This window comes from Amycolatopsis stemonae (assembly GCF_054781455.1).
This window is the reverse complement of the sequence record NZ_BAAGUJ010000003.1, coordinates 788918-845589: the sequence shown is the minus strand read 5'-3', so window position 1 is coordinate 845589 and position 56672 is coordinate 788918. Positions and strand designations below refer to the sequence as shown.

At 72.9% G+C, this 56672-nt stretch carries 54 protein-coding genes (2 of these 54 running past the window's edge); 36 read left to right on the top strand and 18 right to left on the bottom strand.

All coding sequences use genetic code 11. The annotated features are described in order from the left end of the window. Positions 1-83: the 5' end (the start) of a maleylpyruvate isomerase family mycothiol-dependent enzyme gene (locus ACYVLJ_RS15795; RefSeq protein WP_460439123.1), read on the bottom strand. It extends 655 nt beyond the left edge of the window; 83 of the gene's 738 nt are visible here — the first part of the coding sequence; its start codon is at positions 81-83; its stop codon lies beyond the left edge, outside the window. A gap of 44 nt (positions 84-127) precedes the next feature. Here ACYVLJ_RS15795 and ACYVLJ_RS15790 point away from each other — a divergent pair, with 44 nt between their 5' ends. After that, positions 128-1063, top strand: a complete 936-nt coding sequence (locus ACYVLJ_RS15790) for a MerR family transcriptional regulator (RefSeq protein WP_451974189.1) — start codon at positions 128-130, stop codon at positions 1061-1063. On the opposite strand, the gene ACYVLJ_RS15785 is transcribed toward ACYVLJ_RS15790, so the two are convergent. Beyond that, positions 1039-2742: a DEDD exonuclease domain-containing protein gene (locus ACYVLJ_RS15785; RefSeq protein ID WP_460439122.1), complete on the bottom strand. Its 1704-nt coding sequence runs from the start codon at positions 2740-2742 to the stop codon at positions 1039-1041. The genes ACYVLJ_RS15790 and ACYVLJ_RS15785 overlap by 25 nt on opposite strands. 223 nt (positions 2743-2965) lie before the next feature. Between ACYVLJ_RS15785 and ACYVLJ_RS15780 the strand changes: the two genes are divergently transcribed. The 4 genes from ACYVLJ_RS15780 to ACYVLJ_RS15765 all read left to right on the top strand — a co-directional run bounded on the left by ACYVLJ_RS15780 (position 2966) and on the right by ACYVLJ_RS15765 (position 7418). Next, complete coding sequence (locus tag ACYVLJ_RS15780; RefSeq protein ID WP_460439121.1) at positions 2966-4363, top strand: NYN domain-containing protein; 1398 nt, start codon at positions 2966-2968, stop codon at positions 4361-4363. A gap of 67 nt (positions 4364-4430) precedes the next feature. After that, positions 4431-4688, top strand: a complete 258-nt coding sequence (locus tag ACYVLJ_RS15775) for a hypothetical protein (RefSeq protein ID WP_451974183.1) — start codon at positions 4431-4433, stop codon at positions 4686-4688. Between the two features lie 436 nt (positions 4689-5124). Continuing rightward, complete coding sequence (locus tag ACYVLJ_RS15770) at positions 5125-6177, top strand: NlpC/P60 family protein (protein WP_460439120.1); 1053 nt, start codon at positions 5125-5127, stop codon at positions 6175-6177. Between the two features lie 83 nt (positions 6178-6260). Further along, positions 6261-7418: a glycosyltransferase family 4 protein gene (locus ACYVLJ_RS15765; protein WP_451974179.1), complete on the top strand. Its 1158-nt coding sequence runs from the start codon at positions 6261-6263 to the stop codon at positions 7416-7418. On the opposite strand, the gene ACYVLJ_RS15760 is transcribed toward ACYVLJ_RS15765, so the two are convergent. Continuing rightward, positions 7415-8038 (bottom strand): nucleoside/nucleotide kinase family protein, encoded by a 624-nt coding sequence (locus ACYVLJ_RS15760; protein WP_460439119.1) that lies wholly within the window; start codon positions 8036-8038, stop codon positions 7415-7417. The two genes, ACYVLJ_RS15765 and ACYVLJ_RS15760, sit on opposite strands and share 4 nt — an antisense overlap. Positions 8039-8102: 64 nt before the next feature. Between ACYVLJ_RS15760 and ACYVLJ_RS15755 the strand changes: the two genes are divergently transcribed. The 12 genes from ACYVLJ_RS15755 (at position 8103) to ACYVLJ_RS15700 (ending at position 23029) form a co-directional block, all read left to right on the top strand. Further along, positions 8103-8516, top strand: coding sequence for an SRPBCC family protein (locus ACYVLJ_RS15755; protein WP_451974175.1), 414 nt, complete (start codon positions 8103-8105; stop codon positions 8514-8516). A 25-nt stretch (positions 8517-8541) separates the two neighbouring features. Continuing rightward, positions 8542-9741, top strand: a complete 1200-nt coding sequence (locus ACYVLJ_RS15750) for a cytochrome P450 family protein (RefSeq protein WP_460439118.1) — start codon at positions 8542-8544, stop codon at positions 9739-9741. A gap of 93 nt (positions 9742-9834) precedes the next feature. Next, positions 9835-11178: an SdrD B-like domain-containing protein gene (locus ACYVLJ_RS15745; protein ID WP_460439117.1), complete on the top strand. Its 1344-nt coding sequence runs from the start codon at positions 9835-9837 to the stop codon at positions 11176-11178. An 18-nt stretch (positions 11179-11196) separates the two neighbouring features. After that, on the top strand, positions 11197-12477 hold the full coding sequence (locus ACYVLJ_RS15740) for an aspartate aminotransferase family protein (protein ID WP_460439116.1): 1281 nt from the start codon (positions 11197-11199) through the stop codon (positions 12475-12477). A gap of 209 nt (positions 12478-12686) precedes the next feature. Next, complete coding sequence (locus ACYVLJ_RS15735; protein WP_460439115.1) at positions 12687-14918, top strand: bifunctional SulP family inorganic anion transporter/carbonic anhydrase; 2232 nt, start codon at positions 12687-12689, stop codon at positions 14916-14918. Positions 14919-15144: 226 nt separating this feature from the next. After that, the gene (locus ACYVLJ_RS15730; protein WP_451974165.1) at positions 15145-17301 is read left to right on the top strand and encodes a SulP family inorganic anion transporter; all 2157 of its coding nucleotides are present in this window, start codon (positions 15145-15147) and stop codon (positions 17299-17301) included. Between the two features lie 132 nt (positions 17302-17433). Continuing rightward, complete coding sequence (locus ACYVLJ_RS15725; RefSeq protein ID WP_460439114.1) at positions 17434-18840, top strand: alpha/beta hydrolase; 1407 nt, start codon at positions 17434-17436, stop codon at positions 18838-18840. A 45-nt stretch (positions 18841-18885) separates the two neighbouring features. Next, complete coding sequence (gene bioD, locus ACYVLJ_RS15720; RefSeq protein ID WP_460439113.1) at positions 18886-19611, top strand: dethiobiotin synthase; 726 nt, start codon at positions 18886-18888, stop codon at positions 19609-19611. A gap of 72 nt (positions 19612-19683) precedes the next feature. Next, positions 19684-20697: a biotin synthase BioB gene (bioB, locus tag ACYVLJ_RS15715; protein WP_451974159.1), complete on the top strand. Its 1014-nt coding sequence runs from the start codon at positions 19684-19686 to the stop codon at positions 20695-20697. Continuing rightward, positions 20654-20890 (top strand): biotin synthase auxiliary protein BsaP, encoded by a 237-nt coding sequence (gene bsaP / locus ACYVLJ_RS15710; RefSeq protein ID WP_451974157.1) that lies wholly within the window; start codon positions 20654-20656, stop codon positions 20888-20890. The genes bioB and bsaP overlap by 44 nt, the downstream gene beginning before the upstream one ends. Positions 20891-21347: 457 nt before the next feature. Further along, the gene (locus ACYVLJ_RS15705; RefSeq protein ID WP_451974155.1) at positions 21348-21944 is read left to right on the top strand and encodes a DUF2567 domain-containing protein; all 597 of its coding nucleotides are present in this window, start codon (positions 21348-21350) and stop codon (positions 21942-21944) included. 62 nt (positions 21945-22006) lie between these two features. After that, the gene (locus ACYVLJ_RS15700) at positions 22007-23029 is read left to right on the top strand and encodes a M48 family metallopeptidase (RefSeq protein WP_460439112.1); all 1023 of its coding nucleotides are present in this window, start codon (positions 22007-22009) and stop codon (positions 23027-23029) included. On the opposite strand, the gene ACYVLJ_RS15695 is transcribed toward ACYVLJ_RS15700, so the two are convergent. Then, a complete protein-coding gene (locus tag ACYVLJ_RS15695) occupies positions 23030-23746 on the bottom strand; it encodes an LON peptidase substrate-binding domain-containing protein (protein WP_451974151.1) in 717 nt (238 codons plus the stop codon). Positions 23747-23786: 40 nt separating this feature from the next. After that, positions 23787-24419: an NUDIX hydrolase gene (locus ACYVLJ_RS15690; RefSeq protein WP_451974149.1), complete on the bottom strand. Its 633-nt coding sequence runs from the start codon at positions 24417-24419 to the stop codon at positions 23787-23789. 111 nt (positions 24420-24530) lie between these two features. Between ACYVLJ_RS15690 and nadA the strand changes: the two genes are divergently transcribed. The 4 genes from nadA (at position 24531) to ACYVLJ_RS15670 (ending at position 29322) form a co-directional block, all read left to right on the top strand. Then, a complete protein-coding gene (gene nadA, locus ACYVLJ_RS15685) occupies positions 24531-25544 on the top strand; it encodes a quinolinate synthase (RefSeq protein WP_460439111.1) in 1014 nt (337 codons plus the stop codon). Next, on the top strand, positions 25541-27190 hold the full coding sequence (locus tag ACYVLJ_RS15680) for an L-aspartate oxidase (RefSeq protein ID WP_451974145.1): 1650 nt from the start codon (positions 25541-25543) through the stop codon (positions 27188-27190). Before nadA ends, ACYVLJ_RS15680 begins: the two co-directional genes overlap by 4 nt. Then, positions 27187-28080, top strand: coding sequence for a nicotinate-nucleotide diphosphorylase (gene nadC / locus ACYVLJ_RS15675; protein ID WP_460439110.1), 894 nt, complete (start codon positions 27187-27189; stop codon positions 28078-28080). Before ACYVLJ_RS15680 ends, nadC begins: the two co-directional genes overlap by 4 nt. Before the next feature lie 96 nt (positions 28081-28176). Then, complete coding sequence (locus tag ACYVLJ_RS15670) at positions 28177-29322, top strand: S8 family serine peptidase (protein WP_460439109.1); 1146 nt, start codon at positions 28177-28179, stop codon at positions 29320-29322. A gap of 194 nt (positions 29323-29516) precedes the next feature. On the opposite strand, the gene ACYVLJ_RS15665 is transcribed toward ACYVLJ_RS15670, so the two are convergent. The 6 genes from ACYVLJ_RS15665 to ACYVLJ_RS15640 all read right to left on the bottom strand — a co-directional run bounded on the left by ACYVLJ_RS15665 (position 29517) and on the right by ACYVLJ_RS15640 (position 33690). Then, the gene (locus tag ACYVLJ_RS15665) at positions 29517-29885 is read right to left on the bottom strand and encodes a hypothetical protein (RefSeq protein WP_451974139.1); all 369 of its coding nucleotides are present in this window, start codon (positions 29883-29885) and stop codon (positions 29517-29519) included. Then, positions 29882-31222, bottom strand: a complete 1341-nt coding sequence (locus tag ACYVLJ_RS15660) for an alpha/beta hydrolase (RefSeq protein ID WP_460439108.1) — start codon at positions 31220-31222, stop codon at positions 29882-29884. Before ACYVLJ_RS15660 ends, ACYVLJ_RS15665 begins: the two co-directional genes overlap by 4 nt. A gap of 25 nt (positions 31223-31247) precedes the next feature. Next, complete coding sequence (locus tag ACYVLJ_RS15655) at positions 31248-32540, bottom strand: WXG100 family type VII secretion target (protein WP_460439107.1); 1293 nt, start codon at positions 32538-32540, stop codon at positions 31248-31250. Further along, on the bottom strand, positions 32537-32923 hold the full coding sequence (locus ACYVLJ_RS15650; protein WP_451974133.1) for a hypothetical protein: 387 nt from the start codon (positions 32921-32923) through the stop codon (positions 32537-32539). Before ACYVLJ_RS15650 ends, ACYVLJ_RS15655 begins: the two co-directional genes overlap by 4 nt. A 102-nt stretch (positions 32924-33025) precedes the next feature. After that, on the bottom strand, positions 33026-33328 hold the full coding sequence (locus ACYVLJ_RS15645) for a hypothetical protein (protein ID WP_372668884.1): 303 nt from the start codon (positions 33326-33328) through the stop codon (positions 33026-33028). A 17-nt stretch (positions 33329-33345) separates the two neighbouring features. After that, the gene (locus ACYVLJ_RS15640; RefSeq protein ID WP_155541946.1) at positions 33346-33690 is read right to left on the bottom strand and encodes a WXG100 family type VII secretion target; all 345 of its coding nucleotides are present in this window, start codon (positions 33688-33690) and stop codon (positions 33346-33348) included. 258 nt (positions 33691-33948) lie between these two features. Here ACYVLJ_RS15640 and ACYVLJ_RS15635 point away from each other — a divergent pair, with 258 nt between their 5' ends. Beyond that, positions 33949-35412 (top strand): class I adenylate-forming enzyme family protein, encoded by a 1464-nt coding sequence (locus ACYVLJ_RS15635; protein ID WP_460439106.1) that lies wholly within the window; start codon positions 33949-33951, stop codon positions 35410-35412. Here the strand turns inward: ACYVLJ_RS15635 and ACYVLJ_RS15630 are convergent. The 4 genes from ACYVLJ_RS15630 to eccCa all read right to left on the bottom strand — a co-directional run bounded on the left by ACYVLJ_RS15630 (position 35409) and on the right by eccCa (position 41077). Beyond that, positions 35409-35834 carry a nucleotidyltransferase domain-containing protein gene (locus tag ACYVLJ_RS15630; RefSeq protein WP_460439105.1) on the bottom strand — a complete coding sequence of 142 codons (426 nt, stop codon included), beginning with the start codon at positions 35832-35834 and terminating at the stop codon, positions 35409-35411. The two genes, ACYVLJ_RS15635 and ACYVLJ_RS15630, sit on opposite strands and share 4 nt — an antisense overlap. Next, entirely contained in the window at positions 35834-36277 is a 444-nt protein-coding gene (locus ACYVLJ_RS15625) for a YdeI/OmpD-associated family protein (protein ID WP_451974127.1), read from the bottom strand. The genes ACYVLJ_RS15630 and ACYVLJ_RS15625 overlap by 1 nt, the downstream gene beginning before the upstream one ends. Positions 36278-36332: 55 nt before the next feature. Continuing rightward, positions 36333-37037 (bottom strand): S1 family peptidase, encoded by a 705-nt coding sequence (locus tag ACYVLJ_RS15620; RefSeq protein WP_460439104.1) that lies wholly within the window; start codon positions 37035-37037, stop codon positions 36333-36335. A 113-nt stretch (positions 37038-37150) separates the two neighbouring features. After that, positions 37151-41077, bottom strand: a complete 3927-nt coding sequence (gene eccCa / locus ACYVLJ_RS15615; RefSeq protein WP_460439103.1) for a type VII secretion protein EccC — start codon at positions 41075-41077, stop codon at positions 37151-37153. 143 nt (positions 41078-41220) lie between these two features. Here eccCa and ACYVLJ_RS15610 point away from each other — a divergent pair, with 143 nt between their 5' ends. From ACYVLJ_RS15610 to ACYVLJ_RS15580, 7 genes are read left to right on the top strand one after another with little or no spacing between them, the layout of a single operon-like run. Next, positions 41221-41994 carry a WXG100 family type VII secretion target gene (locus tag ACYVLJ_RS15610; RefSeq protein ID WP_451974121.1) on the top strand — a complete coding sequence of 258 codons (774 nt, stop codon included), beginning with the start codon at positions 41221-41223 and terminating at the stop codon, positions 41992-41994. Between the two features lie 31 nt (positions 41995-42025). After that, positions 42026-43084, top strand: coding sequence for a WXG100 family type VII secretion target (locus tag ACYVLJ_RS15605; RefSeq protein ID WP_460439102.1), 1059 nt, complete (start codon positions 42026-42028; stop codon positions 43082-43084). A 3-nt stretch (positions 43085-43087) separates the two neighbouring features. After that, complete coding sequence (locus ACYVLJ_RS15600; protein ID WP_460439101.1) at positions 43088-44449, top strand: WXG100 family type VII secretion target; 1362 nt, start codon at positions 43088-43090, stop codon at positions 44447-44449. Further along, on the top strand, positions 44449-44919 hold the full coding sequence (locus tag ACYVLJ_RS15595; protein WP_451974115.1) for a hypothetical protein: 471 nt from the start codon (positions 44449-44451) through the stop codon (positions 44917-44919). The genes ACYVLJ_RS15600 and ACYVLJ_RS15595 overlap by 1 nt, the downstream gene beginning before the upstream one ends. Then, the gene (locus tag ACYVLJ_RS15590) at positions 44916-45236 is read left to right on the top strand and encodes a YbaB/EbfC family nucleoid-associated protein (RefSeq protein WP_460439100.1); all 321 of its coding nucleotides are present in this window, start codon (positions 44916-44918) and stop codon (positions 45234-45236) included. Before ACYVLJ_RS15595 ends, ACYVLJ_RS15590 begins: the two co-directional genes overlap by 4 nt. After that, positions 45236-46606, top strand: a complete 1371-nt coding sequence (gene eccD, locus ACYVLJ_RS15585) for a type VII secretion integral membrane protein EccD (protein ID WP_451974111.1) — start codon at positions 45236-45238, stop codon at positions 46604-46606. The genes ACYVLJ_RS15590 and eccD overlap by 1 nt, the downstream gene beginning before the upstream one ends. Positions 46607-46650: 44 nt before the next feature. Then, complete coding sequence (locus ACYVLJ_RS15580; protein WP_460439099.1) at positions 46651-47715, top strand: serine hydrolase domain-containing protein; 1065 nt, start codon at positions 46651-46653, stop codon at positions 47713-47715. On the opposite strand, the gene ACYVLJ_RS15575 is transcribed toward ACYVLJ_RS15580, so the two are convergent. Further along, entirely contained in the window at positions 47712-48767 is a 1056-nt protein-coding gene (locus tag ACYVLJ_RS15575) for a type VII secretion protein EccE (protein ID WP_460439098.1), read from the bottom strand. The two genes, ACYVLJ_RS15580 and ACYVLJ_RS15575, sit on opposite strands and share 4 nt — an antisense overlap. A 142-nt stretch (positions 48768-48909) precedes the next feature. Between ACYVLJ_RS15575 and eccB the strand changes: the two genes are divergently transcribed. From eccB to ACYVLJ_RS15560, 3 genes are read left to right on the top strand one after another with little or no spacing between them, the layout of a single operon-like run. Further along, positions 48910-50331: a type VII secretion protein EccB gene (eccB, locus tag ACYVLJ_RS15570; protein WP_451974105.1), complete on the top strand. Its 1422-nt coding sequence runs from the start codon at positions 48910-48912 to the stop codon at positions 50329-50331. A gap of 11 nt (positions 50332-50342) precedes the next feature. Next, a complete protein-coding gene (locus ACYVLJ_RS15565; protein ID WP_451974103.1) occupies positions 50343-51035 on the top strand; it encodes a response regulator in 693 nt (230 codons plus the stop codon). Continuing rightward, complete coding sequence (locus tag ACYVLJ_RS15560) at positions 51032-51688, top strand: response regulator (protein WP_451974101.1); 657 nt, start codon at positions 51032-51034, stop codon at positions 51686-51688. Before ACYVLJ_RS15565 ends, ACYVLJ_RS15560 begins: the two co-directional genes overlap by 4 nt. Here the strand turns inward: ACYVLJ_RS15560 and ACYVLJ_RS15555 are convergent. Continuing rightward, positions 51685-52491, bottom strand: coding sequence for a carbon-nitrogen hydrolase family protein (locus tag ACYVLJ_RS15555; RefSeq protein WP_460439097.1), 807 nt, complete (start codon positions 52489-52491; stop codon positions 51685-51687). The genes ACYVLJ_RS15560 and ACYVLJ_RS15555 overlap by 4 nt on opposite strands. A 94-nt stretch (positions 52492-52585) precedes the next feature. Between ACYVLJ_RS15555 and hisD the strand changes: the two genes are divergently transcribed. The 4 genes from hisD to ACYVLJ_RS15535 are packed head-to-tail and all read left to right on the top strand — an operon-like array spanning position 52586 to position 55756. After that, entirely contained in the window at positions 52586-53911 is a 1326-nt protein-coding gene (gene hisD, locus ACYVLJ_RS15550; RefSeq protein WP_460439096.1) for a histidinol dehydrogenase, read from the top strand. Beyond that, positions 53908-55005, top strand: coding sequence for a histidinol-phosphate transaminase (locus ACYVLJ_RS15545; protein WP_460439095.1), 1098 nt, complete (start codon positions 53908-53910; stop codon positions 55003-55005). The genes hisD and ACYVLJ_RS15545 overlap by 4 nt, the downstream gene beginning before the upstream one ends. Then, positions 55002-55601 carry an imidazoleglycerol-phosphate dehydratase HisB gene (gene hisB / locus ACYVLJ_RS15540; RefSeq protein WP_451974093.1) on the top strand — a complete coding sequence of 200 codons (600 nt, stop codon included), beginning with the start codon at positions 55002-55004 and terminating at the stop codon, positions 55599-55601. Before ACYVLJ_RS15545 ends, hisB begins: the two co-directional genes overlap by 4 nt. Continuing rightward, positions 55598-55756, top strand: coding sequence for a hypothetical protein (locus ACYVLJ_RS15535; protein ID WP_460439094.1), 159 nt, complete (start codon positions 55598-55600; stop codon positions 55754-55756). Before hisB ends, ACYVLJ_RS15535 begins: the two co-directional genes overlap by 4 nt. Before the next feature lie 44 nt (positions 55757-55800). Here the strand turns inward: ACYVLJ_RS15535 and ACYVLJ_RS15530 are convergent, their stop codons facing one another. Further along, on the bottom strand, positions 55801-56672 hold the final stretch of the coding sequence (locus ACYVLJ_RS15530; RefSeq protein WP_460439093.1) for an MMPL family transporter. Its footprint extends 1315 nt past the window's final position; the window shows 872 of its 2187 coding nt (coding positions 1316-2187); its start codon lies off the right edge, out of view; it ends in the stop codon at positions 55801-55803.

The following is a 56672-nucleotide window of genomic DNA, read 5'->3' as shown; positions in this document are numbered from 1 at the left end:
GAGCCGGGGTCGCCGTCGGCCACTGTTCGCGCGAAGGCGGCGGTGCGGTCGAGGAGTGCCTCGGCGAGTCTCGTGCTGTGCATGGCCGTACCGTAGGAATCCCACTCGGCTGGAGGTTCGACCGAAGGTGACCGAAGACACACTCGGGATCGGCGACCTGGCACGGCGGACGGGGGTGCCGGTCCGCACGATCCGCTTCTACTGCGACGAGGGACTGCTGGAGCCCGCCCGCAGCGGCGGTGGCCACCGCCGGTTCGGCCCGGCGGCGGTCGAGCGGCTGACCCTGGTCCGGCGCCTGCGCGGCCTCGGCCTGGGCCTGCGCGCGATCACCGACGTCGTCGCCGGCCGCCGTTCCCTCGACGACGCGGTGGCCGCCGAGCGGGCGGCGCTGGACCGCGAGGTCGCGACGCTGGCGTGGCGGCGTTCGGTGCTCCGCGCGGTCGAGGAGGCCCCGCCCGCGGACCGCGCGGCCCGGCTCGAGCTGCTGTCGGCGGTCCAGGACGGCTTCTCCGCGCACGACACGCTGGTCCGGCTGTGGCACCCGATGACGACCGGGCCGATCCCGCCGGACACGGCCGAGATGTTCCTCGGCATCAGCGCGCCCCGGCCCCCGGAGCAGCCGACGACCGCGCAGGTGGTCGCGTACGCGTCGCTGGTGCTGCTGGCGGCCGACCGGGCACTGGTGCCGCACGTGCGGGCCAGCACGCTGGTGGCCCACGAGCGCGTCGCGGACCTGGGCGCGCTGCACGCGGAGGTGGGAGCGGCGTGCGGGCTGGCGTCGGCTTCGGTGGCCGCGGGGGAGCCGCCGGCGCCGGGCCCGGCGTTGGACCGCTTCGTGGCGGCGCACGCCTCGGCGTGGGGTCGGGAGGACAGCCCGGAGTTCCGGCGCGCGGTGAACCACCGGACGGCCCCGGACCGGCATCCCCGGCTGCGGCGGTACTGGCACCTGGCGGGCGAGGTGACCGGGGAGGCGGCTCCGATGGGCGTCGCGCACACCTGGCTGCTGGACGCGCTGGACCGCTCGGTGCGGCAGGCTGCTCAGCCCACGTGCTCGAGTGAATGAGCCGTCGACACCAGGTCCAGCCACCCTTGCCAGCCGGCCACCGCGGCCGGTTCCGCCCACGGGCGGGTCGTGCGGACCAGGCGGACGCCCGGCCGGGTCAGCCAGCGCAACAGCACCCCCACCTCCTCCGGGGGCGCGCCGTTCAACGGCCCGGGGTCCGGCAGGACCGTCTCCGCGGAGGCCACCAGAGCCTCCACCACCGGCATCGGCGGCACTCCGCGGCGCGCCACCCCCGCCGAGGCCAGCCGGCCGTAGCGGATCACCGACAGCTCCCAGCCGCCCGAACCGTCCGGGCCCGCCGCGATCAGCTCCGCGATCGAGGCCAGCGACGCCTGCCGGTGGGCGCGGCCCAGCGCGCGGATGAGGTCGGCCAGTTCGTCGCGGTGGCGGGCCGCCTGCTCGTAGTGGCGGCCCTCGGCCAGCCGCTCCACGAGCTGCGCCGCCGTGTGCAGGGGGCGGCCGTCGTGGCCCGCGATGAGCCCCGACACCGACTCGACCGCCGGGACGTACGCCTCGACGCTCTGCCGTCCCGCGCACGGCGCGCCGCACCGGCCCAGCTCCGCCAGCACGCACGGTGTCCCGTTCGGCGACCTCGGCGAGATCCGCTGGGTGCACGTCCGCAGGCCCGAGGCGCCGGCCAGCGTGTCGGCCGTCGCCTTCGCGTCCGCCTGGTTGCGGAACGGGCCCAGCACGCCCGGCCGTGGCAGGCGGACCACCGACAACCGGGGGAACGCCTCTTCCGTCAGCCCGACCCACCAGCCCTGGTGCCGGTTCTTCGACCGCCGGTTGTACGCGGGCCGGTGCGCCGCGATCAGCCGCAGCTCCCGCACTTCCGCCTCCAGGGCGTGCGCGCACACGACGTGGTCGACGCGTTCGGCGATCGCGACCATCTCACGGATCCGGCTCCGCCCTTCCGAACCCGTGAAGTACGTCCGCACGCGCCGGCGCAGGTCCTTCGCCGTGCCGACGTACAGGACCTCGTCCTTCGGCCCCTTGAACAGGTAGACGCCGGGAGCCGACGGCAGGTCCGCCGCCATGTGCCGCTTCGCCCGCTGGGCCACGGTGACCTCGGGCAGGTAGCCCATCAGCTCCTCGAGCGAATGGACGCCGAGGTTGCCGACGCGCTCCAGCAGCCCGTGCAGCACGTCGACCGTCGCCTTCGCGTCGTCGAGCGCCCGGTGCGTCGGCCGGGTCCGGGCGCCGAACAGCAGCGCCAGCGCGGTCAGGTTGTAGCGGCCGACCTCGTCGCGCGGGACGACGCGCCGGGCGAGGCGCGCGGTGCACACCACGGTCGGTTTCGGCCAGGCGTAACCGTGCGCCTCGCAGGCGGCCCGCATGTGCGAGGTGTCGAAGCCGGAGTTGTGCGCCACCAGCACGGAACCGGCGATGAACTCGAGGAACGCCGGCAGCACCTCCTCGATCGGCGGCGCGTCGTACACCATCGTCTGCGTGATGCCCGTCAGCGAGACGATCTGGGGCGGGATCGGCTTGCCCGGGTTGACCAGGGTCCCGAACTCGCCGAGCACCTCACCGCCGTGCACCTTGACCGCGCCGATCTCGGTGATCTCGGAGGCCCCCGGCCCGGCACCGGTGGTCTCGAGGTCGAAGACGACGAAAGTCGTTTCCCGCAAGGGGGTTCCGAGCTCGTCGAACGCGAGCTGAGCCTGGATCGAACGCATGGTCGGGAGAGTAGGGGCGACCACCGACAGTTTTCGGGGGTTCGGGTGGCGGAGCCCCCGGCTCGGGGCGGAGCCCCGGATGGGCACCGACAGTTTTCGGGGGTTCGGGTGGCGGAGCCCCCGGCTCGGGGCGGAGCCCCGGATGGGCACCGACAGTTTTCGTGCGTGGCCGCTCCGTGTGCCGCGCGGGGCGTGATGCGGGGGCGGGGCCTACCCTGGACCAATGCACCCGCAGCCGCTCGTGCCGGAGCCGCCCGAGGACCCCGCTGGTCCGTCGGGTGTCGCGTCGCGCTCCGAGCCGGCTGAGGACGTTGCTGACCAGGGGGAACGGCCCGAACCGGCGACCTGGCCCGCGCTTCCCGAACCCGTCCGGGACCGGATCGCCGAGCTCTCCGCGGCCGCCGTCGCGAAGCTGCCCGCCACCGACGTGCCGCGGCAGCTGCGGCCCGTCGCGAAGTTCGCCCCGGCCAAGCGCGCCAAGCTCGGCGGTGCCGCTCTGCTCGCCGCGCTCGGGGAGTCGTCGCAGTTCCGGACCGCCGTCATCGAATGGCTGCGCGAGCACCGGACCGACGCCCTCGACCCGAACGCCGCCGACTCGGTCGCCGCGGCCGCGGCCGCCGTCCTGCTCGGTGAGTCCGGTGCCGCCGGGCGCGTGCGGCTCGTCGCCAGGAACGCCGAGGAAAACGCCCTGCGCGCCGAACGCGACGCCGCCTTGGCGCGCAGCCAGCGGCTCGAAGCGGAGCTGGCTCAGGTGCGTGCCGAGCTCGTCGAGGCGCAGCGCGCCGCCGAAAGCGCGCGTGGTGAGCGAGAGGGCGAAGTCGAGAAGCTCCTGAAGCGGCTTCGCGAACAAGGTGTCCAATTGCGCCAGGCGAAGGACGCGGCCGAATTGGCGTCCGCCGAGGCCGAACGCGGTTCGACCGCCCGCGCCGAGGAAATCGCCGCCCTCAACGCCCAGCTCGAGCGGGAACGCCAGCGCGTCGCGAACGAGCGTGCCCGCGCCGAACGCGCCGTCGCCGACGCCGACATCGCGCGCCAGTCCGCCCGCGAGGCCCGCGAAGCCGACGAAGTCCGGCTCGCCCTGCTCATCGACACCATCGACGGCGCGGTCACCGGCCTGCGCCGCGAACTCGCCCTCGGCGCGCGCGGTGCCCGGCCTGCGGACATGGTCCGCGGCACCCGCACGGGCACCGGCCAGGGCGGGAAGATCGCCGACGTGTCCACGTTGGACCGCTACCTCGCGCTGCCCAACGTGCACCTGATCGTCGACGGCTACAACGTCACCAAGACCGGCTACCCCGAACTCGCGCTGGCCGACCAGCGCGACCGGCTGATCCACCAGCTGTCCGCCTTGGCCGCGCGCACCTCCGCGGAGGTCACCGTCGTCTTCGACGGCGCCGGCGTGCTGTCGGTCCCGGCGTCGGTGCCGCGCGGGGTGCGGGTGCTGTTCTCCGACCGCGGGGTCCTCGCCGACGACGTGATCCGCAACCTCGTCGCCGCCGAGCCCGCGGGCCGGCCCATGGTCGTCGCGACGTCCGACCGCGCCGTCGCCGACTCCGTGCGGGGCGGGGGCGCCCATCCGGCGCCGTCCGCGCTGCTGGTCAGCCGGCTGTCCCGGGTCTGATCGCCGGAAATTGTCGGTGGTGACCCCTACCGTCCTCTTCAGTCAGTTCCGGCGTGAGGAGGACCACATGAGCGACACCGCAGACCTGTCCCGAGTGGACGTCTCGCACATTTCGGTCGAGGACATCGAAAACCAGGTCATCGACTGCGACCGCTGCGTCGTGCGGGGCATTTCCTGCCACGACTGCGTCGTCAGCGTGCTGCTCGGCGCGCCGCCCGCCGTCGTGTGGGACGCCGACGAGCGCCGCGCCGTGGACGCGCTCGCCGACGCGGGGATGGTGCCCCGGCTGCGCTTGGTGGAGGGACCCGTTCTGCACAGCGCCTGACACGCCCGTTTCGTGTCGGCGCGCCGAATGGTCGATCGGATCAGGTGAACGGTCGGTGACCGAATCGGCCTCCGGAGAAACCCCAGCGTGTAACGCCCGTCACATGTTTTCTCCCCTGCTGGTCCGATGGGGTTTCACGGCGTTACGGAGAGTTTTTGCCCGGGGGGTGGTGGACGTGGTGGCGGTCTTTTCGTAACCTGTCCGAGATCTCGTGGCCCCTGGCCGTCGATAAGGGCGGCGACGCGGGATCGCCGCCGGACGCAGCTTTGTCGGGAAGCTGGGAACCGGAACCACCACCGCGTGCTTCACCTGTTGCGGTCGGCGCATGCCGGACGCACCACCTCGCGGCGGCGGGACAGCGGCGAAGAGGAACCCCCGACCTCTTCGTGCCCCGGTCCCCCTCGGCGGCCGAGACGCAAAGGAGACCCGCGCGACCGTGCAGTCGCATCCAGTTAGGCGCGTGGTTTCAGGTGCCCTCGCGGCGGCCTCGGTGATCACCCTCGTCACCATCGCCCAGCCGACGGCCACCGCCGCCCCCGTCCCCGTACTCCAGGCCCCGCCCACCGGTTCGGACGCCCTCGCCCAGTACCGCGACCTCGCGGCCCAGGCCGAGAAGCTCAACGAAGACCTGCTCAAGGCCCAGGACGACCTGAAGGCCAAGCAGGGTGAGCTCGACAAGGCCACCGGCGACGTCAACGCGGCGAAGGACCAGGCCGCCAAGGCCGCCGAGAACCAGAAGAAGTACCAGACCGAGGTCGACAAGTTCGCCGGCGCGTCGTTCACCAGCGGTGTCCAGCTGAACAAGCTGTCCGCGCTGCTGGCCGGCACGTCCACTCAGGACTTCCTGGACCGGTCGTCCGCGCTCGAGGTCATCGCGACCGAGAAGAACGGCGCGATGGGCAACCTCACCGGTGCCGTGCAGCAGGCGACCGACGCCACGAACAAGGCCTCCGACGCCGCCAAGCGCGCGCAGGACGCCCGTGACGCGGCCGCGAAGCTGACTGACGACATCAAGGCCAAGCAGAAGACGCTGAACGACCAGATCGAGCAGCTCAAGGCGGCCAACAAGAGCCTGAGCGCCCTCGACAAGGCCGCGCAGCGCGACACGGGCTCCGCGGCCCCGGGCCTCAAGGCCCCGACCGCCGCCGCCCAGACGGCGCTCGACGCGGCCCTGAGCAAGCTCGGCAGCCCGTACAGCTGGGGTGCCACCGGACCGAACCAGTTCGACTGCTCGGGCCTGATGCTGTGGGCCTACAAGCAGGCCGGCATCACGCTGCCCCGGTCGAGCCGCGAGCAGTCCACCTTCGGCGCCGCGGTGCCGCGGGACCAGCTCCAGCCGGGCGACCTCGTGTTCTACTACTCGCCCGTTTCGCACGTCGGCATGTACGTCGGCGACGGCAAGATGGTCCACGCGCCCGACACCGGTGACGTCGTGAAGATCTCGCCGCTGCAGAGCCAGTACGCGGGAGCGCGACGCCCGACGTCGTGACCCCGGGATGAACGCAGGAGGGGCGGCACCGCACACGCGGTGCCGCCCCTCCTGCGTTGCAAGCGGCCGCTAGCCTCTGGGGCGTGCTCAAGACCCTCCTCGTGACCAACGACTTCCCGCCGCGGCCCGGGGGGATCCAGAACTACCTGAACTCCCTCGCCACCCGGCTGCCGGCGGACGACCTGGTCGTCTACGCGCCGTCGTGGGAGTCGCGCACGGGGTCGCACGAGGAGTTCGACGCCGAGGCGCCGTTCGAGGTCGTCCGGCACCCGACGTCGCTGATGCTGCCGACGCCGGACGTCCTTCGCCGCGCGAAGCAGATCATGCGTGCGAGGGACTGCGAAGCCGTCTGGTTCGGCGCTGCGGCGCCGCTCGCGCTCCTGGGGCATTCGCTGCGCCAGGCCGGCGCGCGGCGCGTCGTGGCGTCCACGCACGGCCACGAGGTCGGCTGGTCCATGCTCCCGGCCGCGCGGCAGGCGTTGCGGCGCATCGGGGACACTGTGGACGTCGTCACCTACGTGAGCCGGTACACGCGCGGCCGGTTCGCCGCCGCGTTCGGCCCGATGGCCGGGCTGGAGCTGCTGCCGTCCGGGGTGGACACCGAGCTGTACAAACCGGACCCGGCCGGCCGCGCGGAAATCCGGGCGCGCCACGGGCTTTCCGACCGCCCGACGGTCGTGTGCGTGTCGCGGCTCGTCCCGCGCAAGGGCCAGGACCAGCTGATCCGCGCGCTGCCGAAGATCCGGCGGCGCGTCCCGGACGCCGCGCTGCTCATCGTGGGCGGTGGCCCGTACCGCAAGACGCTGACCGGGCTGGTCGCCGAGCTGGGCCTCGAACGCGACGTCGTGCTCACCGGTTCGGTGCCGTGGGCCGAACTGCCCGCGCACTACGCGGCGGGCGACGTCTTCGCGATGCCCGCCCGCACGCGCGGCAAGGGTCTCGACGTCGAGGGGCTCGGCATCGTCTACCTCGAAGCCTCCGCGACCGGCCTGCCGGTGGTCGCGGGCAACTCCGGCGGCGCGCCCGAAGCGGTGCTCGACGAGGTCACCGGGCACGTCGTCGAGGGCCGGGACGTCGACCAGCTCGGCGAGACCGTGGCGAGCCTGCTGGCCGACCCGGTGCGCGCGCGGCGGATGGGCGAGGCCGGCCGCGCCTGGGTGAGCGCGAACTGGCGCTGGGACACCATGGCCGGGCGGCTGTCCGGGCTGCTGGACGGCGACCCGGTGGCCGTCGTCCGCTAAGGCGTGTACAGCGCCGGGTGCCGCGGATCGTCGACGCGCACGACGACGTCGGCCAGCGCGCTCGGGTCGACTTCTTCTTCGTACCGCTCGTAGGCCGGGACCGCCCAGGCGTCCGGTACGCGGCGGCGCAGCGCGGCGGGGGAGAGCCACAGGTGCACGGCCAGGTCGAAGGCCAGGCCGGTGCCCAGCAGCAGCTCGCCGTCGACGAGCACGACCCCGCCTTCGGGCACCGGCACCCGCTCGGCGCGGGTCGCGCGGTCGCGTCCGGCGTCCCACAGCGAAGGCAGGACCTCGCCGGAGCCGTCGTCGCCCAGCGGGTCGAGCACCTCGCGGCGCAGGGCGCCGAGGTCGAGCCAGTCGGTGTAGCGGGCGTCCGGGTCGGTGCGGCCGTGTTCGAAGCGCAGGGACGCCGGCCGCAGGAAGTCGCGTGCCGACACGCGCAGGGCCGCGCGGCCGCGCAGGCGCAGCGGGTCGACCAGGGCGTCCGCGAGGGCTGTGGTTTCCGTCGCACCTTCGGCACCGTCGACGGCGACCGCGATCCGTCGGCGCCCGGTGAGCGCATCGATGCGTTCGGTCAGTTCTTCGGCCAGCACAGCGGGCGAAATCGGGCGGTAGCGCACGGGTACCGATCCTGCACCCGGGCCGGTGCGCGATTTCGTCGTACCCCGATGGGAGGATGGAAGCATGAGTTCTTCAGTGGGGAAGACGGCCGATGTGGGCTGGAACATAGGGGTTTCCCGCACTTTGCCGTACGCGGCGGAGACGGTGTGGGACTTCCTGGTCAGCCGCGACGGCGTCGCGATCTGGCTCGGCCCGGGCGTCGAGCTGCCGCGGGAAGCGGGGGAGGAGTACGAGACGGCGAACGGCACGGTGGGCGAGATCCGCAGCTTCGTCGAGCACGACCGCGTCCGGCTCACCTGGCGGCCGAGCGACTGGGACCACGACTCGACGGTGCAGGTGCGGCTGAGCGGCGCGGGCGCCAAGACGACGCTGCGGTTCCACCAGGAATGGCTCTCGGGCGCGGAAGAACGCGAGGAACAGCGGGCATACTGGCAGGACGTGACCGAGCGCGTCGTGGCGGCACTGGCCGAGCGCTGACGCGGATCCACTGCATGGGGGCGGTATGACGGCGATCGAAGTGGCGGAGGACTTCGCCCAGGACGCGCACCTGTTCGCGGAGATGCTCCGCGCGGGCGGCCCGGTGCGCCGCGCCCGGATGCCGCGCGGCCTGGACTGCTACATCGTCACGGACTTCGCGCTGGCCAGGGCGCTGCTGGCGGATCCCCGGCTGCACAAGGACAACCGGCGCGCGTACGAGCTGTTCGAGGCGAAGTTCCCCGCCGGGGCGACCGGCCAGGGCAGCTTCGGCGAAGCGCTCGGGCGGCACATGCTCAACACCGACCCGCCGGACCACTCGCGGCTGCGCAAGCTGGTCAACAAGGCGTTCACCGGCCGCACGGTGGCCCGGCTGCGCCCGCGGATCGAAGAGATCACCGCCGAGCTGCTCGACGGGCTGGCCGGGCAGGAGCGGGCGGACCTGCTGCCGTCGTTCGCCGCGCCGCTGCCGATCACGGTGATCTGCGAGCTGCTCGGCGTCGCCCCCGAGGACCGCAACGAGTTCTCCGGCTGGTCGAAGACGCTGCTGAGCGCGTCGGCGCCGGAAGACGCGCAGCACGCGGCGCAGAGCATGCTGACCTACCTCACCGGCCTGATCGCGCAGAAGCGGGCCGAGCCGGTCGAAGACCTGCTGTCGGACCTGGTGCACGCGAGCGACGACGGCGACTCGCTGTCCCCGGACGAACTCGTCTCGATGGCGTTCCTGCTGCTGGTCGCCGGGCACGAGACCACGGTCAACCTGATCGCCAACAGCGTCTTGGCGTTGCTGCGCGAGCCGGCGCAGCTGGCCCTGCTGCGCGCCGACCCTTCGTTGCTGCCCAACGCGGTCGAGGAGTTCCTCCGCTTCGACGGCCCGATCCACCTGGCCACGCTGCGCTTCACCGCGGCGGCGGTCGAAGCGGGCGACGTGACGATCCCCGAGGGCGAGTTCGTGCTGATCTCGCTGCTGGGCGCGAACCGCGACGAGGCGAAGTTCGAGGACCCGAACCGGCTCGACGTCACGCGGGCCGCGGGCGGGCACCTGGCCTTCGGGCACGGCATCCACTACTGCGTCGGCGCGCCCCTGGCCCGGCTGGAGGCCGAGATCGCGCTGGGCGGGCTGCTGGCCCGCTTCCCGAACCTGGCCCTGGACGCGAAGCCGGACGACCTCGTCTACCGGTACAGCTCCCTGGTCCACGGCTTGGAGGCCCTGCCCGTCCGACTGTGACGTGCATCACTTGGGGTCGGCCGAAGTGCTCCTTCGCGCGTGAAAGCGCCGAAGCCCGCGCGGGAGGTGCGGGCCGGGTGAAGGGGAGTCACCTTGAGAGCCAGGATTTTCGCGATGGCGGCCGCCGTGCTCGTGGCGGTCGTGGGCTGGGCCGTTCCGGCGGCCGCGGCCGGGTACGACCTGCGTGGCACGGCCGCGGTCGAGGGCGGGCTGAAGGTGCCCGGCGAGCACGTGACCGTGAAGTACACGATCACCAACGCCGGTGACACCACCGTCTACCGCGCTCGCGGGTTCGCCGAGGTGCTCGAAGGCACGCCGTTCCAGGTCGAGTCGGGCTGGGGCGATCTCGGTGCCACCGGGGGCGCGGACTTCGCGCCGGGCGAATCGCGGGAGTACGTCCTGACCGGGAGCCTGGACCACCACGGAGCCGGTCCGGCGAAGGTGCGGCTGTCGGTGAACGTCGTGGACGGCGTGACGCCGCCGCTGGCCGTGACCGACGTGACCGTCCCGGTCGCCGAGGGCACCGGTTCGATCGCCGGTCAGGTGTTCGGCGACGCCGACCAGGACGGTGTCGCCGACCCGGGAGAGGGACTGGCCGGCGTCAGCGTCGAGCTGTACCGCTACGGCGTGAGCCAGACCCGGACGAGCGGACCGGACGGGCGGTTCTCCTTCGAGAACCTCGAGCCCGGCGAATACGACCTCTACCCGTCGCAGGCGCCCGGCGGCTGGGTGCTGCTCGGCGGTGGGCGAACGGTCCGGGTCGACGGCACGGTGCCCGTCGTCGACGTGCCGGTGCGGGCCGTGCGCCCGCTGTCCGAGTCGCTGCGCGCGAAGCTCGTGCTGGACAAGGAGACCTACCACGCGGGCGACCCCGCGGTGATGACCGTGAAGCTGGTCAACACCGGATCGCGTGTCCTGTCCGGTCTTCACGGCTCCTGCGACCGCATCGGCTACGGCCGCGACCTCGACATCACCTCGGCGGGCTGGGGCGAGCTGGACCACTTCGGCGCCGGCGCGACGATCCGGCCGGGGGAGACCCGCGTGTTCCGGGTGCCCGGCACGGTTCGCGACGTCTCGGGGAGCTGGGGCTTCCTCGAGCAGTACTGCGACTTCGGCAACGACGAGAAGTACGGCATCGGGCCCGAAAGCCGGGACACCGCGAAGGTGACCGGGCGGACCGGCACGAGCACCGGGCGGATCGTCACGGACACCGGTGACGGCCTGGCCGGGCAGCTCGTGAAGGCCACCGACCGCGACACGCTCCGCGTGATCACCGCGACGACCGGTGCGGACGGGAGCCTCACCTTCACCGGTCCCGCGGGGCGCTACGACCTGTCGGTGCGCGGCCCGGGGAAACTCGACGGGCCGGCTCCGGTCTACGTGGTGGCCGCGCCCCTGAACGGGAACGGCTGGGTGTTCACGAGGCGAGCCGGCTGAGGGAGTTAGGGTCGGCGGATGGACTCCGCCGACCTGCTCGCTCTCGACGCCCAGCACGTCTGGCACCCCTACGCGCCGATGCCGGCGAAGGTGCCTTCGCTGCTCGTCTCCGAGGCGAGCGGCGTGCGGCTGAAGCTCGCCGACGGGCGGGAGCTCGTCGACGGGATGTCGTCGTGGTGGTCGGCGATCCACGGCTACCGGCACCCGGTGCTCGACGCCGCGCTCGCCGCGCAGGCCGGGCGGATGAGCCACGTCATGTTCGGCGGCCTGACCCACGAGCCCGCGATCACCCTCGCCAAGACCCTGGTCGACCTGACGCCCGAAGGGCTCGAGCACGTCTTCCTCTGCGACTCCGGCTCGGTGTCGGTCGAGGTCGCCGCGAAGATGTGCCTGCAGTACCAGCGTTCCCGCGGGTTGCCGGAGAAGCGGAAGCTGCTCACCTGGCGCGGCGGCTACCACGGCGACACGTTCACGCCGATGAGCGTCTGCGATCCCGAAGGCGGCATGCACTCGCTGTGGCGCGGGGTGCTGCCCGACCAGGTCTTCGTGCCCGCGCCGCCGGCCGGGTTCGACACCCCGCCTGACCAGTCCTATGTGGACACCCTGGCCGAGGCGATCGCCCGGCACGCCGGCGAGCTGGCCGCGGTGATCGTCGAACCGGTCGTGCAGGGTGCCGGCGGGATGCGGTTCCACAGCCCGGCCTACCTGCGCGCGCTGCGGGAACTGACCGAGGCGCACGACGTGCTGCTGATCTTCGACGAGATCGCGACCGGCTTCGGCCGCACCGGCGCGCTGTTCGCCGCCGGGCACGCGGGCGTCACCCCGGACGTCCTCTGCCTCGGCAAGGCGCTCACCGGCGGCTACCTGACCATGGCCGCGGCGCTCTGCACGCCCGAGGTGGCGGCGGGGATCTCCCGGGGCGCGCTGCCGGTCCTCGCGCACGGGCCGACGTTCATGGGCAACCCGCTGGCTTCGGCGGTGGCGAACGCGTCGCTGGGCCTGCTCGCCGACGGCACCTGGCGCGACGACCTCAACCGGCTCGAAAAGGGCCTGCTGGACGGCCTCGCGCCGGCCCGCGACCTGGGTTCCGTGGTGGACGTGCGGGTGCTCGGCGGGATCGGTGTGCTGCAGCTCGACCACCCGGTGGACATGGCGGTGGCGACGCAGGTGGTGACCGAGCACGGTGCCTGGCTGCGGCCGTTCCGCGACCTCGTCTACGCGATGCCGCCGTACGTTTCGAGCGACGACGACCTCGCCGTGATCACCGGTGCGATGCTCGCGGTGGCCGCGAAGGCGTGAATTCACCTCATCGGCTGTGACCGCGCGCACAGCGAGACCCGAAGGCCCTTCATCGTCGCTCTGCGTGCGCGACCAAGATCATCACCACGCGAACGGCGGAGGCCGCAAGTGCTGCTTTCGCCTGAAAAGTCCGGTCCGCGCGTGCCGGGGCAAACGCGAGAAATGCTTGCGTAGCGGACTTTTCGCGCGGTTTCGGCGATCCTGCCCCCATGATCGAGATCGTTCGCGGTGAGCACGACACCGGACCCCCGAAGAAGCCCGAGTTCGCGGAGAACCTCAAGCACGATTTCCTCGCGTCGATAGTCGTCTTCCTCGTCGCCGTCCCCCTCTCCCTCGGCGTGGCCTTCGCCGCCGGGGCGCCGCTCCTCTCGGGCCTGATCTCCGCCGTCGCCGGCGGGCTGGTCGCGAGCCTCCTCGGTGGATCGCCGCTGCAGGTCAGCGGCCCCTCCGCCGCCCTCACCGTGGTGCTGGCCGACACGATCGCCACCCACGGCTGGCCGGTCACCTGCGCGATCACCGTCGCGGCCGGCCTGCTCCAGATCCTCTTCGGGCTCACCCGCCTCGCCCGCGCCGCGCTCGCGGTTTCGCCGGCCATCGTGCACGGGCTGCTCGCCGGCATCGGCGTGACGCTGGTGCTCGGCCAGCTGCACGTCGTGCTCGGCGGCACGGCGCAGGGGTCCGCGCTCGCCAACGTCGTCGCGCTGCCGGGGCAGCTGGCCGGGCACCACGACCAGGCCGTGCTGGTCGGCGTCGTCACCCTCGTGGTGCTGCTGGCCTGGCCACGCCTCCCGAACGCGCTCCGCCGCGTGCCCGCGCCGCTGGCCGCGGTCACCCTGGCCACCGGGCTGTCCGTCGGCACCGGCATGACCCTGCCGCGCGTCGACCTGCCCGCCGGGCTGCCCGCCCTGCACGTCGTGCCGAGGCTGCCCGACGGCGGCTGGGGCGGGTTCGCCCTCGCCGCCGTCACCATCGCGCTGATCGCGGGCCTGGAGAGCCTGCTCTCCGCGGTGTCCGTGGACAAGCTGCGCGGCGGCCCGCGCAGCGACCTCGACCGCGAGCTCGTCGGGCAGGGCGCGGCGAACGTCGCCGCCGGCGCGCTCGGCGGGTTCCCGGTCACCGGCGTGATCGTGCGCAGCATGACCAACCACGAGGCGGGCGCCCGCACCCGGACGTCCGCGATCCTGCACTGCGCCTGGATCCTCGCCGCCTGCCTGCTGCTCACCGGCGTGCTGCGGCTGATCCCGCTGGCCGCCCTCGCCGCGCTGCTGGTGTACGTCGGCGCGAAGCTCGTGAACATCACCGGGCTCAAGGAAGTCCGCCGGCACGGCGACCTGCCGGTGTACGCCGTCACGCTGGCCGGCGCGGTCGCCGTCAACCTGCTCACCGGGGTCGCGGCGGGGATCCTGCTCGCGCTCGCGCTGATGCTGCGGCGGATGATCTTCTCGGGGATCCACGTCGAGAAGGACGGTGAGCGCCACCGGGTCGTCATCGAGGGCGCGCTGACGTTCCTGTCCGTGCCGCGGCTGACCCGGGTGCTCGCCGAGGTGCCGCCGCACGCCGAGGTGACGCTCGAACTGCTCGTCGACTACCTCGACCACGCCGCGTTCGACTGCCTGCGCGGCTGGCAGCAGGCGCACGCCGGGCCGGTGACGGTCGACGAGATCGGGCACCCGTGGTTCGAGCGCGGGACCGCCGGTGCGCCGACCGTGCGCCGCAGCGTCGCCGCGCGCGTCGTGCCGCGGTGGCTCGCGCCGTGGTCGCAGTGGCAGGCCGAGCACGTCGTGCTGCCCGCGCAGCGCACGGCCAGTTCGCTGCTGTGCCGGGGTGCGTCGGAGTTCCAGCGCCGCACCGCGCCGCTGCTGCGCGACACCTGGAGCGGGCTGGCGCACGGCCAGCAGCCGCACACGCTGTTCATCACCTGCGGCGACGCGCGGATCGTGCCGAACCTGATCACCACGAGCGGGCCGGGCGATCTGTTCACCGTGCGGAACATCGGCAACCTGGTGCCGCCCGCGGACGGCGACGACTCGTCCGTCGGCGCGGCGGTCGAGTACGCCGTCGGGGTGCTCGGGGTGGCCGAGATCGTGGTGTGCGGGCATTCCGGCTGCGGCGCGATGAAGGCACTGCTCGGCCAGGCGCCGGCGGGGCTCGTGCAGCTCGGCAGCTGGCTGCGGCACGGCGAAGCGACGCTGCGGCGGCGTTCCCGCGAAGCCCCGCTGCTACTCGGTGGCGAACGGCCGGCCGCCGAGGCCGACCAGCTCGCGCTGCAGAACGTGGTGCAGCAGCTGGACACGCTCCGCGGCTACCCGGTGGTCGCCGCGGCACTGGAGCGCGGCGGGCTGCGGCTCACCGGGATGTACTTCGACGTCGGCGCCGCGCAAGTGTCCCTTTTGGACGACGCGGCCCGCGGGTTCGTCCCGGCGGGCGCGCCGGAGCACTGACCGAGTCGGTCTGCCGTGGGTGGTCAGGGCGGTTCTCACCCGCCCTGACCGCTCACGACAGCGAAACCGTTGTGTGGTACGGGTTTCACCTGTCGGACGACAGGTACTCGATCTTGTGAACGGCACGTTAACGAGCTGTCCGGTTTGTGACGTTCGAGCTAAATGTGGCCAGTTGTTCACTCGAACGGGTGGCACATAGCGGACATTTCACACGATTTCCGGTTGCATGGTGATCATGAGACCCCTCGCCGTGCTCCGCCACGACCTGCCGGCCTCACTGGTCGTCTTCCTCGTAGCTGTCCCCCTGTCCCTCGGCATCGCCCTCGCCTCGGGCGCGCCGGTCGCCGCCGGGCTCGTCGCGGCCGTCGTCGGCGGTGTCGTCGCCGGCGCGCTCGGCGGGTCCGCGCTCCAGGTGAGCGGGCCCGCCGCCGGCCTGACCGTCGTGATGGCCGAAACCATCCAGACGTTCGGCTGGGTCGTCACCTGCGCGATCACCGTCGCCGCCGGCGCGTGTCAGATCCTGCTGGGGCTGAGCCGCATCGCGCGCGCCGCGCTGGCCATCTCGCCGGCCATCGTGCACGGCATGCTGGCCGGCATCGGCGTCACGATCGTGCTCGGCCAGCTGCACGTCATCCTCGGCGGGAAGGCCCAGAGCTCGGCGATCGAGAACATCGCCGAACTGCCCGGCCAGATCGTCGCCCACCACGACTCGGCCGCGCTGATCGGCCTGCTCACCATCGCGATCCTGCTCGTCTGGCCGCGGCTGCCGAAGGCCGTGCAACGCGTGCCGGGGCCGCTCGCCGCGATCGCCGCGGCCACCGTCCTGTCCGTCGTCACCGGGATGACGCTGCCGCGCGTCGAACTGCCGGGTGACCTGCTGAACGTCCACCTCGTGCCGCAGCTGCCCGACGGCGGCTGGGGCGGGTTCGCGCTCGCCGTCGTCACGATCGCCCTGATCGCCAGCGTCGAGAGCCTGCTATCGGCGGTCGCGGTCGACCGCATGCACACCGGCCCGCGCGCCAACCTCGACCGCGAGCTGGTCGGCCAGGGCGCGGCCAACATGGTCTCCGGCGCCCTGGGCGGCCTGCCGGTGACCGGCGTGATCGTCCGCAGCTCCACCAACGTCGCCGCCGGCGCGAAGACGCGGGTGTCCGCGGTGCTGCACGGCGTCTGGGTGCTGCTGTTCGTCGTGCTGCTGGCCGGGCTGATCCAGAGCATCCCGCTGGCCGCGCTGGCCGGGCTGCTCGTCCACGTCGGCGCCAAGCTGGTGAACCCCGGGCACATGAAGACCGTGCTGGCCCACGGCGACCTGCCCGTCTACCTGCTCACCCTGGGCGGGGTCGTCGTGTTCGACCTGCTGACCGGTGTGCTCGCCGGGATCGGGCTGGCGCTGGTGCTGATGCTGCGCCGCACGCTCTGGTCCGGGATCCACGTCGAAACCGAAGGCGGCCGCCGGCGCGTCGTCGTCGAAGGGGTGCTGACGTTCCTGTCCGTGCCGCGGCTGTCGAAGGTGCTCGGCGGCATCCCGGCCGGCGTGCCGGTGCGGCTGGAGCTGGTCGTCGACTACCTCGACCACGCCGCGTTCGAAAGCCTGACCACCTGGCAGCAGGCGCACGAGCGCGCGGGCGGCACCGTGGAGGTCGACGAGGTCGGCCACCCCTGGTTCGGCGAAGGCAAGGCGGGCCGCCCGACGCGGTCCCGGCTCGCCGCGAGCCGGGCGGTGCCGCGCTGGCTCGCGCCGTGGTCGGAATGGCAGGCCGTCGAAGGCATCCCGGCCCAGCAGACCCGCCGCGGCGCCACCGAGTTCCACCGCCGGGCGGCGCCGTTGCTGAAGGACACGTTGTCCGGGCTGGCCGACAGCCAGCGGCCGCGGACGCTGTTCATCACGTGCGGCGATTCTCGCATCGTGCCCAATCTCATCACCACGAGCGGCCCGGGCGACCTGTTCACCATCCGGAACATCGGGAACCTCGTCCCACCCGGGCAAACCGACCCGTCGATGAACGCGTCGATCGAGTTCGCCGTCGGCGTGCTCGGCGTTTCGGAGATCGTCGTCTGCGGCCATTCCTCTTGCGGCGCAATGAAAGCCGTCGTCGACGGCGCGCCGGCGGGCCCGCTGGGCGACTGGCTGCGGCACGTCGAACCGAGCACCCGGCGCGACGGCGCGGTCACCCTCGACGGTGCCCGGCCCGCCCGCGAGGCCGATCGGCTGGCCCTGCACAACGTTCTGCAACAACTCGAGCACCTGCGGGAGTACCCGCTGGTCGCGGCGGCCGAGTCGGCCGGGAAGCTGCAGCTGACCGGCATGTACTTCGACGTCGGGGCCGCGAGCGTGCACCTGCTCGACGGGGAGGCGCACGCGTTCGTCGCCGCCGGGCAGTAGCCCGAACGGCGGTTCCCGGGCTGGGCACGACATGCGAACTTCGTGCGTCCACAAGGCACACGAGAGCAGGGACTCGTGGGCCGTCGCACGAAGGGGGATGACCGAGCCATGTCGCTTTCCAGACGTTTCCGGGTGACAGCCGTGGCCGTGCTGGCCGCGGTCGCCGGGTTCCCGGCCACCGCGGCCGCATCGGGCCCCGCACTCGCGTGGGGCCCGTGCGCCGGGGTGCCGGAACCGAGCCAGGGCCTGCAGTGCACGTCGATGAGCGTGCCGCTCGACTACGCGCGGCCGGGCGGTCAGCAGATCACGCTCGCGTTCTCCCGGCTGCCCGCCGCGGACCCGGCGAAGCGCCGGGGCGTGCTGCTGCTGAACCCGGGCTCGCAGGGCGATTCCCAGCTTTCCCTGCCCCTGCAGCTGATCGCGCTGGGCCTGCCGCAGTCCGTGCGGGACACCTACGACCTCGTCGCGTTCGACCCGCGCGGGGCGGGCAACAGCACCCGGGTGACGTGCGACCTGCCCGTGACGTTCATGATCCCGCCCGCCTACGCCGTGACGAACGCGGACGTCGACAAGCAGGCCGGGGTCGCCCGCCAGAACGCCCAGGGCTGCGCGGCCGCGCCCTCGGCGCCGCTGCTGCCCTACATCACCGTCCGGAACGTCGCGCGCGACCTCGACGGCATCCGCGCGGCGCTGGGCGAACGGAAGGTTTCGTTCCTCGGCTACTCCTTCGGCGCCTTCCTCGGCGCCACCTACGCCACGATGTACCCGGCGCGCACGGACCGGTTCGTGCTGGACAGCTCGACCGGGCCGAACGGCCTCGACTTCACCTGGTCGCGCCGGTTCGCCCCAGGCCTCGAGAAGCACTTCCCCGACTTCGCCGCCTGGGCGGCGTCCCAGAACGCGACGTACGGCCTCGGCAGCACACCCGAAGCCGTCAAGGCGAAGTACTTCGAGCTGGCCGCGAAGCTCGACCAGACGCCGATCGAGACCGTCGACGGCGCCACGTTCCGCTGGATCAACGAGGCGCTGACCCAGTCGGACGCGACGTTCCCGCTGCTGGCCCAGGTCTACCAGCAGGCCGCGGACGGCACGATCTCGCGGCCGCCGCTGCCGCCCGGCTTCGACTTCTCCGGGCTGCTCTCGATCGTGTGCAACATGGACGGCTGGCCCACCGACGTCGAGGTCTACCGGCGCGCGGTGAACCACGACCGGGCGGCCTACCCGCTGCTGGGCGCGGCCGCGGCGAACGTCTGGGCGTGCGCGTTCTGGCCCGCGCGCAAGACCGAGCCGCAGGTGCGCATCGGAGACCACGGGCCGTCGAACATCCTGATGGTCCAGAACCTGCGCGACAACGGGACGGACTACCCGGGCGGCGTCGAGATGCGGCGCGCGCTGGGTGACCGGGCGCGGCTGGTGACCGTCGACCAGGGCGGCCACCGCGCGTACCTGTTCGGCACCAACGCCTGCGCGAACGCCACGGTGGCCCGGTGGCTCGCCGACGGCGTCCGTCCGGCGGCCGACACCACCTGCCCCGCCTGAGCCCGGGCTGCGGACCGGTCCCCGGGGTCACTATGTTCATGGTCCGTGACCATGCTGGTGATGACGGGGACCGGGACCGGGGTCGGCAAGACGATCACCACGGCGGCGATCGCGGCCCTGGCCGTGGCGGGCGGGCAGCGCGTCGCCGTGCTGAAACCCGCCCAGACCGGCGTGCGGCCGGACGAACCGGGCGACCTGGCCGACGTCCGCCGGCTCGCCGGCACCGGCGTCACCACCCGGGAGCTGCGCCGCTACCCGGACCCGCTCTCGCCGGAGGCCGCCGCCCGCCGCAGCGGCCTGCCGACGCTTGACCCCGGGGAGATCGCCCAGGCGGCGGCCGACCTGGACAACGGCCACGACCTCACCCTCATCGAAGGCGCGGGCGGCCTGCTCGTGCGCTTCGACGGCGCCGGGGCCAGCCTCGCCGACGTCGCGTGGTCGCTGGGGTCGTTGGTGATCATCGTGGCCGAGGCGGGCCTGGGCACGCTCAACGCGACCGCGCTCACCGCCGAGGTCGCCACGAAACGCGGGCTGACCGTCGCCGGGGTGATCATCGGCGCCTGGCCGGCCGAACCGGACCTCGCGGCGCTGTCCAACCTCGAAGACCTGCCGGTCGCGGCCGGGGCCCCGCTGCTCGGCGTGCTGCCGGCCGGGCTCGGCGAGGCCTCGCCCGAGGAGTTCCTGGCCGCGGCGCGGGCCGGGCTCTCGCCGTGGTTCGGCGGCGAGTTCGACCCCGAGCTGTTCGCCGGGTGCGCGTCCGCCGAGAAGTGACGTGCGTCGCTGTCGTCCCGCGCCGCCGTCGTGCACGATGAGGGACGCTTTCCCCACGACCAAGGAGCAGCCGTGACCGCAGTCCCGGACACCGACGTCCTCGCCTACGCGCGCGAACGCGTCCTCGAAAACGGCGTCGGCCTGGGCGAAGCCGAGGTCCTCGAGGTGCTGCGGCTGCCCGACGAGCGGCTGCCCGACCTGCTCGCGCTCGCGCACGAGGTGCGGATGCGCTGGTGCGGCCCCGAGGTCGAGGTCGAGGGCATCATCAGCCTGAAGACCGGCGGCTGCCCCGAGGACTGCCACTTCTGCTCGCAGTCGGGCCGCTTCCCGACGCCGGTGCGGTCGGCGTGGCTCGACATCCCGAACCTGGTCAAGGCGGCCCGCCAGACCGCCGAGACGGGCGCGACGGAGTTCTGCATCGTCGCGGCCGTGCGCGGCCCGGACAAGCGGCTGCTCTCGCAGGTCCGCGAAGGCGTCCGCGCGATCCGGGAAGACGGCAACGACATCCAGATCGCGTGCTCCCTCGGCATGCTCACGCAGGAGCAGGTCGACGAGCTCGTCGAGATGGGCGTGCACCGCTACAACCACAACCTCGAGACGGCGCGCTCGCACTTCCCGGCGGTCGTCACGACCCACACGTGGGAAGAGCGCTGGGACACGCTGCGGATGGTCGCCGAGGCGGGCATGGAGGTCTGCTGCGGCGGCATCATCGGCATGGGGGAGACGGTCGAGCAGCGCGCGGAGTTCGCGGTGCAGCTGGCCGAGCTGAGCCCGCACGAGGTGCCGATGAACTTCCTCATCCCGCAGCCTGGGACGCCTTACGAGGACTACGAGATCGTCGAGGGCCGTGACGCGCTCCGGACGGTCGCGGCGTTCCGGCTCGCCATGCCGCGAACGATGCTGCGGTTCGCCGGGGGGCGTGAGCTGACCCTGGGTGACCTTGGTGCCGAGCAGGGGATGCTCGGCGGTATCAACGCGATCATCGTCGGGAACTACCTGACCAACCTGGGGCGGCCTGCTTCCGCTGACCTCGAGATGCTCGATGAGCTCAAGATGCCGATCAAGGCGCTCAGTGACAGCCTCTGACGCTCCCGCCTTTTGTGTCCATTGTGGACAGGCTTCGGCCGGGGGCGCCGACCACCCGGCTTGCCACAACCCGAGGACGGCGCTGGAACCGCCGCGCTACTGCACGTTCTGCGCGCGGCGGTTGGTGGTTCAGGTGAGCCCGCTCGGCTGGACGGCGCGCTGCAGCCGTCACGGCGAGACGGCGAGTGGCTGAGGGTGGCTCGGCTGGCGTTAACGAACCATTTCGTTCATGAGGGGGTCGGTGTAACGAACCAGATCGTTCATTGCTGATCCTTGAGGGTGGCGAGTTGGTTGGCGTCGGGGCTCCGGGCTCCGGGCTCCGGGCTCGCAGGTGGAGCGGTGAGGTAACTAACCGGATCGTTCGCACGCCCGCGGCCGCGAGGTAACTCACCGGATCGTTCATAGCGGCGCGCCCGGGTGGCCGGATCGGGCGGCGAAGTAACTAACCAGATCGTTCACACGTCGATGGCCGCGCAGTAACTCACCAGATCGTTCATAGCGGCGCGCCGGGATGACCGGGTCGGGCAGTGAGGTAACTAACCGGATCGTTCACAACAAAGCCTGTCAGCCCCGACACGACCGAGCGCCTCACGGCGCTCGCGCACCGACCGGTTACCCTCGGTCGCACCATGTCGCAGGAGGGAGTCCGGGTGAGTGAGTCGTCGGGGCCCGCGCATCGGCCGTCGGCTGTGGCCGGGCCGTGGTCGGTGCCCGTGCTTTTCCGGGAGCGGCGGCCGAAGGTCGTCGTCAAGGCCGACCTGCTGCCCGCCGTGAGCGTGCTCGGCACCCTCAGCCTGCTGAGCTTCCCGCTCGCCTTCGCCTGGTCGCGCCTCGCGCCGCCGGAACGCGTGCGCATCATCGCCTCCGACGGCACCCAGGGCGCCCTGGAACTCGAGAGCTGGCACCGCTTCGACGACCTCGCCGTCTTCGGGCTCATGACGCTCGGGCTCGGGATCGTCGTCGGTGTCGTCGTCTGGCTGCTGCGTGAACGCCGCGGGCCCGTCGTGTTCCTCGCCGCCGTGCTCGGGGTCGCCCTCGCGAGCGCGCTGGCCATGCTGCTCGGCGTCGGCTGGGCGAACAGCCACTACGCGATCGGCTCCGCCCCCGCGCTCGGCTCGGTGATCGAGCTGGCGCCACGGCTCGAGTCGTGGTGGGTGCTCCTCACCGGCCCGCTCGGCGTCACGATCGCCTACAGCCTCCTCGCCACCTGGAACGGCCGCGACGACCTCGGCCGCCGCCTCGGCTGAAGCGCGCCCCCGCGGCGGGCACTTTCCCCTAGTCTGGTGGCTCGACCACAGGGGGATCACCAGTGACTGAAGACATCGAGGTCTCGCGGCACAACGCCGTCCGCTTTCCCGGCATCAGCCCGCGCGCATACGAGCACCCCGTGGACCGCGGCGCGCTCGCGACCCTGCGCGCGGTGCCCGGGTTCGCCCAGGTCGTCAAGGCCGTTTCGGGCTTCTACAACGAGCGCGGCGAGCGGCTGATGGCGCTCGCCTCGTCGATCCGCGTCGGGCCGAAGCAGTACCCGGAGCTCGACCGGCTGCGCCACGAGTGCGCCGAGACGCTCGACCTGCCCGCCGTGCCGAACGTGTTCGTCTACCAGGACCCGCGCATCCAGGCGTCGGCCGTCGGCATGGACGAGCCGTTCATCCGGCTCAGCACCGGGCTCGTCGAGCTGATGAGCCACGAGTCGCTGCGGTTCGCGATCGGGCACGAGATGGGGCACGTGCTGTCCGGGCACACGGTCTACCGCACGATCATGGTGCGCCTGATCGGCCTGCAGATGTCGCTGTCGTGGACGCCGGTGAGCGCGCTCGGCATCCGGGCGATCATCGCGGCGCTGCGCGAGTGGTACCGCAAGGCCGAGCTGTCCTGCGACCGCGCCGGGCTGCTGTGCGGCCAGGACCCGACCGCCGCCCTGCGGGCGCAGATCCAGGTGGCCGGCGGCGTCGACCCGGCGCGGATCGACATCCCGTCGTTCCTGCAGCAGGCGAGCGAGTACGAGTCGGTCGAAGACATCCGGGACAGCTTCCTCAAGCTCAAGTTCGTCGAGACGGAGACGCACCCGTTCGCGGTGGTCCGCGCGGCGCAGCTGCAGAAGTGGGCGGCGTCGGAGGAGTACCGAGCGATCCTGGCGGGCGACTACCCGCGTCGCGACGACGACACCCCGACGTCCGACTGGAAGGACGACCTCAAGTCGGCGGCCAAGTCGTACAAGGACTCGTGGAGCGCGTCGGCCGACCCCCTGACGAAGGTGTTCAGCGACGTCGGCGAAGCCGTCTCCAGCACGGCGGGCAAGGTCTGGAGCAAGTTCGGGACCGGGGACTGATCAGTTCAGGCTGGCCGGGCGGCTCAGGTCGGTGAGCTCGCCCGGCGGCAGCGGCACCGCGCCCAGCGTGTCCAGGAACCCCGCCTCGCGCGTCAGCAGCCGGCACGCGATGCGCAGCCGGCGCAGCGGGTGGCGTTCCTCCAGCAGCCGCTGCCGGTCGTCCAGGGGGAGCAGGCAGTCGGCGGCCAGCAGGTAGGCCAGGTCGCCGATGTCGGCCTCCGCGTCCGGGGTGTGCCAGTCATCGCTGCGCCAGGCCGTTTCGCAGTAGCGCCGGTGCGCCGTGCGGGCGACCGTCGCGAGGCGCTCGGCCATGTCCCCGCCCGGGGACACCGGGTCGTCGTCGATCCACTCCACCGACGCGATCAGGTAGGGCGCCGACGTGCAGTCGAGCTCCCGCAGCCGGAACCGGCGCTGGGCCTGCGTCACGACGTCGAAGCGGCCGTCCGGCAGGCGCTTCGCCTCACGCAGGATCGTGCTGCAGCCGAACTCGTACAGCTGGTCCAGACCACGTACTTCGCGGGTGAGCGACGAACGCAGGGCCACGACCCCGAATTCGCGGCCCGGCACCGTTCCGCTCACGAGATCCGCGGTCAGCTGGCGGTAGCGCGGCTCGAAGATGTGGAGGGGGAGTTTCGTCCCCGGAAGCAGAACGGTCTGCAACGGGAACAACGGCAGCAATGTCGTCGTCGCGTCGCTTTCCGGTTCCGGCTCGGTCACGGCTCCACGGTAAGGGGAGAACGCCTCCGCCGCAGCACGGTCACTTGTTCGGCGGCTTGAACACGGCAAACGGGTCGGTGATCTGCATGCCCTTGCCCGCGAAGGAGAACAGTGCCGCCGGACGCCCGCCCGCGCGGCCCGGCGGGGCCGTGTGCCCGGTCGGCACCAGCAGGCCGCGCCGGGACAGCACGCGCTGCAGGTTGGTCGCCGAGACGCGGTAGCCCAGCGCGGCCGAATACAGCCCGCGCAGCGCCGAAATCGTGAACTCGTCGGGCGCGAGCGCGAAGCCGAGGTTCGTGTAGGAGAGCTTCGACCGCAGCCGGTCGCGGGCGCGCAGCACGATCGCCTCGTGGTCGAACGCCGTGCGCGGCAGCTTCGCGACGTCGTGCCACTCGGTGTCTTCGGGCACCTCGGGGTCGACGTCGGAGGGGACGAGCCCGAGAAACGCCGTCGCCACCACGCGCGGGCCGGGCACCCGGCGCGGGTCGCTGAACACCGCGAGCTGCTCGACGTGCTTGAGCTGGCGGACGTCGACCTTCTCGGCGAGCTGGCGCCGGATCGACGTCTCGACGTCCTCGTCGGGCCGCAGCCGCCCGCCCGGCAGCGACCAGCGGCCGAGGTGCGGGTCGAGCGCGCGGCGCCACAGCAGGACCCGCAGTGTGTCCGAGCGCACTTGAAGGACCGCTCCCAAAACCTCGTGGGCCAGGGGGGCCTGGGTGTTAAGATGACTTCGCACGGTTTTCGATTATAAGGCGAAAACCGGAGACCGGTCCAGGAGGGCCAGATGACCACCACGTTGGTTCCGGAGGGACTCACCCCGTTCGGCGGGGTCGAGGCGAACGCGGCCTGGGCGGAGGAGGTGCGGCGCCTGGCGAAGCAGCGCGACGCGGTCCTGCTCGCGCACAACTACCAGGTCCCGGAGATCCAGGACATCGCCGACCACACCGGCGACTCGCTCGCCCTCAGCCGCATCGCGGCGAGCAGCGACGCGTCCACCATCGTCTTCTGCGGCGTGCACTTCATGGCCGAGACCGCGAAGATCCTCTCCCCGGAGAAGACCGTCCTGATCCCGGACGCGCGGGCCGGCTGCTCGCTCGCGGACTCCATCACCGGCGCCGAGCTGCGCGCCTGGAAGGCCGAGCACCCGGGCGCGGTCGTCGTCTCCTACGTCAACACCACGGCCGAGGTGAAGGCCGAGACGGACATCTGCTGCACGTCCTCGAACGCGGTCGACGTTGTCGCCGGCATCCCGGCTGACCAGGAGGTTCTCTTCCTGCCGGACCAGTTCCTCGGGGCGCACGTCAAGCGCGTGACCGGCCGGGAAAACATGCACGTCTGGGCCGGCGAGTGCCACGTCCACGCCGGCATCAACGGCGCCGAGCTGGCCGAGCGCGCGGCTTCGAATCCCGACGCGGACCTGTTCATCCACCCGGAGTGCGGCTGCGCGACGTCGGCGCTCTACCTGGCCGGCGAGGGCGCGGTGGCGCCGGAGCGGGTCAAGATCCTCTCGACCGGCGACATGGTCCACGAAGCCCGCGACACGAAGGCCAAGTCGGTCCTGGTGGCCACCGAGATCGGCATGATCCACCAGCTCCGCAAGGCCGCGCCGGGCATCGACTTCCGCGCGGTGAACGACCGCGCGTCCTGCCGGTACATGAAGATGATCACGCCCGCCGCCCTGCTGCGGTGCCTGCGTGACGGCCTGGACGAGGTCCACGTCGACGTCGAAACGGCCGCCCGCGCGCGTGCTTCGGTGCAGCGGATGATCGAGATCGGGCAGCCCGGCGGCGGCGAATGACCACGCCGGTTAATGATTCACAGGCGAAAACCCCGGTCTGGGAAGCCCGCGCGGACCTCGTGGTGGTCGGCAGCGGCGTCGCGGGGCTGACGGCCGCGTTGCGGGCCCAGGCGCTCGGGCTGCACGTCCTGGTGGTCACCAAGGCGGCGGTCGAGGACGGCAACACGCGCTGGGCGCAGGGCGGCGTCGCCGTCGTCCTGGAAGACGAGCACGACCTCGACGACTCGGTCGCCAAGCACGCGGAGGACACCTTCACCGCGGGCGCCGGGCTGGTCGACGAGGCCGCCGCCCGCTCGATCCTCGACGGCGGCCCGGCCGCGGTCGCCCGGCTCCGGGCGGACGGGGCGGAGTTCGACGCCGCGACGGCCGGCGGCGGGCTGCTCGCGCGGACCCGCGAGGGCGGGCACAGCGCGTTCCGCGTCATCCACGCGGGCGGCGACGCGACCGGCGCCGAGGTCGAGCGCGCCCTGGTCGCGCAGGCCGGGCAGGCGCGGGTGCCGGTGCTCGAGCACCACATCGCCGTCGACGCGCTGCGCACGCCGGGCGGCCGGGTCGCGGGCGTGACCGTGCTCGACCGCAACGGGGTGCCCGGGGTCGTCCGGGCGCCGGCCGTGCTGCTGGCCAGCGGCGGGCTCGGGCAGCTCTACCAGGCGACGTCCAACCCGGAGATCGCCACCGGCGACGGGCTCGCGCTCGCGCTGCGGGCCGGGGCGACCGTGGCGGACATCGAGTTCGTCCAGTTCCACCCGACCGTCCTGTACACCCCGGGCGCGCGGGGACGCTGCCCGCTGGTCACCGAGGCCGTGCGCGGCGAGGGCGCGACGCTGGTCGACGCCGCCGGCGTGCCGGTCATGGCGGGCGTGCACCCGCTCGGCGACCTGGCTCCCCGCGACGTCGTCGCGGCGGCGATCACCCGGCGGCTGCTTTCGGCGCCGGGCGGGGTCGACGACCACGTCTTCCTCGACGCGACCTCGATCGCCGGGTTCGCGCGGCGGTTCCCGACGGTGTTCGCCGCGTGCGGGGTGCTGGGGCTCGACCCGGCCGTCGACCCGATCCCGGTGACGCCGGCGGCGCACTTCTCGTGCGGCGGCGTGGTGACCACTGTGGACGGTCGCTCGTCGGTCCCCGGCTTGTACGCCGCGGGCGAGGTCGCGCGGACCGGCCTGCACGGCGCGAACCGCCTGGCGTCCAACAGCCTGCTCGAAGGGCTGGTCGTCGGACAGCGCGTCGCCGAGGCCGTCGCGGCGGACCTCGCGGCCGGGTTGCTGGCCGATCCGTCGCGGGGCCGGTTGCCGTCGTGGACGACCGCCCCGGCGGCGGAACGCGATGCGCTGCAACGGGTCATGAGCCGGTACGCGGCGATCGGCCGCGACGCCGACGGGCTCGCGGCGGCCGGGTCGGTGCTCGACCTGTCTACTCAGGATAGTCCCTTGTGGACGCACGCAGCGGTGGAGGACGCGGCGTTGACGGTGGTGGCGCAGGCGTTGCTCGCCGCGGCCGTCCGGCGCACCGAGTCGCGCGGCTGCCACGTGCGCAGCGACTTCCCGGCACTCGACGACGGCTGGCGGCGCAGCCAGCACATCCGGCTCAGCCCGTCCGGCCAGCCCGTGCTGGCCGACCCGATCCCCCTGGAGGGCGTGGCATGACGTTCCCGATCTCCGAACCCGCCGTGCGCCTGATCGCGGCTTCGGGCCTCGACGTCGAAGACGTGACGCGCGTGGTCACGACGGCGCTGGGCGAAGACCTGCGCTACGGGCCGGACGCGACCACCGCGTCGACGGTGCCGGAGTCCGCGACCGCGGTGGCCGAGCTGACCCCGCGCGTCGACGGGGTCGTCGCCGGGCTGCCGGTGGCGCTGGCGGTGTTCGACGTGGTGCTGGGCGACGAGTACGAGGTGCTGGCCGGGCGCGAGGACGGCGAGCGGCTGGTCGCGGGGGAGCCCGCGCTGGTGCTGCGCGGCCCGGTGCGCGGGCTGCTCACCGCCGAGCGGACGGCGCTGAACCTGCTGTGCCACCTCTCGGGCGTCGCGACCGCGACCGCGGCCTGGGTGTCCGAAGTGGACGGTACCGGGTGCGCGATCCGGGACTCCCGCAAGACGTTGCCGGGCCTGCGGCTGCTGCAGAAGTACGCCGTCCGGTGCGGCGGCGGGGTGAACCACCGAATGGGGCTCGGCGACGCGGTGCTGATCAAGGACAACCACGTCGTCGCGGCGGGTTCGGTGACGGCGGCGCTGGCCGCGGCCCGCGAGCACGCGCCGGAACTGGCGTGCGAGGTCGAGGTCGACACCCTCGACCAGCTCGAGGAAGCCCTGGCCGCGGGCGCCGACGAGGTCCTGCTGGACAACTTCACGCCGGACGAGTGCGCCAAGGCCGTCGCGCGCCGCGACGAAGTCTCCCCGAAAACGCGGCTGGAATCCTCTGGTGGGCTCACCCTCGACCGTGGTAGGGCCTACGCGGAGTCCGGTGTGGACTATCTGTCGGTGGGCGGGCTGACCCACTCTTCACCGGCGTTGGATCTCGGCATGGACCTTCGCTGAACGGCGTTTCCCGGCTAGACTGACGGTGGCGGAAGTCCTTTTCCGCCACCGTCTTTCTTGGTGGGGGCTCGGGTGCGGATACCGGCGGTGCTCGCGGTGGCGGGCCTTTTCGCGCTCGCCTCGCCCGCGTCCGCCGTCGCCGCTCCGGAAACGGGGTGCGCCAACCCGTCCGGCACGTACACCGGCGAGGTCCCGTGGGGGCAGCGGCTGGTCGACCCGGCGCGGCTGTGGCCGCTGACGCGGGGCGAAGGCCAGCTGGTCGCGGTGATCGGCACGGGCGTCGACGGGCAGAACACGCAGTTCGCGCCCGGACAGCTCGAAGGCGGCGCCGGCACGGAACGCACGGACTGCGACGGCCGCGGCACGATCGCCGCCGGGATCGTCGGCGCGCAGCCGGATTCGTCGACGACGTTCGCCGGCGTCGCGCCCGGCGCGCACCTGCTGCCGATCCGCTACACGCAGGCGGAAGGCACGACGTCGGACCGCGGCGGCGACCCGGGCGCGCTGGCCGGGGCGATCGACACGGCGGTCGACCGGCACGCGGGCGTCGTCCTGATCGCGGTGCCCGCGGCGTTCGACAGCCCGGCGCTGGCCGGCGCGGTCGCGCGGGCGCGGGCGGCCGGCGCGGTCGTCGTCTCGGCCGCGGCGGCGACCCAGCAGGGCACGCGGACGTACCCGACAGCGACGGCCGGCGTCCTGGCGGTCGGGTCGGTGAACCCGGCGGGCGAGCCGGTGCAGACGGAAGCCGGCGACTACCTGGGCGTCGCGGCGCCGGGCGCGGAGCTGGTCAGCACGTCGGCCGGGGCGGGCGGCGCGGTGGCGCACCGCTGGCCGGTGACCGACCCGGGCCTGGCGGCGGCGTACGTCGCGGGCGTCGCGGCGCTGGTCCGGGCGTACCACCCGGACCTGACGGGCGACCAGGTCCTGACCCGCCTCACGCTGACGGCGCACCGCCCGTCCTCCGGCGGCCACGACCCGCGGCTGGGCTGGGGAGTCCTGGACGCGTACGCGGCGGTGTCCTCGACCCTGCCCGCCGACGTCGCCCCGCCGGGCGCGGCACCCGCACCGGGCTCGGCTCCCGAGGTCGTCCCGGCGGCGGCGCCCGCGCGCCCGTCGTCCGACGTCGCCGCGGGCACGATCGCCCTGGCCGGAGTCGCCCTGGCCGCGGCCGCGGGCGTGACGGTCGCCGCGGTCCGCCGGGCCCGCCGCCGAGGCTGGCGCCCCTCCCGCTTCACCCCGTGATGCCCTTCCCATCACGTGTGATGCCTGCCTGATCACGTGTGATGCCTCGTTGCGCACGGGCGATCGTCGTACCGGACCAGCGGACCCGTGTGATCAGCCGGGCATCGCGTGTGCGTGAAGAGGCATCACGTGTGATTGAGGGGGCATCACGTGTGATTGGAGGGGCATCACTCGTGATTGGGGGGTCGACACGGTTAGGCGGGGGTGGGGCGGGTCGAGCCGATGATCGCCACCGCCTGGCCGGCTCGGGCGACGTGCACGGTGAAGTCGGCGCCCTCGCGGCTGAAGCGGGCGATCAGTTCGCGGGGGGTGCTGCGGTCGTGGGCCTGCCAGCCGCGCTGCTCCAGCGTCGGGACGACCACCTCGGCCAGGCGGCGTTCCGGGTCGCCCGGGTGCTCCAGGCGCACGCCGTACTGCCAGCACAGCACCTGCCCGGGCCGGGTGGGGTCGCAGTCGAGCTCGCCGTCGACCGTCCGGTCCGCGTCGGGGCCGAACACCGCCGCGACGCTGTCGATCACGTCCGTCAGCTCGGCGGCCAGGCGGTCCAGGTCCGGAGAAGTCACCGGAGCACACCCCCGTCGTTGAGGAACTCGACGCCGTTCTCGAGGATGCCATGCGGCTGGAACGTGCCGTTCGCCGTGGTCGGCCCGGCCGTGATGACCCGGTAGATGTTCGTCCACGACTCCGATCCGGGCTTGAGCACGTCGCTGTGCGACGAAAGGCCCCACAGCTGCGAACCGTCGGCGGCGCGGCCGGTTTCCAGCTCCGTGACGCCGGGGAAGGTGTCCGGGTCCGCGCCGTGGCCGATGCCGGTCCACTCCAGGCCCCGCGCGTTGCCCTGGGCGATCTCGATCGGGTCGAGCGGCGCGGTCATCGAGTACCGCTGGACGCCAGCCTGGCTCGCCGGCAGGTCCGACGGCGACCAGACGCCGTGGCCCATGCCCGCCGACTCGACGTGCAGGACGCGGTCGACGTCGAGGCCGTGCGTCTCGGCCAGCCCGACCGTCGCGCCGCCGTAGCTGTGCCCGATCGCGGTGAGCGTGACGTCGGAACCGGCGTGGCTCGCGATCTCGCCGCGCAGGTCGTCGGTGAAGTTCTTGAGGTCCGGCGCCATCGCTTCCGCGTAGCTCGCGGAAGGCCCCTGGACGACCGGGTTCTGCGGGAACACGCCGTCGGCCCAGACGACCATCGCCGTGCGCCCGGTCGGGTCCGCGGCCACCAGGCTGCGCCCGAGGCCGGCGTAGGCGTCGAAGTTCGACATCTGCGTGTTGACACCGGGCACGAACAGCCCGACGTTGCGCGTCCCCGGCTCGATGTGCCCGACGAGCTCGGCGATCCGGCCGTTGCCCGCGGGGTCGAACTTCAGGATCTGCCGGTTGTTCGCGAGGATGTCTCCGTACAGCTTGATCCGCGCCTGCGACCGCTTGATCTCGTCGGCGTCGGTCAGCGAAGCCAGCCGGGAGCGCTCGGCCGTCAACGCGTCGGCGACCTTCGCGCGGTTCTGCTCGATGGCCCGTGCCCACGCGCCGGTGTCGGCCGAACCGCCGATGCCCGCGGGGTTTCTCGCGGCCGGCAAGGGATCCTCGGGCATGAGCGCCCGGTACATCGCGGCGATCCGCACGTCGGTGCGGCGGTAGCCGGCGGCCGACTCGGTCAGTCCACTTTGGATAGTCCGGAGCCGTGACACGCCGGACCCGAGCTTCGAGCCCAGCTCCGTCATCGTCTTCTCGAACGTCTTGGCCGCCGCCGCGGACGCGCTGACCCGGCCGAACGCGGCGGCCGGGACCTGCTCGCCCGCGACCGCCTTCTGCGCTGCGGAAAGCGCCTCGGCGAGGGTGCCGAACCGTCCGGCCACGGTGTCGAGGCGGGCCGGGGCGACGCGATAGCCGGCAGCCGTCACGGCCCGCCTCCGTTCTTAGAGTGGTTCAGTACGCTTCCGGCTCTTCGCCGATCACCGGCGGCGCGACCGGGGCCGACTGGCCCCAGACGTTCTCCGTCTCCACCAGCCACGCCGGGATCCGGCGGCCGGACCCCAGGTCGCCGCCGGCGCCCATGCCCATCGGCATCATGGGCATCATCGGCATCGCACTCTTGGCGGCCGCCGCGCCCGCGGCCCCGGCGACGCCGCCGGCGAGCCCGCTGAACGCGCTGCCCGAGCCACCGTCGCCAGCCAGGCCGGAGTGCGCCGCGGGACCGTCCGCGCCGCCGCCGATCCCGGCACCGCCCGGGACGCCGCCGCCGATCGACGGCGCGTCGCCCCCGCCGATCGGGATGCCGCCGCCGGCGCCGCCTTCGACGCCCGCGCCGCCGCCGAGCTTCGTGCCGGCCGGCTCGTCCTTGTTGTCCTTGGGGTCCTTGCCCGACGCCCAGCCCGGCACCTTCGGCATGATCGAGCCGAACCGGCCGAACGCGGCGGCCGAAGCCGCGGCGAGCCCGGCCGTGAACATGTCGCCGAACAGCGGGTTCGACGTCGGCACGGTCGTCCCGGACGGCGGTGTCCCGGTGGTGGGCAGCGGGTGCCCGCCGGTCGGGGTGACGACGACGCCGGGGTCGCCGACGCCGTTGCCGACGAGCCCGGGAGCACCCGCGCTGCCCGCGCCGCCGCCGGCCGGCGGGGTCGCCGGCACCTCGACGGCGTTCGGCGACGCCGGGATCGAGTCCTCGGCCACCGTGTACTCGCCGGCCAGTTCCGTCATCACCGCGATCGCCTTGCCGTGGGCCGAACCGGCCGCGTTGGCCGCGGACTGCTGCGCCTCGACGTTCGCGATGGCCTGCTGGCGCTGCTGCGCCGCGGCCTGCACGACGGCGGGCGAAGCGTCCGGCGACAGCAGCGGCGGGTTCACGGCGAGCGCGACGTCGGCGGGGGAGACGTCCGGCACCGAGACCGGCGGCGGCATCTCCTTCTTGGCCTTCACCAGCGCGTCGGCGGCGTCGTCGAGCATCACGTTCATCGCCTCGGCGGTCTGCGCCACCTTGGAGATGCCGTTCGCGAGGTCGACGATCATGTGCTGGTACTGCTCGGCCGCGCCGCCGGTCCACTGGTCCTTGAACTCGGTGAGCTCCGAGTTGAGGTTGTGGGCCTGCTCGTGCAGGTGCAGGGCGGCGGACTTCCACTTGTCGGCGGCGTGCCGCGCGCTGTTCGGGTCGCCGGCCTGCAGCATCGCGTACAGCTGCTGGTGGCTGTACGCGGCGAAGTTCGTGTGGGCGGTGTTCGTCATCCCTTGCGGCTCCCGTCCGAGTCGCCCAGGCCGAGCAGGCCGAGCACGGGGTCGAGCAGGCCGGTGACGGCGCCCGAGGTGTGGAGGTCCCCGGCGACCGCCTCGTCGGCGTTCTGGTAGCCGTCGGCGACCGTGGTGGTGACGTCCTGCGCGAACCCGATCGCGCTGCGGACCTGGTCGAGCAGGCCCTGCATCTCCGAGACGGCGGCGCGGTGGGCGTCGGCCAGCGACCCGGCCTCGCCGAACTCGCCGAACAGCAGCGGCTCCTGGCCGAGGGTCAGCAGGAAGTCGTTCGGTTTGGACATCGCGTGGATCTGGGTTTCCAGCTCCCGCACGAAGTCCTTCAGCGATTCCAGGTGGACGTAGTACGACTGGTCTGGCATCGGTCCCGGCTCTCTGGGTCGCGCTCACGGAGGGAGGGAAAGCCGGTCGGCCGGTGCGAGCGGGGGGTTTCCCGCACCGGCCGACCGACGTCTGGGCGCGGTTCAGCCCGCGAACAGTCCCTGGTTGCGGTTTTCCAGCGTCTGCTGGAGGTCGTGGGCCTCGCCCACCTTGCCGCCGAACTGCGCGATGATCGCGACGATGTCGGCGGTCGCCTGGCGCAGCCGGGTCTCCGACTGGCGGGCCGCGTCACCGGCGGAGCTGCCGGAGGCGTACCAGGTCGCGGTGATCGGCTGGAGGTTCTGGTGCAGCTGCTCCAGCTGCGAGGTGAGCGCCTTGGCCTTGGCGGCCAGGGACGCCGAGCTGTGCTGCAGCGCGGCGAAGTTGATTTCGACGACGTCGGCCATCGGTACGTCCTCTCGGGTCAGGGGTTGAGGCGGGGGATCACGCCCGAGCCCTCGAGGGTGTTGCCGACCCCCTGGAAGCTCTGGTGGACGTCGGCGTCGCCGCGGCCGTAGTTCTGGTGGCTGGTGTGGACGAGCTGCGACATGGTGTCGAGCTCCTTCACCGCCACGGTCATCTTCTCCTGCAGGCGCCGCTGGAGGTCCCAGAACGCCACGGCCTGGTCACCCTTGTAGTTGCGCAGCGCCTCGGTCAGCTCGGACTCCAAGCTGGCCATCGTGGACTTGGCGTTCGTCGCGGTTTCCTCGAAACCCTGGACGGCGCGCGTCATGGCAGCGGAATCTGCCTGGAATCCCGGACTGGACATCGACGGGCCACCTCCTTCCTGAAGCGGAATATCGCCTGACGCGGGTGGTCCGCGCGGTGTGAAAGTCACGCTAGAAAAGAGCCTGGTGTGGTCAAACGGCACAACTGCCGGTCGCGGTGACGGCACTTATACCCACAGGCCCGGCCCGGTCCGCGCGTCTGCCGCGGCAGCCGACGAAACCCGCTGGTCAGCACGGTTCTGCCGAAATTCTGAGATCCGCCCGGTAGACCCGGACGCCCCGGGCGAAAGGCGGTCGAGATGGTCCACCCGCAGGCACTGCTGGACGAGCTGGAGCGCGCCCCGGAGGTCCCCGCCTTCGAACACGGCTCGCGGCTGACCACCCGCGGCGAGCTGCGGGAGCTGGTCGGCCGGTTCACGGCCGGCCTGCGGGCGGCCGGGCTGAAGGCGGGCGACGGCGTCGGGATCGCCACCGCCGTCACGGCGGAGGGGTTCGCCGCGATCGTCGCGGCGCACGTGCTCGGCTGCCGCGTCGTCGGGGTGCGGCCCGGCCTGCCAGTGCCGCAGCTGCGCCACGTCGTCGGCGAGGTCGACGCGCTGGTCGTCGACGCCGCTTCCGAGTCGCCGGAACTGCTCGGCACCGTGGCCGGCGCGCCGGTCCTGCGGGTCGGGCCCGAACTGCTCGCCACCTACGAGGAGCCGGTGCCGCGGGGACGGCCGGACGACGTCGCGACGGTCGTGTTCACCAGCGGCAGCACCGGCGTGCCAAAGGGCGTCGCCTACAGCTACCGCGCCCTGACCGAAGGCCGGGTGTGGCGGGCGCCGGTCCCCGGCTCGGCCCACGAGCGGCTCGGCGCCGGGTTCGGCCGGTTCCTGCTGTTCGGCACGCTCACCAGCGCGGTGATGCTCGAACAGCTGGGGGTGTGCCTGCTCGCCGGCGGGACCGCGGTGGTCCCGGAGGAGCTGCCGGACTTCCCCTGGGTGCTGCCGCGGCTGCGGATCACCGCGGCCCTGATGACCGTCCCGCGGCTGCACCAGGTGCTCGACGTGCTGCGCACCGAGGACGTCGACCTGAGCGGCCTGCGGACCCTGATCGTCGCCGGTTCACCGGTGCCGCCGCACAAGCTGGCCGAGGCCCTCGAGCGGATCGGGCCGGCGATGCACCACGCGTACGGGCAGACCGAGACCGGGATGCTGACGATCTGCGGCGCCGGCGAGGGCTCCGGCTCGGTCGGAAAAGCCTGCGACACCGTCGAAATCGAGGTGCGCGACGCCTCGGGCGCACCGGTGCCGGCCGGCGCGGAGGGCGAGGTCTGGGTGCGGACGCCATCGGCGTTCGCGGGCTACTGGCGGGACGAAGCGACGACGGCCGACGTGCTGCGCGAGGGCTGGGTTCGCACGCAGGACCTCGGGTTCCTGGATGACGCCGGTTACCTGCACCTGTCCGGGCGGGCCCGCGACGTCGTGATCGTGAACGCGATCATCCACTACACCGGCCCGATCGAGCGGGCGATCGCGGCGCACCCGGACGTCGACCAGGCGTACGTCGTGGCGGTCCCGGACGCGCGGACCGGCGAAGCCGCGCACGCCTTCGTGGTGCCGGTCCCGGGCCGGGAGCCGGACCTCGGCGCGGTGCGCAAGGCCGTGGCGGCGGAGCTGGGGGAGGCGGCGGTGCCGGCGCGGTTCAGCCTGGTGGCGTCGGTTCCCGTGGCGCCGTCGGGGAAGCCGGACAAGGCGGCGCTGCGCGCGTCCGTTGTGGACTAGAACCAGGTGTCGACGCCGAAGGTCTCCTTCAGGGCGCGCATGTCCGCGACGTCGTGGGGTTTCGGCTCGTAGTCGTCGACCCGGCCGGTCACGAAACAGTCCGCGGGGTAGGGGAAAGTCCCGTCGGGCGCGGCTTGGCGGGCCGAGCCGTCCTCGGCGAAGACGAGCGGGTGCAGGTCCAGTTCCGTGCTGCCGTCGGAGAGGACGAACCGGACCGGGCGCAGGTCGCCGGTTTCGCGGTAGCCGAGAGCGGCGAGGGCCTCGAGGACTTCGGGTTCCTGCTCGAGGCGGTGCAGCAGGTCGAGGTCGCGGTGCTCGCGCGTCTGCCGGCCCAGGAGGGCGTCGATGCCCCAGCCGCCCGCGAGCCAGACCTCGGCAGGGCTGACGGCCTCGAGGACGCGCAGGACCGTGCCGGCGTCCATCACTTCCCGGCGCGCAGGTCGGTGATCACCTTGGCGACGCGGCGCTGCCGGGTCTCCTCGGTCTTGGCCTGCCCGATCGGGAGCACGAACCGCTGTTTCGCGCTGTAGGAGAGCTTTGCGAAGCGTTCCGCGGCGGCCGGGTCGGCGGCCAGGGCCGTCGCGAGGTCCTCGGGGATCTCCAGTTCGCGGGGCGCGGTGTCGAGCGTGATCTCGACGTCGACCTCGTCGCCCGCGGCCACGCCGGCCTTCTCGCGGTTCTCCCCGCTGAGCGGCACCAGGAACTGCCCGCCGCGGCTGCCGACGGTGGTGCGGTAGGTGTGCCCGCCGAGTGTCACGGTGACCGCGGGTTTCTTGCCGGCACCGAGTGCCTCGAGCACGTCGCCGGGGACCGGGAGGCCGGTCGCCGTCTTGCCGCCGAGCAGGACCTGGGTGCGGAACTTCATGGCGCCGAGTATGCCGCGTGCCGGCCTCCCGGGCGGAGAGGCCGGCACGGGCGCGTCAGACGCCGGCGGTGGTGCGGATCCAGCTGCGGCTCGACGCGATGCTCGCGTAGTTCTGCGTGCCCTGCGGGTTCGAACCGGAGTTGTTGCCGGTGGAGCAGACGCCGACCTGGACGCCGTTGGCGAGCTGCGGTCCGCCCGAGTCGCCGTGCCACGCCGAGCCGGTGACGCCCTGGCTGGCGATGGCGGTGCCGCCGAACGCGTCCGTGCTGGTGCCGGTGACGCGGACGTCGGCGGTCTTGAGCGTGCTCGACGGCGGGCTGGTGCCCTCGGTGCGGCCCCAGCCGTAGATCTGGTTGGTGGCGCCGGCCGGCGGGTTTCCGGTGCCGAGCTTCATGAAGGTGGTGTTCACGGCCGTCGTCAGGTGCAGCAGCGCGATGTCGCCGTTCGGCGACGCCTTCTGCTGGTCGACGGTGGCGTTGGTGCCCTGCTGGAGCGTCACGCTGCCGACCTTGACGTGCATGCCCGGCGAGTTCAGGCAGTGCCGGGCGGTGAGCACCCACTGCGGGGCGATGATCGTCCCCGAGCACTCGAAGCCGCCGTAGGTGGTGACGTTGTTCCAGTAGATCTGGGCGCCCCACGGCGCGGAGGAGACGGTGCTCCCGCCGATGATGTCCTGCTGGGCGTCCGCAACCCCGGCTGAGACCAAACCCAGCGCCGCGGCGGCGGCACCCACCGCGGCAACAGCCCTCGACATGCGCATGAAAATGCCCTTCGGCCCAGGTGATCCGGATATTCGTCCCGAACGGGACGACCAGCTCAAGCTAGGAGCCGTGAAGGATTTTCGGAACCTACCGAAGTCGGGTAACCGCGGACCTACGACTCCACCGGCTTGGTCCACGCGACCTGGACGAGCCCGGTCCCGTGCCGGCGGGACACCAGGGTGCCGCGCCCCGGAGGCTGCGGCGAAGGCTTCACATCCGCGAGAAGGGCCCCCTCGTCCTTGGTGCCGGACATGATCAACCCCGGCGAACCCAGCTCCCGCAGCCGCTGGAGGACGGGCTCGAACAAGGCCCGCCCGGCGCCGCCGGAGCCCCGGACGATGATCACGTGCAACCCGATGTCGCGGGCCTGGGGCAGGAACTCCAGCAGCGGCTGGAGCGGGTTGCGGCCGACCGTCGCGACGAGTTCGTAGTCGTCGACGAGGACGAACAGCTCCGGGCCCCGCCACCAGGACCGGTTCCGAAGCTGTTCCGGCGTGACGGAAGGACCGGGTAGGCGGTTGCGCATGGCCGTCGCGCACTCGCCGATGAGGTCCGTCAGCTTGCCCTCGGCGCCGGCGTAACCCAGCAGGTGCGGCTCGGAAACCGCGCCGAGCAACCCCCGCCGGTAGTCGGCGACGATGATCGCCGCTTCCTCGGGTGTGTACGCGGAAGTGATGCCGTGGGCGATGGCCCGCAGCAGGGAGCTCTTCCCCGATTCGACGTCGCCGAAGGCCACGAAGTGCGGGTCCGCCGCGAAGTCCAGGTACACCGGCCGCAACGTCGATTCGGCGATGCCCAGCGTGACCTGGCGGGACGGTGCCGCGGGCAGGCCGTCGAGGGGTACCTCCGGTGGCAGCAGCCGGACCTGCGGTGCACGCGGGCCTTGCCACGCCTCGGAAATCCGCCGGGTCAGGTCGACGCCGCCCGAGCCGATCGTCTCCGGGCGCTGGTCGCCGTCCACGCGGGGCAGCGCCGCCAGGAAGTGGAGCTTCTCCGCGGTGATGCCGCGGCCGGGGCGGTCGGCCGGGACGTTCGCCGCCACCTTGCGGTCGATCGACGAGTCCATCGGGTCGCCCAGGCGCAGCTCGAACCGCGTGCCGATCGCGTCGCGCAGCTGGGCGCGGACGCCGATCCATTGGTTCAGCGAGACGATCACGTGGATGCCGAACCCGAGCCCGCGCGCGGCCAGCCCGGTGATCTGCTCCTCCAGTTGCTCGTACTCCTGGCGGATCGTGGTCCAGTTGTCCACGAACAGGAAGACGTCGCCGAACTCGCGGCCGTCGGTGCTTTCGGTGAACTCCGCGCGGCGCCGGCGGAACGTCGTGATCGACTCGATCCCGTGGGCGGAGAAGAACTCCTCGCGCTGCTCCAGCAACGTCGTCAGCTCGGCGACGACCCGGCGGCAGCGCTGCGCGTCACGCCGGGTCGCGTAGCCGGACGTGTGCGGCAGGCCGGCGATCGGGGCCAGCGCGCCGCCACCCATGTCCAGGACGAACAGCTGCACCTCGGCCGGGGTGTGGGTCAGGGCGAGCATGCCCGCGATGTCCTTCATGAGCGTCGATTTGCCGCTCTGCGGCGCGCCGACGATCAGCGCGTGCCCGCCCGCGCCGGAGAAGTCGGCCCACAGCATGTCGCGGCGCTGCTCGAACGGCTTGTCCACCAGCGCGACCGGGATCGTCAGCTTGCCGTTGCCGCCCCAGCCGAGCGGGCACAGCCCGCGCGCGGCGTCCTCGCCCAGCGGCGGCAGGAGCTGGTCGAGCGTCGGCGGCTCGTTCAGCGGCGGCAGCCAGATCTGGTGCGCGGCCGGGCCGCGGCCCTCCAGGCGTGACAGCATCGCGTGGATGATCGTCTCGCCGGTGCCGTCGGTCTTCGGCGCGTCTTCGATCTCGGTCGTGACCGGGATTTCCACCGGGGCCAGGGAAAACGGCAGCACACCGAGCTCCTGCCCGTCCTCGCGCACGACCGTGCTGCGCGGCGGCAGCTCCCCGGAGACGTACGCGGCCTTGAGCCGGATCAGCGTGTCGGTGTCGGACTTCAGGTACGCCGACCCCGGCACCGGCGGCAGGTGGTACGCGTCGGCGACGCCCAGCACGGTCCGGCTTTCCGACGCCGAGAACGTCCGCAGGCCGATCCGGTAGGACAGGTGGGAGTCCAGCCCGCGCAGCCGGCCCTCCTCGAGCCGCTGCGACGCCAGCAGCAGGTGGATGCCCAGGGACCGGCCGAGCCGGCCGATCGCGACGAACAGGTCGATGAACTCCGGCCGCGCGGACAGCAGCTCGGAGAACTCGTCGATGATCACCAGCAGCGACGGCAGCGGGTCGAGGGGCGCGCCGTCCGCGCGGGCCTTCTCGTAGTCGCGGACCGACGCGTAGTTCCCGGCCGCGTGCAGCAGTTCCTGACGCCGCAGCAGTTCGCCGTTGAGCGCGTCGGCCATGCGGTCGACGAGCGCGAGGTCGTCGGACAGGTTCGTGATGACCGCGCAGGTGTGCGGCAGCCCGGTCATCCCGGCGAACGTCGCACCGCCCTTGAAGTCGATCAGCGCCAGGTTGAGCGTCTCCGACGAGTGCATGACGGCCAGCGCCGTGACGAGCGTCCGCAGCAGCTCGCTCTTGCCGGACCCGGTCGCGCCGATGACCAGGCCGTGCGGGCCCATCCCGCCCTCGGCCGACTCCTTGAGGTCCAGCTCCACCGGCCGGCCCTCGGGGTTGACGCCCAGCGGGATCCGCAGCCGGTCGCGCGCGGCGCGCGGCGCCCACGTGACCGCCGTGTCGGTGTCGCGCGGGTCGCCGATGCCGAGCAGCCCGGACAGGCCGAACGTCGCCGACATCGGCTTCTCGCCGACGACGGCGGCCGCGGTGTGCAACGGCGTCAGCATCCGGGCGAGCGCCTCGGCCGCGCCGCGGTCGAGGGTGTCCGGGCGGCCGAGGAAGCCGAGCCGCTGCTCGGTGGCGTCGCCGACGACCATGCCGAGGGAGCCGGGCGCGGTGTGCAGGCTCAGCAGCCGCTCGGTCGAGTACGTCCGCGGGTGCTCCTGCCCGATCTCGATCACCGTGACGCCGAGGCGGCCGTCCTCGCCGACCAGCCGGGGTTCGCCGTGGGCGGTGCCGCCGTCGACGACCACGACCAGGTGCGGCAGGTCCAGCTCGGCGGCCGCGCGCCGGCTGAACGCGGGGCGTTCGCCGAGGTCGGGGCCGAGCAGCTCGGCCAGCCCGGCCACCGAGTCGGCCGCCAGGCGCCGGGAGCCGACGGCGTCGGTCGCGCCCGCCGACGTCGCGTGCGGCAGCCACTTCGCCCACTCCCAGTCGTGCTGACGCTCGCCCGGGACGCACAGCGCGATCCGCAGGTCGCCGGGGGAGTGGAAGGTGACGAGCTGGCACAGCAGCGCCCGGACCAGGCCGAGCACGTCCGGCCGCCGTCCGGCCACGGTGACCGCGGCGAACGACCGCAGCGACAGCGCCACCGGCAGGCCGTCGACCGTCGAGTAGGTGCGGATGAAGTGCTTGAGGCTGGTGGAGGACACCGGGTCCAGGTCCTCCAGCGGCACGGTCTGGGGCGCCTTCAGCGGCGTCGCCAGCCGCTGCGGCCCGGTGCCCGCGCGGACCTGCGCGAACTGCGCGTCGCCGCGCCGCCGGTCCCACAGCTGCCCGGTCTCGACGTAGGCCCAGAGGTCGGCCGGGTCGGGCTGGAGCGCGACCATCGCCGCGCGCTGGCCGTCGGCGATGTCGCGGACCTGGGCGCGCAGGCCGGAGAGGTACCGCTGGTAGTCGCGGCGCTCGTCGTTGATCTGCGCCTTCTTCGCCATGCCGCCGCGCCCCAGCGACATCACGACCATGCCGCCCATGGCGCAGAGGAACAGGGCACCGAAGACGTAGGTCATCACGCCGCCGTCGCGTCCGATGTAGACGAACGACATCGCGCCCATGCCGAGCATCATCGGCAGGAACATCATCAGCTGCACCATCCCGCCGGACGAGCTCTTCGGGAGCATCGGCGGCGACTGCAGCACGATCTCGGTCGGGCGCTCGGGCGTGAGGCTCATGAGGCAATGCTCCAGCGGATCGGGGTTGCTCTGACCGGTATTTTGGCCACTCGCCGACCCGCCGCGGTGGGTACTTTTGCCGTCCGCCCGCTTCCGGGGCCGAACCTACGCTCTGCCGAGCAGCCACCCGCGGAAGGAGAGCCATGGCCGGCGAGTACCGGGCTGAGCCCGAGGCGATGCGCTCCGCCGTGGGCAACGTCGGAGGGATCATCGCCCACGGCATCAACGCCGTGGCCGACCTCGAACGCCTGGTCGTGCAGCCGATGTCGTTCGCGACGTTCGGCACCGCGGTCGCCGCCGCGAACGCCGCCCTGCACTCCGGCCAGATCACCGCCGTCCGCACGCTGCTGCAGCTGCTCCAGCAGGTCAACGGGCTCGTCAAGGCCAGTGCCGACGCCTACCAGGCGGCGGACCAGGACGCCGCCGCCGGCTACGGCGGGGGGCACGACGGGTCCTCGGCACCCGTGTCGTCGATCTGGGGGAGCTCGAACGCCGCCGAGCTCGCCACCCTGGCGGTCAACGACAGCGCGGGCGCCCACGGGGAGCCGTCCTCGGTCGGGAACGTGCTGCGCTACCTCGGGGACGCGCGGCTGGGCCGGCTGGGCGACCACCCGATCACCGACGCCCGCTTCCAGGGCGTCGCCGACTTCAACGACTGGCTGGCGGGCGACGCCGACAACCAGGCGCGGGTCGGGCTGATCGAGGTCTACGCGGGCACCGCCCGCACGTTCTCCGACGTCCCCGGCGGCGTGCACAGCGGGGACGTCGTGGTGGTCGAGCCGTTGCTGTTCTCCGACCGCCAGCCGGTCATCGGCGTCGCCGGCGACGGCGGCCGCCTCTACAACCACGGGCTCCTCGACGCCCGCATCAGCGGGCTGGCGAAGGTCAGCGTGTACCGGCCCGCTTCCGTCGTCTGATCGTCCGCTCCTTGAGAACCTGCGAGGTCCGATGCTGACTTTCCCGAACTCCAGCGCGATGGACGCGACCGCGTCTTCGGGCGGGCCGATCACCATCCTGCCGCAGATCGTCACCGGCCAGCCGGAGCAGATCGCGCAGCACGTGCTCGACCTGATCAAGAAGGCCGAGCAGTTCCTGAGCATGTACAACGAGCTGTCCAAGGCCGCCGACCAGCTGGGGAAGATCTGGTCGGGCGCGGCGAGCGAGTCGGCGCTGAAGAAGATCTCCGACTCCCTCCAGCAGCTCACCACGATCATCACCGTCGTCCAGAAGGGCGCCGAGCTGCTCGGCGTCTCCGGCACGCTGATCAAGACCGCGCAGCAGGCCTACCGCTCGGTGGTGGCCGCGGTGAACCCGACGGTCGCCTCGCTGATGTCGAACCCGTGGACCTACGGCGCGGCGGTCGCTTTGTCGACCGCGACGAGCGCGTCGCTGCGGGCGTTCATCACCTCGATCGGCGCGCTGCTCAAGGCCCTCGGCGCGGGGGACCTCGCCCAGCAGGTCACCACGCTCGCGCAGGTCATCGGCGAGATCGAGAAGCTGTTCCACCACGGTTCGCCGAGCGGGGGCGCGACGACGCCGTCGATCGGGGCCACCCCGGTCACGGCGCCCCAGGCCCCGTCGCCGGTGGCGAGTCCGGCCGGGCAGCAGGCGGTGGCGGGCGGGAGCGGCGGGGGGATCCCGCAGCAGCCTTCGTTCACCGACTACACCCCGCCCGCGCTCGCCGCCGGCGGCGGTTCCGCCACCGGCACGGGCGCGAACGGCGCGACCGTGCCGGTGACCGCGAACGGGACCCCGCTGGACCCCTCGAACAGCTGGATCCCGGTCGACCACGCTTCGACGTCGCCGGCCACCGGTCCGGTTCCCGCCCAGCCGGCTCCGGTACCCGCGGCGGGCGGCGCGAACGAGGTCACCATCCACACGAACCTCACCACCGGGGAGTCCACTGTGGAGGCTCCCGGTGGGCAGGACTTCGACCTGGACATCGCGCTCGACTACAACGGCAAGCACTTCAGCCAGCACGTCGGCTACGACGCGGCCGGGAACTAGCCGGTGGGGGGCTCGGGGGTCGTCGACGCGTCGGGCGTGGTCAGCTCCGTGTTGTCCGGGTACCGGCAGGTCCTGGTCGAATGCCAAAGACGGGTCACCGGTGACCCCGGTGCCCTGAGCGCGGCTTCGCAGCGCGTCGCCACCCAGGCCTCGACGGTCTCGGGTAAGGCGAAGGAGATCGACGACTCCGCCAAGACCCTGCACACGGACTGGGACGGCGACGCCTACACGGCGTTCGCCGCCGCGGCCCAGAAGCTCGGCGAAGAACTCACCGACGCCGCCACCAAGCTCGACGACCAGGCGAAACGGCTCTCGACGGCGGCTCGGCTCGTGCAGTCGGCCAAAGCCGCGGTCGACTCCGTCCTCGCGCAGTTCGACCAGTACGCCCAGCAGCTGACCGCGCAGGCGCGCGCGGTGAACTCCGGCTCGGTCGGCGCGTTCATCCAGGCCGCGCGGCAGCTCGGCGAGCAGAGCGTGCAGGCCGCCCGCCAGGTCGTCGACGAGTTCTCCGACGCCCTCGCCGAGCTCTTCCCGCCCGAGGGCACCCAGCGCCTGGAGTACAAGCTGGGCAAGAAGACCGGCGGCCCGCTGGGCTGGCTCAACGGCAGCCCGCTCGACGGGCGCAAGCGGCAGCGCGACGCGCCGTCGTGGTTCAAGAACTCGGGCTGGAAGAAGCTCACCTGGGACGGCCTCGAAGGCACCCGCGCGCCGAAGAAGGCGGACACGCCGTTCGGGCAGCCGAAACCCGAGGGCCTCAAGGACAAGCTGGGCAACAACACCGAGATCACGTACTACAAGTTCAAGCACGACCAGGACGGGCTCACCCCGGAGTACGACGGCAAGATCACCTCGAAGGGCTGGGACGTCGGCGCGTCCGGGCACACCGAGCTGGCCGCGGTCAAGGAAGAGCTGGAGGCCAAGGGCGACTGGGGTGTCTCTTCGGCGCACGCCAAGGGCACGGTGTTCGCCGGCGGCGAAGCGAGCGCGTCCGGCACGATCGGGGCCCACGGCGCCGGCGCGCACGCGAACGTCTTCGCGGGCGGCAAGGTCGAAGGCGAGGTGGCCGCGGACGTCGCGGGCATCGGCGTCGGCGCGAACGGGACCCTGCAGTACGGCATCGGCGCGCAGCTCGACGCCCAGGCCGTCTACGACGCCGGGCACCTCAAGGTCAACTTCAAGGCGGGCGCGGCACTCGGCCTGGGCGCCGGGATCGGCGCCAAGATCGACATCGACCTGCCGAAGCTCGGTCACACCATCGGCGAGTACGGCGGCGCCGCCGTCGACTACGTCGGCCACGCGGCCTCCGACGCGGCGAACGCCGTCGGATCCGCTTGGGACGACGCCGTTTCGGCCGTGGGGCTGTGATGACGCTTCCCCTGGACTTCGTCATCCCGGACGGGTGGACCGCGGTCGACCCGGGTGACTCGGGTGCCGTGTTCGTCGCGGTGCACGACGCCGCGCCGGGCGAGTTCGTCCCGAACATCACCCTGAGCGTCCGGCAGCGGCCGGACGAGGCGTCGATCGACGCCATCGCCGGCGAAGCCGTCGAGCGGCTTTCGCTGACCTCGGCGGGACTCGACGTCCTGAGCCGCCGCGACGTCGGCGAGCCGGCCGCCCCCGGCGTCATGCAGCTGCTCCGCCTGCGCACCGGCGAAGGCGAAGAGCTGATCCAGACCCAGGTGCACCTGACGATCCCCGGCGCGACGCCGGCGGAGCGGCTGGTGCTCGAGCTCGCCTGCACGGCCGCGCCCGCGACCGCGCGGCGGCTCTCACCCGGTTTCCAGCGGTTCGTGGGCAGCGTCCGCGTCCGCCAGCACGAAGGGAATGCACAGTGACCGATCCGTACGCGGTGCCGGACATGGACGAACTGCTCGCCCAGGTGCGCAAGCAGACCGAAGAGGTCCAGCGGATCCAGCGCACGGTCGAGGCGATGGAGGTCAAGGCGCACTCGCGCCAGAACGAGGTCACCGTCACCCTCCGCGGCGACGGCCGGTTCACCTCGGTCGACATCGACCCCCGCGCGATCCGCGAGTACGACGCCCGCAACCTGTCGGAGATCGTCCTCGAAGCGGTGAACGCCGGGCTGACGAAACTCGCCGAGGCGTCGAACGCCAAGTTCGCGCCGGTGATCGCGGCCGCGAAGAACGTCTGATGACCGCGTCTCTGACGGGGACGACGCGGCGGGTCACGGTGGTCACGCCGAGGGCCCGCGTCGACGTCGCCCTGCCGCAGCAGTCGACGTTCGCCGAGCTGGTGCCGCAGCTGGTCCGGCTGGCCGGGGCGTCCGGGCAGGCGTCGGCCGAACACCCCGGCTGGGTGCTCGCCCGGCTCGGCGGCGCGCCACTGGCCCTGGGCCTGAGCGTCGCGGCCGCCCAGATCCGCGACGGCGAAGTGCTGCACCTGACCCCGCGGGAGCGCCCGCGGGGTCCGCTGCTGTTCGACGACGTCGTCGACTCGATCGCCAGCGTCGCCGACACGACCGGCGGGTGGGGCCCGTCGGTCGCCCGGCGCTCCGGCCTGGTGGCCGCGGTCGTGCTGCTGCTGGCCGGCGGGCTGCTGGTGCAGGCGGCGGCGTCCGGCAGCGTGCTGGCGCCGATCGGGACCGGGCTCCTGGCCCTCGTGCTGCTGCTCGGCGGCGGCGCGCTGAGCCGGGCCTACGGGGACGCCGAAGCCGGCGCGGCCGGGGCGGTCGCCGGGGTCGGCGTCGCGCTGCTGGCCGGGATGTCCGTGCTGCCCCCGCACCCGCTGTTCTCGCTGTCGGCGGGGCCGCTGGCCGCGGGGTTCGCCGCGGTGACGGTGTACGGCGTGCTGGCGGCGGTCTCGGTGGCCGACCGCCTGCCGTGGTTCGTGGCCATCACCGGCGCGGCCGGCTTCGGCGCGGTGACGACGGGCGTGGTGCTGCTCGGCGGGGTCCGCCCGGTCGCGGCGGCGGCGGTCGTCGCGGTGCTGGGCACGGCGCTGGCGGCGGTGGCGCCGATGCTCGCGATGCGGCTGACCCGGCTGCCGCTCCCGCGCGTGCCGGACGACATGGAAGCCTTCCGCGCGGACGAACAGCCGTCGCTCGGCACCGAGATGATCGGGCGGACGTCGCGCGCGCAGGCGGTGCTGACGGGCCTGCTGGTCGGCCTGGGCCTGGTGGTGCTCGCCGCGTCCGTCGTGCTCGCCACCGGCGGGCCGTGGGAAGCCGGGCTCGCCGGGCTGCTCGGCGTTGCGTGGATCCTGCGATCCCGTTCGTACGCGGGGAAAGCGCAACGCCTGGTGCTCGTCGGCTTCGGCGTCGCGGGCCTGGTGACCGCCGGGGTGTGGCTCGTCGCCTCGGGCGGCCGCACGGTGGTCTTCGCGGCGGGCTGCGCGGTCGTGCTGGCGGCGGTGGTCTGCCTGGTGTACGCGACGCGGGTCGCGCGCGGGCTGCGTTCTCCTTACTGGTCAAGGCTTCTGGACGTCTCGGAGTTCCTGGTGCTGCTGTCGCTGGTGCCGTTCGTGGGCATGGTCGCGGGGGTGTACGAAGCCGTCCGCGGCTGAAAATGAGTTGGCCCGGCCGCGGCGGAGGGAGTTCACTCTTCGCCGTGGCAAACCTTTCCGGTACGTGCGACGACCGGTTCGGCAAGGTGGCGGACGTGCTGGCGGCGTCGCTGGACGCCGTCGACGTGGGCGCGAGCGTGGCCGTCTTCCAGGACGGCGAACCCGTGGTGGACCTCTGGGGCGGCCACCGCGACGCGGCCCGCACCGTGCCCTGGGACCGCGACACGATCACCAACGTCTGGTCGACGACCAAGACGATGACCGCGCTGTGCGCGCTGGTCCTCGCCGACCGCGGCGACCTGGACCTCGACGCGCCGGTTTCCCGCTACTGGCCCGAGTTCGCGGCCGCGGGCAAGGACGGCGTGCTGGTCCGGCACCTGCTCGGGCACACCGCGGGCCTGCCGGACTTCGCCGGCCCGATCGCCGTCGAAGACCTCTTCGACTGGCCCGCCGTGACGGCCCGGCTGGCCGCGCAGGCCCCGAGCTGGGAGCCGGGCACCGCGGGCGGCTACCACTCGATCACCTTCGGGTTCCTCGTCGGCGAAGTCGTGCGCCGCGTCACCGGGCGCAGCCTCGGCACGTTCTTCGCCGAGGAGATCGCCGGGCCGGCCGGCGCCGACTTCCACATCGGGCTGGCCGCCGAGCACGACCACCGCGTCGCGCAGCTGATCCCCGCGCCCGAAGGCGACCGGCCGCCGGGCTTCCTGATCGGGGTGGCGGACTCGCACACCGAAGCCTGGCGGCGCGCGGAACTGCCCGCCATCAACGGGTTCGGCCACGCTCGCTCGGTCGCCGCCGTGCAGTCGGCCTTGGCCTGCGGGGGAACCGCGGGTGGCGTCCGGCTCCTGTCGGAGGCCGGCTGCGAGCGCGTCTTCGAGGTGCAGTCCGACGGCGTCGACCGCGTGCTCGGCATGCCGATGCGCTGGGGACTGGGCTACCGGCTGGAGGGCCGGACGTTCTCGTGGGGCGGCTGGGGTGGCTCGGTCGTGTTCGTCGACGTCGAGCACCGGCTGGCGGTCGCGTACGTGATGAACCAGGTGCTCTGGGCCGACGGGTACGCGCGCGGCCTGGAAGTCGTGATGGCCGCCTACGACGGCGTCACGGCTTAGGCGTCGAGGGCGAGGGGGAGGGTCCGGCGGACGGCGTCGCCGTGGCGTCCGTGCAACGGGACCACCGGGATGCCCGGCGGGGGAACGGGAGCGCCGGGGCGAGCGCCGACCCGGATCGTCACCTCGTCCTTCTCGCGCCCGCCCGGCGTCCGGGTCAGCGTGTACGACGTCGCCGTGAACGCCGCGCCCGGCACCGCGAAGTCCAGCGCCCGCGCCGAACGCGGGGCGAAGCACATCTGCGGCGCGTCGCCCCAGTGCCAGGACCGCCAGCGGTCGGGAGCGCCGTCCGGAGCACCCTGGACGCCCAGCGCGACCCGCAGCTCCTTCGCGAGTTCCCCGGCCTCCAGCACGGTGCTCTGGTAGCCCGCCTCGGCGAGCGAACCCATCAGGCTCAACGCCGCCGACGCCGTGCTGCGCAGCGCGCCGAGGTCGCCGCCGCCGCGGGCCAGCGCCGCGATCGGGGCGAGGTCCGGGCGGTAGCGCACGGTCAGCCACCGCACCCGCAGCACCTGCTCGCCGCGCGGGATCGCCCACGTCAGCAGCTGCGCCGAAGCCAGCGGGATGTCGGTGCGCCGGTAGGCCTCGCGCAGGATCTCGACCAGCGCGGCCGGTCCCGGCGCGCCCGGGCCGGCGGTCAGCCGGACGATCGCGCTCCACCCGCCGTCGACCTCGGCGACGCCGAAGCGGTTGCCCGCGCGGTCGACGTGCTGGCGCACCTTCACCGGCCCGGCCAGGTGGTGCAGGGGGTCCGGGCTGTCGCGGCGGGTGTCGTGGCGGCGCAGCCGGTAGGCCGTCCAGGTCAGCGCCCACCCGGCGAGGTGCCGCCCGGCGATCCGCACGGACGTCAGCAGCACGAGCACCCCGGCGGCGGCGGTGACGCCGATGCGCACGGGCTGCGTGACGGTGCCGACCAGCCACGCGAGCACCACGGCGATCGCGGCGACCTCCCACACCGCGGCCTGCAGCGGCCGGATCGGCAGCAGCCAGGGCAGCGGCGCGTGCGAGCGCCGGGACGGTGCCCGGCGGACGGCGCCGGCGGTTTCGACGGACACGGGCTCCCCTTTCCCCGGGTCTGCGACGCTACTGCCTGGCCGGATACCGCGTGGGCGTAAAAATTACCCTCGCCGCCCCCGCACCCGCGGCTTAGCATCGGGCACTCGGGAGGACGACGCACACAGCCGGGGGCTAAGCAGCGTGTGGACGCAGCGGGACCAGATCCAGGCGTACCAGTTCCTCCGGCGCAGGCTCGTTTCCGCACTCGTCGCGGCCGACGCCAACCACCCCGTCTCGCCCAGCCGCCGGCTCGTGCTCGGCACCGTGCTGGGGCTCGTGGCCGCCCTGCTCGTCACCGCCGTCTTCGGCATCATCGGCCTGCTGAACCCCTCCGGCGGCAAGGACTGGCTGGCCGGTGGCAAGGTGATCGTCGAAGAGGGCACGGGCGCGCGGTTCGTGCTCGGCGCGGACGGCGTCCTGCACCCCGTGCTCAACTACGCCTCCGCGCGGCTGCTGGCCGGCGGCAACGGCGACGCGACGGTGTCCGTCTCCTCGGAGAAGCTCGGCAGTGCCGGGCGCGGTGCCCAGATCGGCATTCCGGGCGCACCCGACTCGGTGCCCGCGCCGAGTGCGCTGGTCACCACGCCGTGGACGAGCTGCAGCCGGTCCACCCAGGACGCGCCCGCGTCGGCCGAGCCCCGCACCGCCGTCCTGCTCGCCGCCCCGGCGTCCGGCGTCGAGCTGCCGCGCGACCAGGGCGTCATCGTCCGGCTGCCCGCGGGCGAGCGCTTCCTGCTCACCGGCGGGCGGCGCTACAAGCTCTCCGACGCGGCCGCGACCGCGCTGCAGTTCGACAGCTACCCGACGATCGCGGTGTCCGCGCGGTGGATCGACACCGTCCCGGCCGGACGTGACCTCACGGCGTTGCCGGTCGACGGCGCGGGCGACCGCGGGCCCGCGGTGGGCGGGCGGGCCACCCGCGTCGGCGAAGTCCTCGCCGTCGTGGACGCGATGGCCGCGCCCGGCGCCGCGACGTCGTACTACCTCGTCCGCCGCGACGGCCTCGAGCCGGTCGGCCAGACCGAAGCGAGCCTGCTGGTGACGACGGAAGCCAACGCGGTCGCGTATTCCGGGACGCCGGCGCCGGTCGAGGTCCGCGCGGCCGACGTCGCCGCCGTGGCGAAGGTCGCCGCGCCCCGCGCGGGCGGCGCCGATCCGGCCGCCTTCCCCGACCGCATCCCGGGCAAGGCGCCGATCACCGGCGGCTCGGTCGCGTTGTGCATCCAGGGCAGCCGGTTGCTCGTTTCGGCCGAATTCCCGCTTTCCCCTGGGGCCAAGGCAATCCAGGTCACCACGAGGACCGAAGCAAGGGTGGCGGACGAGGTGTACGTGCCTCCGTCGGGAGGCGCCGTCGTCGTCGAATCCGGTTCGGCCACCACCTACCTGGTGACCGACACAGGCCGGAAGTACCCGGTGGTCAACGCGCAGGCACTCGCGTCGCTCGGCTACGGAAGCGTGGCGAAGTCACCGGTCGCAGGTAGTTTGCTGGCATTGGTGCCGACGGGCCCCGCGCTGGACCCGGCCTCGGCCGGGCGGCCGGCCCCGTCGGGTGGAACGGGGTGAAAGTCGTGCACATGACACAAGAGCGCTCGACCGAAGACGAACGAGAACCGGGTCGCGTCCGGGTGGCGGTCATCGAAGACCACCCGCTGTACCGCGTCTCGGTCCAGCGCGTGCTGGCCGAAGCGGACTTCGTGGAGCTCGGCGCGGTGGTCGACTCGGTGGCGCGGTTCCACGTCCACCGGCAGCCGCCGGGCAGCGTGGTCCTGCTCGACCTGGGGCTGCCGGGCGTCGCGGGGGCGGCGGCGGTGCTGGAGGTCTGCGAGCTCGGGCACCACGTGCTCGTGGTCTCCGCGCAGGCGGAACCCGAGGTCGTGCTGGGCGCGATCGCGGCCGGGGCGCGGGGCTTCCTCTCGAAGGACGTCGACGCGGACGAGCTGCTGATCGCGATCAAGACCGTCGCCGACGGCGGCGCGTACGTCTCGGCGGTGGTGGCCGGGATGATCATGAAGGACAACGCGGACCGGCCGGCGGTCTCGGCGGACGTCGAGCTGTCGCCGCGCGAGGAGCAGGTGCTGCGGCTGGTGGCGGCGGGGGAGCGCGACGTCGACATCGCGCTGATCCTCGGCATCGGCGTCCGGACCGTGCGGGGCTACCTCGACCGCATCCGCGACAAGACGGGCGAACGGCGGCGCCCGGGCCTGGTCAAGGAAGCCATCCGGCGCGGCCTGATCGGCGGCGCGGGTCCCAAGCGCGGCCGCAAATGAGCGAACCCGCGGCCGACGCCCCGGCGCCGCGCCGGATCACCGTCGGGGTCATCGAGGACCACCCGCTCTACCGGTACGCGCTCACCCGCGTGCTCACCGAGGCCCCGGACATCGAGCTCGGCGCGGTCGCCGACTCGGTGGCCCGGTTCGCGGTCCAGGACCAGCCGGCGGGCAGCGTCGTGGTCCTCGACCTCAAGCTCCGCGGGGTCCAGGACGCGGCCGCGGTCCTGGAAGTGGGGCACATGGGGCACAAGGTGCTGGTGGTGTCCGCGCACGCGGAACAGCCGGAGGTCCTGGGGGCGATGCAGGCGGGCGCGAAGGGGTTCCTGTCCAAGGACGTCGACGGCGACGAGCTCCTGCGCGCGATCCGCACGATCGCCGACGACAACGCGTACGTGTCGCCGACCCTGGCCGGGATGATCATCCAGGACAGCGAAGAGCGCCACGCGGGGCCGAAGATCGTGCTGTCGGAGCGCGAGAAGCAGGTCCTCCGCCTGGTGGCGGCGGGGGAGCGCGACGTCGACGTGGCGGAGATCCTCAACATCAGCGTCCGGACGGTCCGCTCGTACCTGGACCGCATCCGCGACAAGACGGGCGAGCGCCGCCGCGCGGGCTTCGTCCGCGTCGCGATCCGCGAAGGCCTGCTCCGCTAGCTGTGCCGCTGGAGGCGGCGGTTGGCCAGGGCACCCGTCGCCGTGCGGGCCTTGGCCGGTACCGCCGGGTCGACGTCCACCAGGAGCGTCTCCGGGCCCGCGCCCGCGGCGGCGTGCACCCGGCCGAAGCCGTCCGCGGCCAGCGAATACCCGATCCCGGTCGGCGCCTTCGGGTTGACCGAAATCCCGGTCGCCGCCGGGTCGGCCTGGCCGCAGGCCAGCACCCAGCAGCCCGAGTCCAGGGCCCGCGCCCGCACCAGGACCTCCCACTGCTCGCGCTTGCCCTCGCCCGCGCCCCACGACGCCGGCAGCAGCACGACGTCGGCGCCGTCGTCGGCCAGCGCGCGGAACAGCTCCGGGAACCGGACGTCGTAGCAGGTCGCGACGCCGTAGACGACGCTGTCCAGCTCGAACGTGGTCACCGCGGCGCCGGGCGCGACCGTGTCCGACTCCGCGAAGCCGAACGCGTCGTAGAGGTGGATCTTGTCGTAGCCGCGGTGGTGCCCGCCGCCGGTGACGAGCAGCGTGTTGTGCACCCGGCCGCCGTCCGCCGGGGTGAACATCCCGGCGACGACCACGACGTCGTGCTCGGCGGCCAGCGCGGCCACCGCCGAGGCCCACGGCCCGTCGAGCGGCTCGGCGACCGGCGCCAGCGGCCGCCCGAACCGCGCCATGGCCGCTTCGGGGAAGACGACGATCCGCGCACCGCCGGCCGCCGCGGCTTCCACCCCGGCGCGCACCAGCTTCAGGTTCGCCTCCGGTTCGTCACCCGAGTTGACCTGGCACAACGCGATTCGCGTCACCGCTGCCTCCTGCATGCTGGGATCGGCCGTCGTTCCGCCGCACCAAGGAGTATCGCCGACGGGCGCTCGAGCGTGACCTCGTACCCTGGGGGGCATGTTGAACCGCACCGACCTGCGCGGGCAGGTCCCGACCGCCGCCGAACTGCGCGCCACGCTGCCCCGCGCCGAATACGACGTGGACGCGGCGCTGCATCACGTGCGCCCGGTGGTCGAGGCGGTCCGTGACCGCGGTGTCGAAGCCGTCCTCGAGTACACCGAGCAGTTCGACAAGGTCCGCCCGGTGTCCGTGCGGGTGCCGCGGGAGCGGCTGACGCAGGCGCTCGCGCAGCTCGACCCGCAGGTGCGCGCCGCACTGGAGGAGTCGATCACCCGCGCCCGCAAGGTGCACGCCGAGCAGCGCCGCACCGACGTCACGACCACGGTCGTCGACGGCGGCACGGTCACCGAGAAGTGGGTGCCGGTCGAGCGCGTCGGGCTGTACGCGCCGGGCGGGCTGGCCGTGTACCCCTCGACCGTGGTGATGAACGTGGTCCCGGCGCAGATCGCCGGCGTCGGCTCGCTGGTCGTCTGCTCGCCGCCGCAGGCCGGGTTCGCCGGGCTGCCGCACCCGACCATCCTCGCCGCGGCCGAACTGCTCGGCGTCGACGAGGTGTGGGCGGTCGGCGGCGCGCAGGCCGTCGCGCTGCTGGCCTACGGCGGCACGGACACCGACGGCACCGAGCTCGCCCCGGTCGACGTCGTCACCGGGCCGGGCAACATCTACCTGACCGCGGCCAAGCGGCTCCTGCGCGGCCTGATCGGGATCGACGCCGAAGCCGGGCCCACCGAGATCGCCATCCTCGCCGACGAGACGGCCGACCCGGTGCACGTCGCCGCCGACCTGATCAGCCAGGCCGAACACGACCCGCTGGCCGCGAGCGTGCTGGTGACGACGTCGGTCGAGCTGGCCGACGCCGTCGACGAGGAGCTGGTGAACCGGGTCGCCGCGACGAAGCACAGTTCGCGGGTCGCGGAAGCTTTGGCGGGTAAGCAGTCAGGGATCATCCTGGTGTCCACAGTGGACGACGGCCTGCGCGTCGTCGACGCCTACGCCGCCGAGCACCTGGAGATCCAGACGGCGGACGCGCGCGCGGTCGCCGCCCGGGTCCGCAACGCCGGCGCGATCTTCGTCGGCGCGTACGCCCCGGTGTCGCTCGGCGACTACTGCGCCGGGTCCAACCACGTCCTGCCCACCGGCGGGTTCGCCCGCCACTCCTCGGGCCTGTCCGTGCAGAGCTTCCTCAAGGGCATCCACGTCGTGGACTACTCCGAGGACGCGCTGCGGGAGGTCGCCGGCCGCGTCGTCGCGCTGGCCGACGCCGAGGACCTGCCCGCGCACGGCGAAGCCGTCACCGCGCGCTTCGGGGGTTCGGTCCGATGATCGGCGAAGAAGTCACCCTGGACCAGCTGCCGCTGCGCGAGGACCTGCGCGGCAAGACGCCGTACGGCGCGCCGCAGCTGGCCGTCCCGGTCCGGCTCAACACCAACGAAAACCCGTACCCGCCGCCGCCTGAGCTGGTCGCGGACGTCGCGGAGGCCGTCCGCGCGGAAGCCGCCGAGCTGCACCGCTACCCGGACCGCGACGCCCTCGAGCTGCGCCACGACCTGGCCGACTACCTGAGCGTGTCGACGCGGGTGGTGCTCACCGAGGCGAACGTCTGGGCCGCCAACGGGTCCAACGAGGTGCTGCAGCAGATCCTGCAGGCCTTCGGCGGGCCCGGGCGCAGCGCGCTCGGCTTCGAGCCGTCGTACTCGATGCACCCGATCATCGCGTCCGGCACCCGCACCGAGTGGGTCCCGGCGCCGCGCCGCGACGACTTCACGCTCGACACGGCCGCGGCGGCCGCGGTCATCACGGAAAAGCGGCCGGACATCGTGTTCGTCACGAGCCCGAACAACCCGACCGGCGGCTCGATCCCGCTGTCCGAGCTGCGGGCCGTCCTGGACGCGGCCACCGGGATCGTGGTCGTCGACGAGGCGTACGCGGAGTTTTCGTCGCAGCAGAGCGCGGTGCACCTGCTCGAGGACTACCCGGCGCGGCTGATCGTGTCGCGCACGATGAGCAAGGCGTTCGCCTTCGCGGGCGGCCGGCTCGGCTACCTCGCGGCGGCGCCCGCGGTGGTCGACGCGCTGCAGCTGGTGCGGCTGCCGTACCACCTTTCGCGGCTCACGCAGGCGGCCGCGCGGGCGGCACTGCGGCACGCCGACGCCACTTTGGACAGCGTGCACAAGCTGGCCGCGGAACGCGACCGCGTCGTGGAAGCGCTGGCGGGCCTGGGGTACGACCCGGTGCCGAGCGACTCGAACTTCGTCCTCTTCGGACGGTTCAGCGACCCGCACGCCGCTTGGCAGTCCTACTTGGACAAGGGGGTGCTGATCCGCGAGCCCGGCATCGAAGGGCACCTGCGCGTCAGCATCGGCACCCCGGAAGAGAACGACGCCTTCCTCGAGGCGAGTAAGGAAGTTTCCCGATGACCCGCATCGGCAAGGTCGAACGGACCACCAAGGAGTCCTCGATCTTCGTCCAGCTGGACCTCGACGGCACCGGCGAGGTCGAGATCTCGACCGGCGTGCCGTTCTACGACCACATGCTGACGGCGTTCGGCGTGCACGGTTCCCTGGACCTCAAGGTCGAGGCGACCGGCGACGTCCACATCGACGCGCACCACACGGTCGAGGACACGGCGATCGTGCTCGGCCAGGCGGTCCGCCAGGCCCTGGGCGACAAGAGCGGCATCCGCCGCTTCGGCGACGCGTGGATCCCGATGGACGAAACCCTGGCCCACGCGGCGATCGACGTCTCGGGCCGGCCGTACTGCGTGCACGTGGGCGAGCCCGAGCAGTTCACCACCTTCACGATCGGCAACAACTACCCGTTCGTGCTCACGCGGCACGTCTTCGACTCGCTGTCGTTCCACGCGCAGATCGCGCTGCACGTGCGCGTGATCCACGGCCGCGACCCGCACCACATCGCGGAGGCGCAGTACAAGGCCGTGGCCCGGGCCCTCCGGGCGGCGACCGAGCCGGACCCGCGCGCGGGCGGAATCCCTTCCACGAAGGGCGTTCTGTGAGCAACGGAGTCATCGGCGTCCTCCTGCTCGCCCTGGGCGGCTTCCTGCTGGGCGGCGTCTATTCGACGTGGAGGACGGCCAAGTTCATGGCGGGGGTGCTCGCCGTCGCGGCCCTGCTGGCCATCGGCGGCGCGATCTTCTGGTTCTCCAGCTGACGTGAAGAATGCCCCCTCGGGTGAGGGGGCATTCTCCGGGTTCGCTACCGGCTCGCGCCGACCAGTTCCCGCTCCCCGGGTTCGTCGAGGTGCTTGGTGAGCTTCTCGCCCTCGACGTCGACGTCCGGCAGGATGCGGTCGAGCCACTTCGGCAGCCACCACGCGCCGCGGCCGAGCAGCGACATCACCGCCGGCACCAGCGTCATGCGGACCACGAACGCGTCCACCAGCACGCCGAACGCCAGCGCGAAGCCGATCGACTGGATCAGCGCCGATTCGGCGAGCACGAACCCGGCGAACACGCTGATCATGATCAGCGCCGCCGCGACGACCACGCGTGCGCCGTGGCGGAAGCCGGTGACCACGGCTTCCTGCGGGTCGGCGCCGTGGACGTGCTCCTCGCGCATCCGCGTCACCAGGAACACCTGGTAGTCCATCGCCAGCCCGAACAGCACGCCGATCAGCAGGATCGGCAGCATGCTCATGATCGGCCCGGTCGACTCGACGCCGAGCAGGCCGGTCAGCCAGCCCCACTGGAACACCGCGACCACCGCGCCGAACGTCGCCGCGACGGAGCCGAGGAAGCCGATCGTCGCCTTCAGCGGCACCACGACCGAGCGGAACACCAGCATCAGCAGCACGAACGCGAGCCCGACGATCAGCGCGAGGTAGGGCAGCATCGCGTCGGACAGCTTCGCCGAGACGTCGATGTTCGCCGCCGTCTGCCCGGTGACGGCCAGCTTGGCGCCGGTCGCGTTCTCGAGCACCCCCGACTGGGCGCGGATCGCGGCCACCAGGTCCTCGGTCTGGGTGCTGCTCGGGCCGCTCTTGGGGATCACCGTCAGCAAGGCCGTGTCACCCGCCTGGTTGGTGCGGGGCGGCGTCACCGCGGCGACATCGGGCAGCTTCGCGATGT

Coding starts and splice junctions, on each gene's coding strand:
- ACYVLJ_RS15785 (WP_460439122.1), bottom strand. CDS start 2,742: ATGCGTTCGATCCAGGCTCAGCTCGCGTTCGACGAGCTCGGAACCCCC.
- ACYVLJ_RS15780 (WP_460439121.1), top strand. CDS start 2,966: ATGCACCCGCAGCCGCTCGTGCCGGAGCCGCCCGAGGACCCCGCTGGT.
- ACYVLJ_RS15775 (WP_451974183.1), top strand. CDS start 4,431: ATGAGCGACACCGCAGACCTGTCCCGAGTGGACGTCTCGCACATTTCG.
- ACYVLJ_RS15755 (WP_451974175.1), top strand. CDS start 8,103: ATGAGTTCTTCAGTGGGGAAGACGGCCGATGTGGGCTGGAACATAGGG.
- ACYVLJ_RS15750 (WP_460439118.1), top strand. CDS start 8,542: ATGACGGCGATCGAAGTGGCGGAGGACTTCGCCCAGGACGCGCACCTG.
- ACYVLJ_RS15740 (WP_460439116.1), top strand. CDS start 11,197: ATGGACTCCGCCGACCTGCTCGCTCTCGACGCCCAGCACGTCTGGCAC.
- ACYVLJ_RS15735 (WP_460439115.1), top strand. CDS start 12,687: ATGATCGAGATCGTTCGCGGTGAGCACGACACCGGACCCCCGAAGAAG.
- ACYVLJ_RS15730 (WP_451974165.1), top strand. CDS start 15,145: ATGGTGATCATGAGACCCCTCGCCGTGCTCCGCCACGACCTGCCGGCC.
- bsaP (WP_451974157.1), top strand. CDS start 20,654: ATGAGCTCAAGATGCCGATCAAGGCGCTCAGTGACAGCCTCTGACGCT.
- nadA (WP_460439111.1), top strand. CDS start 24,531: ATGACCACCACGTTGGTTCCGGAGGGACTCACCCCGTTCGGCGGGGTC.
- ACYVLJ_RS15680 (WP_451974145.1), top strand. CDS start 25,541: ATGACCACGCCGGTTAATGATTCACAGGCGAAAACCCCGGTCTGGGAA.
- nadC (WP_460439110.1), top strand. CDS start 27,187: ATGACGTTCCCGATCTCCGAACCCGCCGTGCGCCTGATCGCGGCTTCG.
- ACYVLJ_RS15655 (WP_460439107.1), bottom strand. CDS start 32,540: ATGACGAACACCGCCCACACGAACTTCGCCGCGTACAGCCACCAGCAG.
- ACYVLJ_RS15650 (WP_451974133.1), bottom strand. CDS start 32,923: ATGCCAGACCAGTCGTACTACGTCCACCTGGAATCGCTGAAGGACTTC.
- ACYVLJ_RS15645 (WP_372668884.1), bottom strand. CDS start 33,328: ATGGCCGACGTCGTCGAAATCAACTTCGCCGCGCTGCAGCACAGCTCG.
- ACYVLJ_RS15640 (WP_155541946.1), bottom strand. CDS start 33,690: ATGTCCAGTCCGGGATTCCAGGCAGATTCCGCTGCCATGACGCGCGCC.
- ACYVLJ_RS15635 (WP_460439106.1), top strand. CDS start 33,949: ATGGTCCACCCGCAGGCACTGCTGGACGAGCTGGAGCGCGCCCCGGAG.
- ACYVLJ_RS15630 (WP_460439105.1), bottom strand. CDS start 35,834: ATGGACGCCGGCACGGTCCTGCGCGTCCTCGAGGCCGTCAGCCCTGCC.
- ACYVLJ_RS15625 (WP_451974127.1), bottom strand. CDS start 36,277: ATGAAGTTCCGCACCCAGGTCCTGCTCGGCGGCAAGACGGCGACCGGC.
- ACYVLJ_RS15620 (WP_460439104.1), bottom strand. CDS start 37,037: ATGCGCATGTCGAGGGCTGTTGCCGCGGTGGGTGCCGCCGCCGCGGCG.
- eccCa (WP_460439103.1), bottom strand. CDS start 41,077: ATGAGCCTCACGCCCGAGCGCCCGACCGAGATCGTGCTGCAGTCGCCG.
- ACYVLJ_RS15610 (WP_451974121.1), top strand. CDS start 41,221: ATGGCCGGCGAGTACCGGGCTGAGCCCGAGGCGATGCGCTCCGCCGTG.
- ACYVLJ_RS15605 (WP_460439102.1), top strand. CDS start 42,026: ATGCTGACTTTCCCGAACTCCAGCGCGATGGACGCGACCGCGTCTTCG.
- ACYVLJ_RS15595 (WP_451974115.1), top strand. CDS start 44,449: ATGACGCTTCCCCTGGACTTCGTCATCCCGGACGGGTGGACCGCGGTC.
- eccD (WP_451974111.1), top strand. CDS start 45,236: ATGACCGCGTCTCTGACGGGGACGACGCGGCGGGTCACGGTGGTCACG.
- ACYVLJ_RS15565 (WP_451974103.1), top strand. CDS start 50,343: ATGACACAAGAGCGCTCGACCGAAGACGAACGAGAACCGGGTCGCGTC.
- ACYVLJ_RS15560 (WP_451974101.1), top strand. CDS start 51,032: ATGAGCGAACCCGCGGCCGACGCCCCGGCGCCGCGCCGGATCACCGTC.
- hisD (WP_460439096.1), top strand. CDS start 52,586: ATGTTGAACCGCACCGACCTGCGCGGGCAGGTCCCGACCGCCGCCGAA.
- ACYVLJ_RS15545 (WP_460439095.1), top strand. CDS start 53,908: ATGATCGGCGAAGAAGTCACCCTGGACCAGCTGCCGCTGCGCGAGGAC.
- hisB (WP_451974093.1), top strand. CDS start 55,002: ATGACCCGCATCGGCAAGGTCGAACGGACCACCAAGGAGTCCTCGATC.